The organism is Streptomyces regalis, assembly GCF_001509475.1.
GTDB lineage: Bacteria > Actinomycetota > Actinomycetes > Streptomycetales > Streptomycetaceae > Streptomyces > Streptomyces regalis.
Map to the genome: position 1 here is coordinate 1 of NZ_LLZG01000390.1, position 54,849 is coordinate 54,849.

The window sequence follows — 54,849 nt, forward strand, 5'->3', positions numbered from 1 at the left end:
TCCGCCGCTATCATCATCGTCATCCGCGAACCAGCCCTTGACGGTGTCGACAATCCCCTTGCCGTCACCCTCATCAGCGGGCGCCGCATAAGCGACCTGGGGCAACGCGGTACTCGTCACCGCGCCAACCACCAGACACGCAATCAGCCTTCCCAATCCGGGTCTCACACCAAACCTTTCCTCATGCGTCATGGCACAAACATGCCGCCGGACATACACCCCACCCACGGGAATACGAACCCATAGGCAGGGGCGCCGAGTTTCTATTCATTCCGATGACGCAATGTCAAGCGAGTGGACATCGTGGACAGTTGACATCAAAGAGGCCGCTGGGTGTCCGATATTTCCGCTCACTGGCGCCCGGCCGACAGCATCGTGTATAACCACCCAGTTCGAAACCGAGCACTCTGATTTCGAGGGGCAATTCATGGGCGGCAGAACCCGCGAATCCGAAACGCACCCGCCGCAGACGACGGCGTCGGACACCCTCGCCGATACGGAATCGGCCGGCACGCAGACCGACGCCAAACTGGAGACAGCGAAGGACGACGCCACGCCTGCGAGTAGCAGGCTGCCCCGCTCCGTTCGCCCGGACCGCGCCGGACTGATCGTGGCCGGCGCGGCGCTGGCCGCCTGCGGCGGACTCGTCCTGTACGGCGTACTCGCCACCGGCCAGAGCGACGGCCCGCCGGAACGCAGCACCCCCACCGCCGCGGTGACGTACGAAGTGACCGGCCAGGGCACCGCCCACATCACCTACCAAGCCCACAGCGAAACCGGCCAGGCCATCGTCGCCAAAGCGGCCGCGCTGCCCTGGCACAAGACCGTGGACGTCCCGCTCGGCAGGGAACCGATCGTCAGCATCGTCCTCGGCGAGAACGGCGGCAAGGCCCACTGCGCCCTGGCCATCGGCGGACGCCACGTCCAGAGCGCCACCGCCATCGGCGAGTTCGGGCGCGCGACCTGCTCCGGCTCACTACCTGCTGGCGAGGGGGAGTACTGAGCCGCCCCTTCGTGCCACTCTGCACTTGGCCGACTGCATGGCTCCGGCGAGACGTCGGTGCACCCAAGGACAACCCCCGACGAGGCGACAGGGCTGCTGCATGATTTGTTGCTCGGGGATGGCAGCCTTGGGATTGATGGTTATGTCCGAAGCGAAAGTCTGAGAAGGGGTTCTTCACATGGGTGATGAGGTAGTCGAAGCAGTCCGCAACCGTGCCGCAACAGGCAGCCTGCCCGGCCCTGCGACGCTGGCAGCGGTCACGGAGGCGGAACAGAACATCGGCTTCCCGCTGCCGCCTCTGCTGCGGCGCCTCTACCTGGAGGTGGCCAACGGAGGCTTCGGTCCGGCCGAGGGCATCCTAGGCGTGAGTGGCGGGGCCTCGCAGGGAGACTGGAATGACCTCGCAGAGATCTATCAAGAGGGACCGGATCCTTCCGGTCAGATCCCCGCTGGTCTGGTGCCGGTGTACGACTGGGGGTGCACGATCTGGTCCTTGGTCGACTTCCGCGATCCCGCCGGGCCGATGTGGTGCACCCACGAGGGCGACTGCTGGCCGCAGGGGATCAACTTGGCGGAGTGGCTGGTCGAGACCATGGCGGGCACGCTGACCGTTGACGACCTACTGAGCACTCAACCGACGACACATTGAAGATCCACCATCTTGAAGTCGCAGGCCAGAGGACTGGTGTGGGTCGTTGATCGTGTACTCGTGCTGTGGTGTGGGCGCGGCGGGTGTCCGTACGCTCCGGGCGGGAGGTGCGCGACATGGCCGAGGACGCGGAACCTGACCTGCGGGAACTGATCACGGCCCGTCGGGCTGAGGAGTTGCAGGTCGCTTCGCGGACCCGCTCGGCATGCCGGAGCCGGGCTCGGTACGCCTTCTGGCGGCAGGCGGGCCGGTCGTAGACGGCGTCCCGGCGGTGGCCGTGGCCCAATGCGAGAGCGGGTCCGAACCCCTGCCGCGCCTGCCGAGAGATCAAGTTGCCTGGCGAGGTCTACGCCGACTGCCACGCCGAGATCGACGCCGTTCTCGGCCGTCATGCGCCCAACCCCGCGGTGAGCTTCAACGGCCGGCCAGTGTGCCTCGGTCGCGCCCGTGCTCAGTCGATGTGGCGCCCGTACACCGACGCTACGCCGTCCGGCCGCCCGCCCGGCTGCGAGGACCGGCCCTTGTCGTCGGTGAGCGCGAGGAAGAGCAGGCCGTGGGCCTTGTGTTTGCCGCTGTAGTTGCGGCGGTTGTCCGCTCCGGTGCGGCGCCGGGTACGGATCCACGAGAATTTCTGTTATCGGCCCAGTCCCCCGTGCGTCTCCTAGGCGTGCGCAGCCTCACCCATACAACAGCAGCCGCCGCCGGCGCCCTCGCCGTGGTCGCCTCCCTCACCGTCACCGCTCCCCCCGCGGTGGCCGCCGGCCCCCGGGACGTCACCGCCGACGTCCTCGGGGGCCGGGACGTGACGCTCAGCGGCGACACGGTCGTCACCGTGCCGGCCGGGACGACGACGTACGACGGCGTCTTCCGCGGCGAGGGCACGCTCACCGTGCGCGGCAGCGGGACGCTGATCCTGACCAGGGACAGCGACTTCACGCTGCCGAAGTCCCGGCAGCGGCAGAAGGTGAGCGTCGTCGGCGGCAATCACCCGTACGTCACGACGGCCACCCCGGACCCGCCCGCGATCACCGTCGCCCGCGGCGCGACCCTGCAGTACGGCAACGGCGGCACCACCGGCCTGATCGGGCACTTCCCGTACAACACCCCGGCGTTCCGGCTCAACCAGGACAACATCCGGGTCGACGGCACCCTGCGGCTGTCGCTGAAGAGCGCCTACAACCTGGGCACGATCAGCGGCTCCGGACTCATCACCCAGCCGCGGTTCCTGTGGGGCACCTGGGATCTGTCGGGCGCCCACTCCTTCTCCGGGGTGATCGACAACGGCACGCAGATGAACGCCGGAGCCCCGGAGTTCGCGACGTCGCTGCCGAACGTGCGCAAGATCCTCAACCAGGGCACGTACACCGTGGACACCCCGCTGGGCCAGACCGTCACCATGGGCATGGACTTCTATCAGCGCGAGTACGGCAGCGACATCAACGTCCAGTCCCGGCCGGGCAGCAAGGTCGTCCTGACCGGCCAGTACAGCTGGTCGAACCAGGGCGGCGACACCAACCCCTCACTCAGCGACCCGTCCCTGAACTGGACGCCCGCGCGCAAGAACGTCAACAAGCGCGGCACCAACATCAAGGGCGCGAACGTCCAGTGGGGCGACGGCACGACGAACAAGATCTTCATGCCCGGGACCGCCGAGACCGTCTACATCAACCTGCTGGCGGCACGCTTCCGTTCACTCCTCACCTTCGCCTACAACGGACCGGTGACGCTGGGCGCCCCCATCGGCGGCGGCACGTTCCACGACACGCTGGCCGCACCCGGGGCCGGGGACATCGTCATCAAGGGGACGAAGGGCAACGACGTCACCTTCGCCGCCGTGCAGTACTACGACGGCTCGACGACCGTCGAGAAGGGTGCCGTGCTGCGGCTGGGCAGCGGCAGGTCCGGCGGTGACGGTGGGCTCTACACGCGGGGTGATCTCTACAAGGTCGTCAACAACGGCTCGCTCGTACTGAACAACACGAGCAAGGCCCTGTCCCTGTCCCGGATCAGCGGCAGCGGATCGCTCACCCACTCGGGGGCGGCGACGACGACCCTGACGGGAAGCGCGGTGACGTACACCGGCACCACGACGGTCAAGAAGGGCACCCTCGCCCTGCGCGGCGGCGCGACGCTCGCCGGCAGCAAGTCGATCCGGCTCACGTCGGCCAAGTCCCGTCTGGACGCGGGCACTTCGGGACTGCGCGTCGGCGAGGCGAAGACGCTGACCGGCAAGGGCACCGTGAAGGGGGCGGTGACGAACGACGGCGTGGTCGCGAGCGGCCTGACGGTCTCCGGCGCCTACACCCAGTCGGCGAAGGGCGAACTCGTCCTGCGCGACGGCCCGTTGAAGGTGACCGGCGCGGTCCGCCTGGCCGGCGACCTGGACCTCGCGGCCGCCGCCACCTCACCGAAGCCCGCACGGAAGATCACGATCCTCGACCACCGAGGCCGAGCGAAGACGACCGGCGCCTTCACCGGCCTCAAAGAGGGCAAGAAGCTCCAGCTGGACGACACCACCTACCGGATCAGCTACCGGGGCGGCGACGGCAACGACGTGGTCCTCACCCCCGTCACCACCACCCCCTCCCCCAGCGCCGACAGCCCCCGCACCGCAGCCGACACGGTCGCCTCCCCCAGCACCCGCACCGCGAGCGCCGCGGGCAACGGCCTCGGCTGGTGGCCGTACGTCCTGGCCGCGGGCCTCCTCCTCGGCCTCGCGATACCGGCGACGAGGTTCGGGCGGGGCCGCGGACGACGCCGGAGCGGGCGGCACTCGGCGCGGGGCTAGCCGAGCCGGTCAGCGACGGCCGCTCGGCGGCGCCGGGAAGCCGAGGGGTGGGGCTAGGGCACGCGCCTCGGCCGCCCAGTCGGCGAGGAAGGCGAGGGCCAAGCCGCGTTCGCGGTAGCGGAGTCCGGCGGAGACCGTGCCTCGGCCGCCGTAGTCCCACTGCTCCTCGCCCGCCCGGGCGAGCATCAGGGCAGTGAGCCAGTCGTACTTCACGGCCGAGGCGCACACCGCCAGCCGTACGAGGTGTTCGTCGCCCCGCCAACCGCTCTCCCGCAGGCCGTGCAGATACGCCTCGTAGGCCGCAGCCGCGTACTCGGGCAGACGCGCGGCCGGGACGAACAGGTCGAAGACGGAGTCGGGCAGGTAGTTGCCGAGGTCCTCGCCGAGGGCGCCGTCGCCGGTGAACGCCCAGTCGAACAGGACGTTGTCCGGGCCGTGGGCCCGGAGGTTGGCAGGCCACTGGTCGAGGTGGCTGAGCGTGCGCGGCAGGGACTCCATGATGTGCAGGAACCACTCGCGGTCGTGGTGCAGCCGGACCATTTCGTGCCGCAGGCCGGCCGGGAAGTGGTCCCGGACCAGGGGCTGTTGCCAGGCCTCGTCCTCGTCGAGCAGCTCCTGACCGAGGGTGTTGCCGCCGATGTACTCGCGCAGGAAGCGGTGCGAGAACCACGGCTGCGCCGGGCCGGGGACGGCGGCTCCCTGAGCCGCGCCGAGGCGGCGGGCGTGCTCGATGTGCCGGGCGAGCGACCAGGACGGGCCCGCCTCGCCCGGTACGTCCTCCAGCCACAGCGCGATGTCGCCGTCGGCCCGTTCGACGCTCGCGAGCAGCCGGGGCGCGCGGATGCCGTACGGCTGCCAGGTCCGAGCGAGCCCCGACTCGTAGACGTGGGCCTCGCGCCGCCAGTAGTTCCAGTGCCGGGGGTCGTCCGAGGCCGCCCAGTGACCGGCGGCCTTCTTGTTTCGGGTGAGCACCTTCAGTACGGCCGAACGGTCACCGGCCCGGACCCGCCAGACGCCGGCGGTGACACCGTTCTTCGGGTTGTGCGTGAGGGGTTCGACGGCGACCCGGCCGGCCCCGAGAACCTCACGGGCCTCGGCCTTGAGTAGAGCGGTCTCAGGCATGCGCCAAGGCTAGATCCCCCGCGGATGTCCCACCTGCCGGACACCCGCCCCGCCTCGAGTACCGTCGTCACCATGACCAGCACCATCACCCTCGCCGAAGCCCTCGCCGCCGGGACCGTCGTGCTCGACGGCGGTATGTCCAACCAGCTCGAGTCCGCCGGGCACGATCTGAGCGACGAGTTGTGGTCGGCGCGGCTGCTCGCGGAGCGGCCCGAGGCGATCGCCGAGGCGCATCTCGCCTACTTCGAGGCGGGGGCGGACGTGGCGATCACGTCCAGCTACCAGGCGACGTTCGAGGGCTTCGCGGGGCGCGGGATCGGGCAGGAGCGGGCAGCCGAACTCCTCGCCCTCAGCGTCGAGTTGGCACGCGAGGCGGCCCGGCAGGCGGCAGCCAGGGGGGTCACGCGGCCGCTGTGGGTGGCCGCGTCCGTCGGGCCCTACGGGGCGATGCTGGCGGACGGCTCCGAGTACCGGGGCCGGTACGGGCTGAGCGTGGACGAGCTGGAGCGCTTCCACCGGCCCCGGCTGGAGGTGCTGGCCGGGGCCGGGCCCGACGTGCTGGCGCTGGAGACGGTCCCGGACGCCGACGAGGCCGAGGCGCTGCTGCGGGCCGTGCGCGGGCTGGGTGTCCCGGCCTGGCTGTCGTACTCCGTCGCCGGGGACCGCACCCGGGCCGGCCAGCCGCTTCAGGAGGCGTTCGCCCTGGCCGCCGACGTCGACGAGGTGATCGCGGTGGGCGTGAACTGCTGCGTGCCGGAGGATGTCGAGGGCGCCGTCGAGACCGCCGCCCGCGTCACGGGCAAGCCCGTCGTCGTCTACCCCAACAGCGGCGAGGCATGGAACGCCGAGTCCCGCACCTGGGAAGGCCGCTCCACCTTCACGCCCGAGCAGGTGCGGGGGTGGCGGGAGTCCGGGGCGCGGCTGATCGGCGGGTGCTGCCGGGTGGGTCCGGAGGCGATCGACTCCATCGCGCGCACGCTGGCGGCGGGGCGGTAGCAGTCGCGGTCGCGGTCGCGTCGACGTACCCGCGGTCACGGACAAGGTCGGTCCGGCGCCGGCACCCGGGCCGCCCGACGCCCCTGCACCCCGCACAGGACTCGTCCCCACTCTCCCCCGCTGCTAGCCTCCCCTCGGGAACCGGTTGCCATCGTGTTGCCGCAGGTTCCCCAGGGGGTGGGCGAAAGTGCCCGGGAGAGGGGCGAGACAGGGATGACCAGGAAGAGCGAGGACGCGGGGCGCAGCACCATCCGGGACGTGGCGGCCCGCGCGGGAGTGTCCGCGTCGACCGTGTCGCGGGTGCTCGGCGGGGTGTATCCGGTGAGCTCGGCGACGCGTACGCGCGTGATGCGGGCGGTCCGCGACCTGGACTACGTCGCCGACGCACGCGCCAAGGCGGTCGCGGGGGTCGGCACGCCCACGCTGGCGTTCGTGCTGGAGGACATCACCGGGCCGTCGTTCGCGCACATGGCGCACGGCGTGGAGCGGGAGGCCCGACGGCTCGGGCATCTGTGCCTGGTGTGCACGACGGAGGGCGACGTCCAGCACGAGGTGGAGTTCGTCGAGATGATGCGCGCCCAGCGCGCCGCCGCCGTGATCCTGGTCGGCGGCTCCGCCGACACCATCGAGTACCGCGAGCGCACCCGCCGTATGGCCGACTCGCTGGCGTCGGCGGGCTCCCGGCTGGTGCTGTGCGGGCGGCCGCCGCTCGGTCCCGGGGCGCCCGTGACCGTCATCGAGTACGACAACGAAGGCGGCGCCTACGCTCTGGTCGCCCACGTCCTCACCCAGGGCCACCAGCGGGTCCTGTTCCTCGGCGGCGCCTCCGACCACACCACCGCGCAGGGCCGCGAGCGCGGCTATCTCGCCGCCCACCGCGCCCGCGGCCTGGACCCCGACCCGGCACTGCTCCTGCACGGCGACTTCACCCGCGACTCCGGGCACCGCCTGATGCGCGAGGCCCTGAAGGAGGGGCTGGACTTCACGGCCGTGGTGGCCGCCACCGACATGGTCGCCGCCGGCGCGCTGACCGCCCTGCACGAGGCCGGCCTGGACGTACCCGGCGACGTCTCCCTGGCCGGCTACGACGACATCCCCTTCGCCCGTGACCTGCACCCGGCCCTGACGACGGTCCACGTCCCCTACGAGGAGCTGGGCCGCCTCGCCGTACGCACCGCGCTCGGCCGGACCCCGGAGACCACGGACGATCATCTGCTGCTGGGGACGCACGTAGTGGTACGGGACTCGGTGGGCCGGGTCGGCCAGGCGTAGCGGAGCCCTTGTCGCGGAACCGGACGTTACCTATCCTCACGGCCATAGCAACCGGTTTCTATCCCTGGAGCCCTGCGCATGAGCACCGGCCCCCTCCGTCTCACCTCGCAGGCGCACACCGCCCTCCGCCCGGCGGACGCCGCCCGCGTCACCGACGGATTCTGGGCCGCCCGTCGCCGAACCAACGCCGAGGTCAGCATCCCGCAGGGCCCGGCGAAGCTGGAGGAGGCCGGGAACCTCGCCAACCTCCGGGCCGCAGCGGGCGGTGCGGGTTCCTTCGCCGGGGACTTCCAGTTCCAGGACTCGGACGTGCACAAGTGGCTGGAGGCGGCGTCCTGGCAGCTCCCGGAAAGCCCTGGGCTGGCGGCATCCATCGGTGAGCTGGTGCGACTGCTCGCCACCGCCCAGGAGCCCGACGGCTACCTGCAGACGTACTACCAGCTGGCCCGCCCCGACCGGCGTTGGCAGGAGCTCGGCTGGGGTCACGAGTTGTACTGCGCGGGGCACCTGATCCAGGCGGCGGTGGCCCACCACCGGACGAGCGGGCGGCGTGACCTCCTGGACGTGGCCGTGCGGTTCGCCGAGCACATCGACGCCACCTTCGGCCCGGACAAGGCGGTCGACGGCATCTGCGGGCACCCCGAGATCGAGACGGCGCTGGTGGAGCTGTACCGGGAGACCGGCGAGCAACGCTGGCTGGAGCTGGCCCGGTACTTCGTGGAGCAGCGCGGGCACGGTCTGCTCAGCGGCGGCGGCGACCGAGGGCACGACCGCGATCCCGGCCCGGCGTACTGGCAGGACCATCTCCCGGTGCGCGAGGCGACCACGGTGGCCGGGCACGCCGTGCGGCAGCTGTACCTGCTCGCGGGCGCCACCGATCTCGCGACCGAGACCCACGACCCGGAGCTCCGGGCGGCGCTGGAGCGGGTCTGGGACGCCATGGTGGCCACAAAGACGTACGTCACCGGTGGTGTCGGCGCGCGTCACGAGTGGGAGTCCTTCGGCGATCCGTACGAACTTCCGCCGGACCGGGCCTACACCGAGACCTGCGCGGCCATCGCCTCCGTCCAGTGGTCGTGGCGCATGGCGCTGCTGACGGGCGAGGCGAAGTACTCCGACCTCGTCGAGCGGACGCTGTTCAACGGTTTCCTGTCCGGAGTCGGCCTCGACGGCGACAGCTGGCTCTACGTCAACCCGCTCCAGGTCCGTGAAGAGTACGCCGACCGGGGCGGCGACCAGTCGGCCCGCCGCACCCCGCTGGTCCCCGGGCGACACCCTCACCGTCGACCTCGACCTGACCGCCCGGCTGACCCGCCCCGACCCCCGCGTGGACGCGGTAGGGGGCTGTGTGGCGATCGAGCGCGGGCCGCTGGTGCACTGCCTGGAGGGAGTGGACCAGCGGCCCGGTATCCGTTACCAAGAGCCTCAGTAGTTCTCAGCAATCCTGGCGTTTCCGCCCGGAAGGTCCGTACCGCCCAGCTCGGCGGCTTACGGTCCGCGCTTCAGCGACCACCGCCCAGACAAGTCCCACTTACGCGGTCTCCACGCAGTATTTTACGTCTCCGAGCCACTCCCGGCGACGGTGGGCCGTGGCCCACGGGCGCGTGTTTAAGCTGCCGCCACACTGCGGCCGGATGGCTTGGCTTTCGCCACCCGGCCAACACTCAACCTGCCAACGCCCACTGACAGCCGCTGACGAATACCGAAACTCCCGGTAGCAGCTTTCAACCCCTTCGACGAGCTCACCCTTCCCGACGGCGCCGAGCTGACCGCCCGGCACGAGCCGGACCTGCTGGGCGGGGTGACCGCCGTCAGTGCCGACGGACTGCGCCGGGGAGACGCAGCCGCCGTACCACTGACCGCAGTTCCGTACTACGCGTGGGCGAACCGTCGGCAGGGGCCGATGCGGGTGTGGATTCCGGGGGCGTGACGGCGGCGGCCCACAGGGCGAGCTCGGCGTCGCGCGGCCCGTGCGCGGTGTGAGTGTCGCCGTCGCCGAAGACACGGACCGGATGGGAGTCGTCCCACGCCTGCCATCCCGGATCGCCGTCCGCCACGAACCGCAGCCACGCCCCGTGCATCTCGTCCGCCAGCTCCTGCGGGGCGCCCTCGCCGGCCAGCTTGCGGGACTCGGGGACATCTCCGGTGTCGAAGACGAAGCCGAGCTCCAGCGCGTGGCAGGCGCCGAGGTCGGGGAGGCTGGAGGGCCAGGCGAACTCGTACACGTACGTCGAGCCGGGGCGGGCGTCGGCCAGGCGGTGCAGGGGGACGCGCAGGAGGTGGTCGGTGACCATCTGGCCGACGATCTCCGCGGTGCCGGCCTCCGGGTGCAGGGCGCGGTAGCCGCGGGGCACCTCGGCGCCCGCGTGGCAGCGGGCCATGGCGCCGGCCAGGGCGACCGCGCCGAGCCGGTCGAGGCGCTCCAGGAGGCCGCCGGGCACCAGCCACAGGCGGTACTCGTCGCGGGTCCAGCCCGTCATCAGGTCGACGCCGGCCGCGGCGCCGCCCTCCGTCAGCGCCGCCATGGGGTCGCGGGGCACGAGGTCGCCGTCGACGACGATCCCGAAGGCGGGCCCTCCCACCACGGGACTGCTGAGCCGGCCCACCTCGGCCTGGGTGCGCAGGAGCAGCTCGCGGTCGACCTCGGCGAAGGCGGCAGCGGTGGCGGGGATCTTCAGCCGGGTGGCCATCCGGCGCACCATCCGCCGTACCTTGTCCCGCTCGGCGGCCTCGGGCGGCCCGCTCTGCAGGACGGCCCGCCGGACCAGGCCCTGGGCCTGCGGCGCGGCGAGCAGCGCGCCGATGCTGATGGCGCCGGCGGACTGGCCGCACAGGGTGATGCGGTCGGGGTCGCCGCCGAAGGCGTCGATGGAGTCGTGCACCCACTTCAGGGCGGCGAGCTGGTCGCGCAGGCCGGCGTTGGCGGGGGCGTCCGGGAAGTAGCCGTAGCCCTCGACGCCCAGCCGGTAGTTGACGGAGACGAGGACGACACCGTCGCGCGCGAAGGACCGGCCGTCGTACACGGGCACACCCGAGGAACCGCGGGTCAGGGCGCCGCCGTGCACCCACACCATGACCGGGAGCCGGGCGCCCGGGCCGGGCTCGGGGGTCCAGACGTTGAGGTTGAGGCAGTCGTCGCCGGGCACGACGGGGTCGGACAGGTACTGCGCGAAGGCCTCGGAGTACGGCGGTTTCGGCGGGGTCGGCCCGAAGGCTCCGGCGTCGCGCGCGCCGTCCCAGGGCTCCGGCGGCTCGGGCGGCCTGAACCGGCGCGGGCCGTACGGAGGCGCTGCGTAGGGGATGCCCCGGAACACCGCGACGCCGCTTTCGTACCGGCCCCGTACGGCACCGTAGGGCGTGCTCACCACGGGGTCCGCGGGGTCTGTCCGGACTGCTGTCATACGTCCACCAGCCTCCTCACCGCGCTCGTGCACCGTGAAGATCAGAGCAACTCATTGTGGCCGGATATTCCGGTGCACGAGCGGGTGTGGGGGCTATTCGGCGTACACCGCTACTGGGCGTACATCGCTACTTGGCGTACATCAGCGTGCCGAAGCCGAGCTGGTCGAAGCCTCCGCTGGTGGTGCCGTAGTCACCTCCTCCGCCCTCGGGGGCGACCGAGAAGCACATCTGGGCGATGTACTTGTCGTCGAGGAGCAGGCGTCGGCCGTAGTGGTAGTGGAGCATCGCCCACACCGGGCGGACCTGGCCCCGACTGCCGGAGCCGATCACCGTCTGTGACTGCTGGGCGCAGTTCTGTCCGCTGCCCCAGGTATAGGTGGTGTAGGGCACGTTCATGTTCAGGTTGTACTTGGCGACGTACTGGGCGGCCTTCATGAAGCGACGGCCGTCGTACGAGTACAGGTCCTCGCCCTGGTTCCAGGCCATCTCGCACAGGGCGCCCATCTGGCCCATGCCCATGATGCTGTGCCCCTGGTCGCGGCCGGACTCCTGCCACTGGCCGAGGTCGTAGCCCTCGACGCCCGGGTACAGGAACGGCACCGCGCGCCGGATCTGGCCGTTGCCGCCGCCGTTCTTGAAGTAGTTGACGGCCTGGTCGTACTTGGCGCCGTCGTCGCACAGGATCCCGATGGCCATGATCGAGGCCATGTTGCACAGGTCCCAGTTCGCCCAGTAGTTGGTGATGCAGGCGTCGTTGTGCCCGGTCAGGAACTGGTTGTTGAGCGGGTAGAAGACGTTGAGCATCATCGTCTTGAACCGGTTGAGGTCGAACCCGGCGTACCCGCGCATGAGCTCGGCGACGTTCGCGAACTGCCAGCCGTAGAGGCCGGCGGCCAGGAACCGGTCGGCGTTTCCGGTAATGCTGGTGAGCGTGGACGACCAGGCGTTGAGGATGCGCACGGCGCAGTCGCCGTTCGCGGCGGTGCCGCCCACGTGCCAGCGCAGCGCGTTCTGGTAGGCGGCGTGGATGTCGTTGTACAGCTGGGGGTAGTTCTGGCCGTCGCCGCCGCGGATGATCGTGGCCGTGGGGCGGGGCGTCCAGGTGGACTGGGAGTGGGAGTTGGCGGTCAGCCGGTTCCAGCCGGCCCGCCAGGGGTCGGTTCCCGCCGCGACCCTGACCTTGGCCCGGTTGATGTCGCCGGCGTTGTGCAGCATGCCGGGGTGGGTGAAGGTCGCGGGGGCCGCGTCGGCCGTGCTGCCCGTCAGCACGGCCGCGGACCCGCCGACGGCGAGAGCGGCGGTGAGACCGCCGGCGGTCTTCAGCAGACCGCGGCGGCTCAACTCTGGTGTGTGGAGGTGCCTGTGGGGGGAAGTGCGGCTCATTCGTGCATCTCCATTCGTGGAGGATCTACATGGGGGTGATGCTCACCTCGTCGAACTCGGTGGTGCAGCGGGCCAGTGGGTTGCGTGAGCAGACCACGAGGCCCACGTAGTAGGGGGCGTCACCGAAGCCGGGGATCGAGCCCTCGGCGAGGGGGGTCCAGGTGACGCCGTCATCGGTGGACAGGGCTGCGGTGAAGGCGGTCCCGACGCGCTTCAGTCGCAGCAGGGAGGGAAGGGTGGTCGTTCCGTTCCCGGTGAAGGTGGACCTTCCGGCCACGGTCGTGCGCAGCATCAGCTGCGCGGTGGTCCCGCCGGAGACGATCGCCCCGGCGGCCTGGTCGAAGGGCGACAGCGACTTGGCCATCAGCAGGCCCACCCGGTCGGCACTCGCGCCCGTGCGGGAGCCGAGCCGGGCGGTGATCTCGCAGTCACCGGTGACGGGCCGTCGTACGAACTGCCCGGTCATTCCCTGGTTGTTGACGGTCAGGTCGACGCCCGCACCGCGCACGGTGAAGGTGCCGTCGGCGTACGACGTACTGCCCGGAGTACGGATCGCCGCGACGCCGAAGGTCGCGAAGTCCCGTTCGTCGAGGACGACATCGCCCAGGTCGCCGTACGTCCACGGGTCGGGCGGGGGTGTGCCGACCGTCAAGGTCAGCTTGCCGGTGCCGTCGCCCGCCGCGTTGCCCGCGGTGGCGGTGACCGTGAACTCGCCGGTCTCGTTGGGCGTTCCGGAGATCACGCCGGTGCGCCGGTCGAGGCGGAGTCCGTCGGGCAGGCCGTCGGCGGTGAACCGCACGGGTTCGTGCGAGCCCCGCAGGATGTACCGGAAGGCCATCCCCTTGTTCGCGAACGCACCGGTGGCGGAGGTGAGTTGGGGCACGCTCGGGGTCGGCATCTGTGCGGACGCCGGTTCCGAAAGCGGCCCGCGTCCGCCGCAGTTCGTCTTCGCGACGACGTAGTGGTACGTCGTCCCGGGTGTGCCCGTGGCGTCGGCGTACCGGACGCGGGTGCCGAAGCCGACCGCGCCGATGCCGGTGGCGATCGTCTCGAAGGGGCCGTCGGCGGAGGTGGCGCGCAGCACCTTGTAGCGGGCGGAGACGTCCGGGTCGGTCCAGGCCAGCTCGACGGCGTCGGCGCCGGTGGTGGGCCTGAGGCCGGCGGCGGTGCGGGCCGGGCGCGGCACGGACCAGACCTCGCCGAAGGCCGTGGAGGTCACGCAGACGTTGTCGAGAGCACCGGTGCCGGTCTCGGCGTACTCCGCGTCGACGCCGAGGCACGAGGTGAGGACCAGGCCCGCGTACGCCGTGCGCCCCAACTCGACCTCGGTGGAGCCGACTTCGGTCCAGCGGATGCCGTCCGGGGAGATCGCGCCGGTGCAGCGCCGGCCCCGGCGGGTCACGCGCACCCAGTAGGGCGCCCGCAGCCGGTAGCCGTCGCCCGCGCCCTCGACGTACGGCGCCTGAAGCGGGGTCGCCGACTCGGGCAGGCTGCCGAGGTTGGAGATCGGGAAGGCGGCCGAGCTGGTGATCGCCGTCTGCTGGGACGGGGGTACGGGCGTGCTGCCGGTGCCGGAGACAGGCGCCCCGGCCTTCGGACGGACGCTCCACACGCCGCTCCAGGTGTGCAGCGGCAGCCCCTGGATCAGCATCGAGGCGTGCGCGGCGTCCGCGTCGAGGGAGTCGCGCAGGGTGACGCCGATCTTGGCGTACTGGGAGCTGAGCGGGAACACGACGCGTGCGGTGATCGCGCCGTCGCCGGGCAGCGGGAGGTGGACGCAGCGGTAGGTGTCGGCGGTGCCGGACGCCTCCAGCACGAACCGCTCGCCGTCGAAGGCGGCGGAGCCGGGGATCTTGACCTCCCCCAGGTCCTGGGTGGACCAGGGCTCGGGGAGGCCCGCGGTGAGGGCGGTCGGCAGTGAATCGGCGCTGCCGCCCTGGGAATTGGCGGCGGCGACCGTGTAGTAGTACGTCCGTCCCGCACGCACGTCGGAGTCCTTGTACGCCGGCTTGTCGACGCCGGACGCGATCTCCTCGTACGGCCCTTCGAGGCGGGTGGCCCGGCGGACCGTGTACGTCTTCGCCCACGCGGTCGGCAGCCAGGACACGGTGACGGAGCGGCCGTCGCCGGTCGCGGTGACCCCGGCGGGAGCCGTCGGTGCGTTGGACGAGGCGGCCGTCGTGCCGGCGTAGGTGAGGGTGCCCCAGCCCGGGTGGTCCTCCTGGTAGCCCTCGACGAGGCGGGTCCCGCCGGTGCCCCGGAAGACGACCTTCTCGGTGTAGGGGGCGGGCTTGCCGAGACGGCCGGCGTAGTGCGCGTACGCCATCTCCCACAGCGGCCGCCACACTCCGCGCTGCCGGTCCGACACGGCCGTCTTGACGTACTTGCCGGTGCGGTCGAGGTCGGGGGTGAAGGGGACGGAGTTGTCGCCGAGGTTGTAGCGGCCGAAGTACTCGAAGTTGGCGAGGATCCGGTCGTCCGCGAAGCCGTACAGGTCGACGCCCTGCTGCCAGGCGACCTCGGCCGCGTCCGCCAGCAGGCCGACGGCGAGTTGCTCGTGGGCCTGGTCGCGGCCGGACTCCTGGCCCTGGCCCGCGGCGGTGACGATGCGGTGCAGGACCGAGCCGTTGCCGGAGCCGGCGGCGGCGAAGCGCAGCGCGTCCTCGAACATCACCCGGTTGTCGCAGAAGACGGCGATGGCGAGGATGGTGCGCAGCGCCGCGATGTCCCAGTTGCCGTTGGCGTAGAGGCAGTAGCCGGCCAGGGCCGGGTACCAGACGTCGGTGAAGGAGCGCTCGCAGCGGCGTATCGACTCCTCGGGCCAGCCGTCGTAGCCGCTGTGGCGGAGGATCTCGGCGGCGTTGACGAGCTTGAAGCCCTGGATGCCGGCGCCGAGTTGGCCGTCGGCGCCGGTGATGCCGGTGAGCGAGGCGGACCAGGCGTCGAGGATGTCGCGGGCCTTGTCGGCGTGGCGTACGTCGCCGGTGACCGCCCACATGAGGGCGTTGTGGTAGGCGGCGGCCGCGTCGGTGACGGCCTGGCTGGTGTTGTCGGTGGGGCCGCGGCCCCAGGTGGTGATCTGTCCGGTGTTGCGGACGGCGTAGCTGTGTTGGGAACGGGAGTCGGCGGCCAGCGCGGCGAAGCCGGAGGCGATCGGTTCGCGGCCTTCCGCGACCGCGGACTTCATCCGGTCCAGGTCGGCGCGGGAGTGGAGGAGGCCGGGGTGTGCGAAGGAGAACGCCGCGTCGACGGTCTGGGCCCACGCGGGCGTGGCGGCGAGGGCGGACAGCAGTCCGCTCCCGGCCACGCCCGCGAGTCCCGCCGCGCCGAGGAACGTCCGTCGGCTGAGGGCTTGCATGGAACTGTCTCCTGGCTTACGGGTGCTGCACGATGATCGAGAGGGACTTGGTCGCCGTGCCCACGGTGTTCGTGGCCGAGACGGTGACGGTGTAGGTGCCGGGGACCTGCGGGATGCCGGAGATCTGGCCTGTCTGCTTGTCTACCTCGAGGCCCTCGGGCAGCCCCTCGGCGTCGTACGACGTGGGCAGCGCGGACGCGGTGACGAGGTGGTTGAAGACCTGGCGGGCGGTGGCCGTGGCCTCGCCGGCGCTGGTGATCTCCGGGGCCACCGTCGCGGCCGGGGTGGCGGAGTCCAGGAAGCGGAGGTTCTTCACATGCTCGTTGGCGAACGCCGGGACCATGTCGGTGGTCAGGTACCAGCCCGGCTTGCGCATCTTGTCGAAGACGACCGTGCCGTTGATCGCCAGGTTCTGGAAGGTGAGGTTCTTGATCGGGCGGTCCGCGTCGTAGCCGGTCAGGATCGCCATGTTGGCGTGCGTGCCGTTGTACGACAGGTTCCGCACGTACACGTCCTCGATGCCGCGGCCGGGCGAGGCGTTGTAGCGGTTGGCCATGACCCGCATGTTGAACAGCTGGCCCCAGGTGAAGTCCTCGACCCGGACGTCCTGGATGCGGACGCCCCGGATCATGTTGCTGTCGCCCGGGTTGAGGGCGAAGCAGCCCTGGTAGAGGACCTGCGGCTCGCGGTGCTGGAGAACGTCGATGTTGCTGAAGACGATGTTCTCGATCGTCTCGGGCTTCTCCGGATTGCCGTGCGTGCCCATGTTCACCGGGTGGGCGACGTCGGCCCACAGGGTGGAGTTGCGGACGGTGACGTTGCGGCAGTCGCCGTAGTAGTCCCAGCGGTGGGCGTAGATGGCGATGCAGTCGTCGCTGTTGCGCATCCAGACGCCCTCGATCAGGACGTCCTCGCTGCTGAACACGTCGATGCCGTCGCCCCACTGGCCGGAGCTGTAGGAGTGCAGGTTGCGGACGGTGACCTGCTTCGACTGGCCGATGGTGCAGGAGTAGCCGGTCTTCGGGTTGAGGACGAGGATGCCGTCGATCTCGATGTTCTTGGAGAACTGCACCAGGGTGGCGGCGTCCGAGCCCGTGATGATGCCCCGGCCGAGCAGGCGGGCGTTCTCCACCTTGACGAACTCCACCCGGGCCTTGAGCACCGCGCCACCGGCCAGGTACACCGTCTTGCCGCTGGGCACCTTCACCACGCCGTCCGCGGGGGTGTGCATGCCGGGGCCGAAGTAGATGACGTCGGGGTCGTCCGCCTCCGGCCGCGTCTTCTCGATCGGGTTGGCGTGCAGTTGCAGGTTGCCGTAGATGTCGCCGTCGATCTCGATGGAGAGGTTGCGCGGCTCGGTGAGGCTGAAGGTGATGGTGTCGCCGCTGACCTCGTGCTGGATGTCGTACGACAGCGGGCGGATGCGGGCGCTGCCGATCGCGCCCTTGGCGGACGTGACCTGCACCTCCACGGTGCCGGTGAAGTCGAGGCTCGCGACCGAGGTCGGCCGGATGATGCCGCCGCCGGTCTTCTCGTTGATGGTCTTCGTGGTGGCGCGCAGGACCGGAACCGGCTTCCACTGACCGCCGGGGGTACGGGCCTTGACGACAAAACTGGTGTTGATCGGCATGGCGCCGGGCACGGGGTGCACCACCAAGCGGTCGGCGGCCTCCGGTCGGTCCTCCTCCGCTCTCGCGGTGCCGGCCGTGGCGCCGATCAGGGAATAGGCGGCGGCGGTGGCGCCCGCGGCCTGGATGAGGGTGCGCCGGGACAGGCCGGTGCCCTGGGTGTCGTTCATGGGGAAGTTCCTTAACTGGCAAGGGAGATGAGAGATCGAGCAGCCGAAGCTGCCAGGGCTACTTGAGACCGGAGGTCGACATCCCGGCGACGAAACCGCGCTGGGCGACGAGGAAGATCAGCAGGATGGGGACGACGTACATCACGGAGGCGGCGGCCTGCAGCTCGGGGACGGGCGTACCGCCCTCGTTGACATAGGTGGTCATCACCGCGACGGCGAGCGTGGTGCGGTCGGTGGACAGCAGCAGCTGCGGGGCGATGTAGTCGCCCCAGGTCCAGGTGAAGGCGATGATGAAGCTGGCGGAGAGCACGGGCCAGGACTGCGGCAGGAAGATCCGCCAGAAGATCGACGTGTAACCGCAGCCGTCGACGATCGCGGCCTCCTCCAGCTCGCGCGGCATGCCCGCGAAGAACTGCCGGAACAGGAACACCAGATACGGCGCCGCGGACAGGCCCCACAGCACCCACGGCCAGTACGTGTCGACCATGCCGAGCTTGGCGAAGATCAGATACGTGGGCAGCAGGGTGACCATCTGCGGCAGCATCATCGAGCCGAGCAGCACACCGAACAGCACCTTCTTGCCGGGCGCGTCGAGCCGGGCGAAGCCGAAACCGACCCAGGCCGAGCTGAGGGTGACGAGCACGGCGTAGAGGAGGGCGATGATCAGGGAGTTGCGGGCGTAGCCGAGAAAGTCGATCTGGTTGAAGGCATCGGCGAAGTTGTGCCACTGAAAGACGTCGGGCAGCCAGTGCACGGGAGAGGCGGCCAGTTCACCCTGGGTCTTCAGGCCGGACAGGATCAGCCAGCCGAAAGGGCCGAGGAACAGCCCGGTGGCGGAGACGAGGACCGTGTAGAGGACGAGACGCTTGGCACGCACGCGCACGCGTATGTCGGTCATCGACGACTTGGGCGGCAGAACGACCGAGGACTTGGGCGGCAGGCTGGTGGCGGTCACTTCTTCGCCTCCGGGTCGACGTTGTAGAACACCGCGCCGGACGTGAACTTGAAGATGAGTCCGGTCACGACGAGGATCAGGACGAAGAGCACCCACAGCAGCGCGGAGGCGTAGCCGTAGCGGCCGAGCGCGAAGTACTGCGCGAAGACGTGCATCATGTAGAGGTAGTTGGACTGCGGGACCGTGGTGACGCCGCCGGTATCGCCGAGCGGGGCCAGCAGCAGCGGCATGATGGTCTGCACCGAGGCGATCATCCCGGTCACCGTCTGGAAGAGCAGGACGGGCGACAGCAGCGGCACGGTGATGCTGCGGAAGGTGCGCCAGGCGCTCGCCCCGTCGATGCGGGCGGCCTCGTGGAGTTCCCGGGGGACGTCCTGGAGCCCGGCCAGCGAGATGATCATGACATTTCCGGCGGCCCAGAGCACCGTCATCAGCAGCACGTAGCGGGCGTAGGGGTCGGCGAGCCAGCCCACGGCGTCGATACCGAAGAAGGTCAGGACGCCGTTGGAGGCACCGGAGTTCTGGTCGAAGAGCAACTTGAAGGCGAGGCCCGCGCCGACCGGCGGCACCACGGCGGGCAGATAGAGCAGGGTGCGGAACAGGCCGCGCGCCTTGAGGGGCCGGTTGACCAGGACGGCGAGGGCGAGCCCCGCAATGATCGACAGCGGCACCGACGTCACCGCGAACAGGCCCGCACGGCCCAGCGCGTCCCAGGTGACCGGATCGTTCAGCAGCTCGCGGTAGTTGCCGAGTCCGACGTACTTCCAGTTGGGCGAGATGCCGTCGAACGTGGTGAAACTCAGCCACAGCGCGTACACCATCGGCGTGACGGTCAGCAGCAGGAACCCGATGATCCAGGGCGAGGTGAACATGTAGAACGCCCGGTGCCTGCGCGCGGTCATGGAAATCCGCGGCCCGGCGGTGGCCGGGGCGCGTCCGGTGCCCGTGGCGGCGCTCGGCCGGTCCGCGACGGAGGAGATCTGGTCGACCGTCATCCCACTTGCTCCTTACCGCGCTTCAGCTGCTCGTTGATGGCCGAGTTCAGGCGCCCTGCGAGGGTGTCGACGGAGATCTGACCGTTCATCGCGGCGGGGGCGATCTGGTTGAAGAGGGCGTCGATCGCGTCCGCCGTGGTGTACGGGGTGAAGGAGACGACCGAGAAATGCTTCAGCTCGTTCTCCTGCGCCTTCAGCACCCGCTTCTGGTAGTCCTCTTGCGCCGGCATCAGCGACCGCAGCGACTTCAGGGTGGGGATGCCCCAGCCTCCGGAGGCGCGCCCCTTGGCCGGCTCCTCGCCGAAGAACCACTCGAAGACCCGCCATGCGGCGTCCTTGTTCTTCGCCCCGCGCGGCATCCACAGGCCGGTGCCGCCCTGGCAGGCACTGATCCGCTCGCCGCCCGCGAACATCGGGGCGGGCGCCAGTCGGGACACCTTCGCCAGCTTCTTGTCCGGGTAGATCATGCCGCCCATCCAGTAGCCGGCGTTCGACATGGCGAGCCGCCCGGCCTGATAGGTGGGCCCGTCCCAGCCGTTGGGGTCGGGCTGGATGAGGCTCGGCCCGACCTTGGTCTTGGCGTAGTCCATGTACCAGGCCAGGGCCTTGCGGGCCTCGGGCGTGGTGAAGTCGACCCGGGAGAAGTCGTCGCTGAAGAGGCTGCCGCCGGCGGACGCCGTCATGGTCGCCAGGAGCGTGGCCCGGGTCAGGCCGTTGAAACTGCCGCCGAAGACGGTGGTCTGACCGCTCTTGCGCTGCACGAGGCGCTTGGCATTGTCGAGCCACTCCTCGTACGTGACCGGCTCGGTCTCCGACGGGTAGTCGACGCCGCCCTTGTCGAAGGCCGCGGTGTTGTACCAGAACATGGAGTCCTGGGAGAAGTCCTTGGCCATGCCGTAGCGCGGGCCCTTGCCCTGGGTACGGCCGTCGAACCGCCACAGGTCGTTGACGGGGTCCAGGTCTTCGGGTTTGAGGACGCTGCTCCGGGCGAAGTAGGGGTCCAGCTCCTCGGCCACGTCCCGTGCCGCGAAGTACGGCAGGTCCACAGCACCGACGCCGCGCACGAGGTCGGGTGGGTTGCCGCTGGTGAGCATCGCGATCAGTTTGGTGATGTCGAACTTCACCAGGACGATCTTGATGCCGAGATCCTTCTTGGCCTGCTGGACCTGCTCCGGGAGGATGTCGCCGGATTTGACCATCACGGTGACGGTCTCACCCGAGCCGCTGACCCCGCTGGACACCTGCATCGCGCAGCCGCTCAGTGCCGCCGCACCGACAGCGGTGCCGCCTGCGGAGAGGCTGAGGAATCGGCGGCGGCTCAGCGAGGCACCGGCATGTGGGCGCATGGGCGCACCACCTCCTGCTCTGTTCGTTCGATATTTCGGTCATGAGTCGATTCGACGACCGTGGCCGATCGCTGGGCAACCGGTTGTTGTGCAGTGGGCAGAGCTTCTTCCTGTCCGGAAACCGCGTCAAGAGCCTTGACGAATTTTCGAAAAGAATGTGTAACCTCGCCGACATGACCCAGTCGGCCACAGGACCGCCGCAGAGCCCGCACAAGTTGAAGAAACAGCAGTTCAGAGCCCTGCTCCCGACGCGGCACCGCAACTCCGGCCCGCGTCGACACGACGAAGGGGAGCGGCCCGCACCGCACCTCCGGCGACGGCCGGAGAGCACACGCAAACCGGCTTGATCACCACCACCCCACGAGCTGACAGCAGGCCACCTTGACAACATGGCCGGAAACCGGTTGCCATCGCGTCGGTCCGGGACCCAGTCGTCGCAAGCCCTCCCCCACATGACCGTGAACGGAGCCCAGCAATGCCCCGTCCTCCCCGCCCCACCCGCCGTACGACGATCCGCGTCGACGTGAGCGCCGACGCCGGCCGACCGATCGGCCCGGACGTCTTCGGCGCCTTCTTCGAGGACATCAACTACGCGGCTGACGGCGGGCTGTACGCCGAACTCGTCCAGAACCGTTCCTTCGCCTACAGCTGCAACGACCGTCCCGAGTGGCACTCGCTCAGGATCCGGCCGGCCGCCGCTCGGTCGTGCGCGCCGCGCGCCTGGAGGTGCGCGACGGCCGACTCACCTGCGACCCGCACGCCGCCGTCTCATCCACCCGCCCCGCCGAGCCGACCCGAAGGCTGCGCGGCGGGGCGGGCGGATGAGACGGCCGCCTCGCGGCCGCCGGGACAGAGCCACTGAGCGGGGAAAACGCAGTAACCGATTTCGAGGTCGGGCAGGATCAGCCTTCCGGGGCCATGACGGCACAGGGACCGCGTTGTCGTGCCGTCACGTACCGGTCCTGTGCCTACCTTTCCCCAACACAGGCGCGTACGCGGCAGAAACGAGTGCTGAGAAACCCGTGCGCCCTCTTCCGCCTCAACCGATTGACCAGCCGTTCTCGGCAGACCTACGGTAGAAGGCGCTTTCTGAAAATGTTTCCATCCAGTGCCTCAGGAGAGTCATGCCCAGCCCCCAGCCACCGAGGGCCGTGTTCGCCATGGATCCGGTGCACCTCCCCCTGCTCTTCCCCCCGCCGCTCATGGCCCGGCTGAGGAAGGCCTCCGACCTCGACCCCGCGCTCGTCGTGCGGGACTTCGCCGACCCCGCGTCCGCGGCCGCCCTGGCCGAGGCGGAGGTACTCATCACCGGCTGGGGCTGCCCCCATCTGGACGCCGACGCCCTCGCCGCCGCACCCAGGCTGCGCGCCGTCCTGCACGCCGCGGGCTCGGTCCGCTCGCTGGTCGGCGACGCCCTATGGAAGCAGGGCATCACGGTCTCCAGCGCGGTGACCGCCAACGCTCTGCCGGTCGCGGAGTACACGCTGGCCATGATCCTGCTCGCCGGGAAGGACACCTTCATCCACCGCGAGCGCTTCCGCACCACCCACGCGTATCCGCCCCCCGCCGAAACCGCCCGCACGGGCAACGTCGGCCGCCGCATCGGCGTCATCGGCGCCTCGCGCGTGGGCAGACGGCTGCTGGAGCTGCTGCAGCCGTTCGACTTCACGGTGCTGCTGCACGACCCGTACGTCAGCCCCGCCGAGGCAGCCGAACTCGGGGCCGAGCTGCTGTCGTTGGAGGACCTTCTGCGGCACAGCGACATCGTCAGCCTGCACGCCCCCGACATTCCCGAGACCTACCGCATGCTCGACGGCGACCGCCTCGCCCTCATCCGGGACGGCGGCGTGCTGATCAATACCTCTCGCGGTGCCCTGGTCGACCCCGACGCGCTCACCGACGAGCTGGTCTCGGGGCGGCTGCACGCGATCCTCGACGTCACCGAGCCGGAGCCGCTGCCCGCCGGATCGCCGCTGTACCACCTGCCCAACGTCCTCCTCACCCCGCATATCGCCGGATCGCTCGGCAACGAGCTGGAGCGCCTCGGCCGCATCGTCGTGGAGGAGCTGGAACGCCTGGTCGCAGGCCTGCCGCCGGTCCACGAGGTGCGACATGCCGACCTGGCCCGTGTCGCATGAGGCGGCGGCCGACGCACCAGGCGCCCTCGCGGAAACCATGGGATACGGTTTCCGCATCGGCGGGGGGCCGGTTTCCCTGTCGTACGGCGAGAGACGAGGCCTCCGGCCGCCCGGCGCGGGGCATGACGCCCGAGCGTCCGGCGCGGCAGGCACGACGGTGAAGGAGCCCCAAGGGTGAGTCAGCGCAAGGCGTCGAACGACGCCGGTCGGGCCACCATCCGGGACGTGGCGGAACGCGCGGGCGTCTCCGTCGCCAGCGTGTCGCGTGTGCTGTCCGGCAACTACCCGGTGTCGGAGGACCTGCGCCGCAAGGTGATGAAGGTCGTCCGGGACCTGGACTACGTCACCAACGCCCACGCCCGCTCCCTGGCCGGCGGCGGAACGCCCACCGTGGCGATCCTCATCAACAACATCACCGGCGCCGCGTTCGCCCATGTCGCCAAGGGTGTCGAGGGCGCCGCCACGCTGCGGGGCTGGCTCTCGCTGGTCGGTACGACGGGCGACGACCCCGAGCGGGAACTCGCCCTGGTCAACCTCATGCGGCAGCAGGGCGTCGCGGCCGTGGTGCTGCTCGGCGGCGCCTACGACTACGACGAGTACCAGCTGCGCATGGCCCGCTTCGCCCGCTCCCTCGACGCGGCCGGCTCCCATCTCGTGCTCGTGGGCAGGCCGCCGCTGGAGGGCGACGTGCCGGCCACGACGGTCGACTACGACAACGAGGGCGGCGCCTATGCCATGGCCAGCCATCTGTTGTCCGCCGGGCATCGCAAGGTCCTCGTGCTGCCGGGGCATGCCGAACTCACGACCGCCCAAGGCCGGCTGAAGGGCGCCCGACGGGCCTTCGACGCGTACGGCGTGCCGTTCGATCCGGGCATGGTGCGGCACGGGCCGTACGACTACGAGCACGGGTACGAGGCCGTGGAGGAGGCCCTCGGGCAGGGGCTGGACTTCACCGCCGTGCTCGCCGGGACCGACGTGGTCGCCGCCGGTGCCATGCAGGCGTTGCGCGCGGCCGGGCTACGGGTGCCGGAGGACGTGTCGATCGTCGGCTACGACGACATTCCGCTCGCCTCCCAGCTCACACCCCAACTCACCACCGTCCACGTGCCGTACGAGGAGATGGGCCGCGTCGCGCTGCGTGCGGTGGCCGACCGGCGCGAGGGCGGTACCGGTCGCCGCAAGGGCGGCGACGGCGACCATCTGGTGCTGGGCACCCATGTCGTCGTACGCAACTCCGTACAGCCACCTGCCCGGCGCGGCTGACGGAAGTAACGCCCAGCAAGCGTTTCGTAAACGTTTTCCCGGTGTCCCGCCGGTCCTCGCCAGGTCACTCGGGAGCGCTCCCCACCCGCGCAACTCCCCTCACTGAACAGCCTTCTACCTGCACTTACGTCCTCCGGAACGGACGGGGCCGACGCGTGCCCGGAGATAACCGGACGGACAACCCGGCGTAACAAATTTCCGCGCACCTCTTGCTATGAGCGGAGTCGTCGGCCTACCTTCCCTGCAACCGCTTACTACAGCTTCTGCTTGGCCGACCCCCCGCAACCGCGAGCCGACGGTTTTCCGGCCGCGTTCCTGGCCAGCACCACCGAGCCGCCGTCCTCGTTCTGAGAACGCCCAATTCCGAAGGATCACGGTCAGATGAACTTCACCAGCCCCCGGAGAAGGTTCGCCTCCGCCGCCGTTGCGGGAATCGCCCTGACAGGTCTGCTCGCCGCCTGTGGCGGATCCGACTCCTCAGACTCGGACTCCGGTTCCGACGCCTCCGGCCCCGTCACCCTCGACTTCTGGGGCTGGGCCAACGGGCAGGAGGCCGTCGTCAAGGCGTTCAACGCCTCGCACAAGGACGTCCAGCTCAAGTACACGAAGGTCACCGACCAGCTGACCATGCAGAAGCAGCTGACCAACGCCGTCAAGGCGGGCAACGCGCCCTGTCTGCTGCAGAACACCGGTGAGTACGTGACCAGCTGGGTCGCACAGGGTGCGCTCGCCGACATCACCAAGTACGTCGAGGCCGACAAGGACAAGTTCAACCCCGGCTCGTGGGCCACCGGCCAGGTCCAGGGCAAGATCTACGGCGTGCCCACCGCCTCGGCGCCGGCCTTCACCATCTACCGCACCGACATCTTCCAGAAGTACGGCCTGAAGGCCCCGGCGACCTGGGACGACTTCATCGCCGCCGGCAAGGAACTGAAGAAGCACGACATCAAGATCACCAACTACGCCGGTGAGGACCCGAGCACCCTGGAGGTGCTGGCCATGCAGGCCGGGGCGAACTGGTACAGCATCGACGGCAACTCCTGGAAGGTCGACTTCCAGGACGAGGGCACCCTGAAGGCCGCCGAGGTGATCCAGGAGATCATCGACAACGACCTGAACGCCAAGCTGTCCTTCGCCGACTACGCGGCCGTGCAGCGCAGCTTCGACACCGGCGCCACCGCGACCCGGCAGATCTCCACCTGGCAGATGTCCGGCATGGTGCAGAACTTCACCAAGTCCTTCGGCGACTGGGCGCTCGCCCCGTGGCCGACCTTCAAGGACGAGGCCGCCCAGACGCCGGCCGGCACCAACCAGAGCGGCAATCTGACGCTGGTCAGCGAGCAGTGCAAGAACCAGGAGCAGGCCGCCGAGGCGGCGCTGTGGATGTCCACCGACGCCGGTGCGGTCAAGACCATGGCGAGCCCGGAGACCGGCAGCGGTGTGATGCCGGCGCTGGCCGACAGCGAGTCGTACGTCTCCGAGGCGATCTCCGAGAAGCTGCTCGGCAAGAACTACGAGCCGGCCAAGAAGACCGTGACGGACAGCCTGGGCACCGTCCGCACCGGCTGGACCTTCGGCCCCAACTGGACCGCGATGTTCACCGAGATGCAGGCCGAGTGGGCCAAGGTCGTCAGCAAGAAGCAGAAGGTCACCGACCTCCTGGCGCACATGCAGGAGTGGACGGTCGACGACCTGAAGCAGCGCGGCATCAGCGTCAAGGGCTGAGGCAGACTCGATGATTCGCTCCCAGCGCTGGAAGGGTGCCGCCTTCACGGTGCCCTTCCAGCTCGGCTTCGTCTTCCTCTATCTGCTTCCGATCGGTTACGCGGTCTACCAGTCACTGTTCCTGGAGAAGTCGTCCGGGCTGGGGCTCGGCGGCGCGACCACGGAGTTCGTCGGCCTGGACAACTACGGCAAGGGCCTGACCGACTCGGCGTTCATGACCTCCATCCTGCGGGTGGTGCTGTTCGCCTGCGTCCAGATCCCGTTCATGCTGCTCATCAGCCTGCTGCTGGCGCTCTTCCTGGACGCGGTCACGGCGAAGGCGGCCGGCCGGTTCCGGATCCTGCTGCTGGTGCCGTACATGATCCCCGGCGTGGTCGCGGCCATCGTGTGGGTCAACCTGTACAGCCCCGAGGTGGGCCCGCTGACCCCGCTCGGCGAGCTGTTCGGGTTCGACTGGAACTTCTTCGCGCCGTCGATGGTGTGGCCGGCCATCGGCAATCTGCTGACCTGGCACGGCATCGGCTACAACATGGTGATCATCTACGCCGCCCTCCAGGGCGTGCCCCGCGAGCTGTTCGAGGCCGCGCGGCTGGACGGCGCCTCGGAGCTGCGGATCGCACTGAGCATCAAGATCCCGTTCGTGCGCGGGGCGCTGGTGCTGACCGCGCTGCTGTCGATCATCCAGATGCTGCAGATCTTCAACGAGCCCGCCCTGTTCAGGAACGTGACTCCGGAGACGGTCAGCGACAGCTTCACCCCGATCATGATCATCTACAACCAGGCGTTCAACGCCGCCAACTACCACTACGCCGCTGCCCTGTCGGTGCTGCTCGCCCTGATCCTCGGTGTGGCGTCCTTCCTCTTCTACCGGCTGACCTCGAGGGAGGCGGACTGATGGCGCTGACGGAAAACGTCAAGGAAAACGGCACGGAAACAGCCGCCGTACCCCCGCGCGGGCGTACCGTGCGACGACTCACCAGCCCGGATGCGGCCTCGCGTTCCAAGGGCGGCCAGCGCTTCGTGCTGCTCGGGCTGGTCCTGGCCAGCGCATACAGCCTGTTCCCCGTGTACTGGCTGATGATCGCCGCGACGAAGGACCGCGTGGGGCTGTACCAGAGCAACGGGCTGTGGTTCTCGGGCTGGCATCTGTGGGACAACCTCCAGCAGGTCTTCACCTATGAGGACGGCATCTTCCTGCGCTGGACCGCCAACTCGTTCCTGTACGCCGGTGTCGGCTCCCTCGGCGGCACACTCATCGCCCTCGCCACCGGCTACGGCCTCGCCCGCTTCGACTTCCCCGGTCGGGGCGCGGTGTTCGCGTGCGTGGTCGGCTCCTTCCTGATCCCGATCGCCCTGCTCACGCTTCCGCTGTACCTGCTGTTCTCGGCGATCGGCATGGTCGACACCCCCTGGGCGATGCTGATCCCCTGCCTGATCAACCCGTTCAGCGTGTATCTGGCCAAGGTCTACACCGAGGCCACCATCCCGTTCGAGCTGCTGGAGGCGGCTCGTCTCGACGGCGCCGGTGAGCTGCGGATCTTCTTCAGCATCGTGCTGCGGATGATGACGACGGGCGGCGCGACGGTCTTCCTGCTGGCCTTCGTCAACACCTGGAACGCCTTCTTCCTCCCCCTCACCGTGCTGCGTGGCGAGGAGAACTGGACGCTCAACCTGGGCCTGTACAACTGGTCCGGCAAGCGCCTGGAGTCGGGCATCGACGTCACCAGCCTCGTCCTGACCGGCGCGCTGCTGTCCATCATCCCGATGGCGATCATGATGGTCGCGATGCGGCGCTACTGGCGGACCGGCGTGACGTTGGGGGCCCTCAAGTGAGAGCCACCCGCCGGATCCGCACATGACTCCCTGGGGGCCGCAGGTGACCCTGACTCCCCGCGGCCCCCAGGTGACCGACGCTCCTGGAGTCCTCCCGTGACCGTGCTGCACAACCCCGTCCTCCGTGGCTTCGCCCCCGACCCCTCCCTGGTCCGGGTCGGCGACTGGTACTACGTGGCCACGAGCTCCTTCGAGTGGTTCCCGACGATCCCGGTCCACCGCTCCCGGGACCTGGCCCACTGGGAGTACGCGGGCCACGTCCGGGGCGCGGTCCCCGGCGACTCACTGGCCGGTGTCCCCGACTCGGGCGGCATCTGGGCACCGTCGCTGAGCTGGGACGGGGAGCGGTTCTGGGTGGTGTACTCGGTCGTGCGCTCGGTCGGGACGCCGTACTTCGATCTGGACACGTATGTGTGCACGGCCACGGACGTCGACGGCAAGTGGAGCGCCCCGCGGCGCATCGCGAGCCACGGCTTCGACCCCGCGCTCTTCCACCACGAGGGCCGGCTGTGGCTGCTCAACATGCAGAGCGACCACCGCCCGAGCGGGCAGCGTTTCGCCGGGATCGTCCTGACCGAGCTGGACCGCCAGACCCTGGCCCCGGTCGGTGACACGCACCTGCTGCTCCAGCACGAACGGCTCATCGAGGGGCCGAAGTTGCTGCGCCGCGACGGCTGGTTCCATCTCGTTCTCGCGGAGGGCGGCACGGGGGTCGAGCACGGGGTGCTGGTGGCACGCAGTCGTGCGATCACCGGTCCGTACGAGCTCGACAGCCAGCCCCTGTTGACGACGCGCGACGATCCGTCGGTGCCGTTGCAGAAGGCCGGGCACGCGGAGCTGGTCGAGACACCGGACGGCGAGTGGGTGATGAGCCACCTCACGGCACGGCCGTTGCAGACGCCGTACGGAGCGCGCTGCCCCCTCGGCCGGGAGACGGCGATCCAGGCACTGACCTGGGACAAGGCGGGCTGGCCCCGGCTGCGGCACGGGGGTTGGCACCCGGCGGTCGAGGTCGAGGTACCTACCCGGCCCGCCAAGCCGGAGCCCCGACTCGCCGACGCCGACGACCCGTTGGGCTGGCCCTGGAGCACCCTGCGCGGCTACGCCGACCCGAGCTGGGCCGACACCACCACCCGCCCCGGCTGGATCCGGCTGCGCGGCCGGCACGGTCCCGAGTCACGGTGGGCGCACAGTCTGCTGGCGCAGCGGATCACCGAGCACCGCGCGGAGGCCGAGGTCACGGTGGACGCGCGGCCTCGCACGTTCACGCAGGCCGCCGGGCTGGTCCTGCGGTACGGCGCGGAGGCGTATCTGAGCCTCGACCTCACCTGGGCGGAGCCCGAGGGCGAGGGGCAGCACGGGCAGCAGTGGCGGGGCGAGGGCCGTACGGTGCTCAGCCTCGTGGAGCGGGAGGAGTTCGGCACCCGGCAGGCGGCCGTCGTGGAGGTGGACGCGAGCGCACCGTTGACCTTGGGCGTGACGGTGGACGACGGCCGGGCACGGTTCTGGTACGTCCGCGGGGGCGTCCGCACGCCGGTCGGCCCGCCGCTGGACTTCACCAAGCTCTCCGACGACTACGGCTCCAAGTTGCGCTTCACGGGGTCGATGGCCGGCGTCCATGCCGTGGATCTGGTCGACTCGGCCTTCACGGCCGACTTCACGGGATTCCGTCTCACCTGCTGGTAGCCCCGGGCCCTTTGAGCCTGTTCGAGGTTTCGAAAGTCGTGACCCGAGCATTCCTGCGAACTCTGTCCTCTTCCGGACTCCTCGCGGCGAACCTAGGGTAGGAAGCGCTTACTGTTTGCGGCTGGTCGAAACTTTTCATGGCCCTCGGGCGGGCCGGAGAGGTGGTTCCCGATGGTCCGTACGGGCAGTGCGAGCGTGGCGGCCGGGCCGACCCTGGCCGTCGTGGCCCGCGAGGCCGGGGTGTCCGTGCCAACCGCGTCCAAGGTGGTCAACGGCCGGGAGGACGTGGCCCCCGAGACCCGCCGCCGGGTCACCGAGGCCCTGGACCGGCTCGGATATGTCCGCAGACCCCGCTTCGACGCGGCGAAGACGCCGGGCCTGGTCGACCTCGTCGTGCACTCCTTGGACACCTCGTGGTCGGGTGCGGTGCTGCACGGCGTGGAGGCGGCGGCCCACGACGCGGGCCTGGAGGTGGTGGTCTCGGCCGGGCTGACCCGGACGCGGGGCGGCCGCCCGGAGCGCGGCTGGCTGGACAAGCTCATCGCGCGCGGCTCGTCCGGAGTGCTGTTCAACCTGGCCGAGCTGACGGCGTCGCAGTACGCGTGGCTGGAGCAGCACCGCATCCCGTTCGTGATGATCGACCCGGTGCTGGAGCCGCCGCCGGGCGTGGCGTCGGTGGGCGCGGCGAACTGGCACGGCGGCGTCATCGCGACCGAGCACCTCCTGGCGCTCGGCCACGAACGCATCGCCGTCATCGCCGGTCACCAGCGCAAGATGTGCAGCACCGCCCGGGTGGCCGGCTACCGCTCCGCGCTCGCCTCGGCCGGGGTGCGGCACCGCCCCGAGTACGTCCGGCACGCCGGTTTCGACGAGGGTGTCGCCCGCCGCCGCATGCTGGACCTCCTCGACCTGCCCGAACCGCCGACGGCCGTCTTCGTCTGCTCGGACCGGATGGCCCTCGGCGTCTACGAGGCGCTGGCGGAACGGGGGTTGAGGGTGCCGGACGACGTCAGCGTCGTAGGCTTCGACGATCTGCCGGAGGCCCGCTGGATCGCCCCGGCCCTGACCACGGTCCGCCAGCCGCTGTCGGAAATGGCGGCGACGGCGCTGCGTCTGCTGGTGCGGATGATGGACGGGGACCGGCCGGAGAGTACGCGCACGGAGTTGTCGACGCGGTTGGTGGAGCGGTCGAGCACGGCCGGGCCGCGTGACCGATCTCCTTGCTGAGTCGGGGAGTTCGGCCAGGGATCAGCGCCCGCCGGCCCGGTTGAGTGCCTTCTCGGCCTGGGCTGCCAGGCTGCCGACCAGGTCGGCTGCGGACGGCACGTCATCGATGAGGTCGATGCCCTCGCCGGCCCACTGCGGCAGTGCGGGGATCGTGCCTCGCGCCACGGCCTCCTGGTGCTCCTGGCGGGCACGCGGGTCGGCCGTGAGTTCGTCCTCGCGGCCCCGCCACTCGTCGAGGAAGGGGTGGGCCAGGGTGCGTGCGGTGTACCGCTCCGGCCACCGCGAACTGCGGGCAATGTCCAGCACCCTGCTCCGCTCGGTGTCCGCCCCGCTGCCCTCGACGATCGCCCGGGCGGTCGCGGGGTCGACCAGGGCCTCGGTCGTGGCCTGGAAGCGGGTGCCGAGCAGGGCTCCGGCAGCCCCCAGTGCCAGGACCGCCGCCACGCCGCGCCCGTCGGCGATCCCGCCGGCCGCCAGCACCGGTATGGGCGCCGCCAGGTCCACCACGACGGGTACGAACGGCAGGGTGGACCGTCCGTGCCGGGCTCCGTGACCGCCCCCTTCGGTGCCCTGCGCCACGATCACGTCGGCGCCCAGATCCACCGCTCTACGGGCCTCCTCCAGGTCGGTGACCTGAAGGATCAGCGCCGTACCCGCGCCGCGGATGCGCTCCACGAACGGGCTGGGGTCGCCGAAGGACAGCATCACCGCCGCCGGCCCGTGCTCCAGCGACCGCGCGACCGCGCCCTCGTCGATCGCCCACGTCTGAAAGCCGATGCCCCAGGGCTTCCCGGCGCATGCGTCGGCCAGGACCGGCAGTTCGCGGGCCAGCCAGTCCTCGTCGCCGTTCCCGCTGCCCAGCAGCCCGAGGCCGCCACCGCGCGAGACCGCCGCGGTCAGGGCACCACCGGCCGACCCGCCCATCGGGGCGAGGGCAATCGGATGCTCCACAACGAACCGCTCCGTGAACGCCGTCGACAGTCCCATGCCCGCAATCCTCACCTACGGCTCCTGCCGGTCGCTGCGGAATCGACGGACTGTCGACGCGGCGAACGCCCCCTTGCGGCGGGCGTCCGCATCAGGGCCGCGCGCGTTGGACCGACAGGGTGGTCGATGCGCCGCACGGCTCGTCTGCCCTGGTCGCGGCGGTGATGGCTGCTAGCTTCGCGAGCTGTCGAGGGGTCCCGATTGCGTCGAGCAGAGCGGGACCGTGGCCATGAGCTGAGGCGAGGCGAGAGTGACGGATATGGGCGAAGAGCCGGACGAGCTGGCAGTTTCTCCGTTCAGGCGCAGGACCTTCCTGGCGTCGGCTGCGCTGGCGGCAGGCGCGCCGGCCGCGGTCGCCGGGTCCGCGCAGGCTGCCGGGCTGCCGGAGGGCGCGCCGCTCGCCACGCCCGGCCTCGGATCCGTGGCGCGCCTGCTGACCGTTCCCGAGGAGGGCCGCGGGGTCGGCTGGCTCAGGTCGGCCCTTCAGGTCGCCGTAGCACTCGAACTCGCCACCATCCCGCCGTACTTGTGCGGCTTGTGGTCCGTCAAGGACCGCGGCAGTGAGGTCGCGCGGCTCATCCGGCGCATCGTCGGCGACGAGATGTACCACCTGGGCATCGTCTGCAACCTGCTCGTGGCCGTGGGCGGGAGGCCGCAGATCAAGGCCGCCGCGCCCGTCTACCCCGGTCCGCTGCCCGGCGGTGTGCGGGCCGGGGTGACCGTGTACCTGTCGGGCCTGACCAAGCCCTTCGTGCGCGACGTGATGATGGCGATCGAGGCCCCCGAGGAGTCACTCGTCCGCAGCGCGCAGACCTCGCCCACCGTCGGCGAGTTCTACGCCGACGTGCTGAAGGCGTTCCGGGTCGTGCAGCCGGAACTGTCGGTGCGGGGGCAGCTGTCCCAGTACGTCTTCTCCGACGACCTGTATCCGGTCGAGAACCTCGACCACGTCGAGCGCGCCATCGAGATCATCAGGGAGCAGGGCGAGGGCACCGCCAGTTCCCCGTCCGACTCCTTCGAGGACGACCACCCGGCGCACTACTACGCCTTCGGCGAGATCTACCACGGCCGGGAGCTGCGCGAGACCGACGACGGCTGGAAGTACGTGGGCGGACCCGTCCCCTTCCCCGACGTGCGCCCCATGGCCCGGCTCCCGGTCGGCGGCTGGCCCCGCCCAACGGGCCATGTCGCAGGGCTCCTGTTCCGTTTCGACGCCATCTACAGCACGGTGCTCGACACTCTTGACGTGGCCTGGGCCGGCGGCGGCCACCGCACCCTGCGCGCGGCCATCCACTCCATGCGCGCAATGGAGGGCCCCGCCGTGGAACTGATGGAGACCCCGCTCCGCTACGCCCCGGGCACCTACGGCCCCCAGTTCCGCGCACTTCGCAAGCCACGTCGTGACGCGTGAAGCAGTAGCTCCGTAGCCCCCCTGCATCCCCGCACCGCGAACCGAACCCCGGCGCCGGCCGTACCCGTGCCGGGGTTCGACCGTACGGTCGGCGAGGTCGAGGCCCGGCAGAAGCAGCTCAGTGGCGCGCTCGAGCGAGCAGCGCCGCATGCGGCAACGTCAGCACACCGGCTTCGTCGGCGAACTCCGCGCTGAAGAGATCGAAGTGGCGTTTGATCTCGGCCCGGATCCCCGGGGTCTGGCTCTGCACGATCTGACCGCCGAAGGCCACGCCGGCCGCAGGGCCGCTCCACCACTCCACGGCGTCGGCCCGGTGGTCCCAGCGCAAGGTCTCGCAGACCGCCTCGCGCAGCCCTGCCGCATGCATCAGGCCGGTCAGGCCGCTCTCGTCACGGGGAAAGTCGTCCTCGGGGGCCAGTCCTGCGGGCAGGTGCGCGGGACGTACCGCGCCCGCGGCTTGGATCGCGCGCCCGAGCAGAGCCTGGCCCGGGGCCGGTGGCGCCGCCCAGATCGTCAGCGCGATCCAGCCGTTCGGCCGGACGACGCGGCGCAGCTCGGCGAGGGCGAGCTTGGGCCGGCCGACATGGTTCAGCACGAAGTTGGCCACGACGGCATCGAACTGCCCGTCGCCGAAGGGAAGCTCGGGAAGGGCAGCCACGCGTACGTCGGCCTCAGGTGCGGCCCGCAGGGCGAGCTGAACCATGGTCGGTTCTGCGTCCACGGCCGTCACCCTCGCACCCCGGGCACATGCGGCAGCGGCCACTGTCCCCGGCCCGGTCCCCACATCCAGTACCCGCACGCCTGGCCGAACCTCAGCGGCGTCGAGCAACCGCGGCACGGGATGCCCGCACAGCCTGGCAAAGCTTCCGGCATAGGCAGCCGCCCGGCCTGCCCACATCAGCCGCTCACTCGTATCGAAGCTCGTCATCGACACCCTGACCCCTCTCTGTCGGCTGCGCGGCGGAGCCCCGCCCTGGACCAAGATCGACACCTTGCCTCGACCCTAACCCGCCGTCAGATCGTCGAGTTCGCGCAGGAGTGCGCGGACCTGGGCCACGTCCGCTTCGGGCGCGTTGGCGTCGAGGTAGATGCCGAGGGCCTCGTGCAGGGCCTGCCGGGCCGGTTCCACGACGCCTGTCGCGCGGTGGGGCTGGCTCAGGTGGACCAGGGTCTCGGCCTCGTTGTAGCGGTGGCCCAGGGTGCGGTTGAGGGCCAGGCTGTGTTCGTAGCAGTCGACGGCGTTCTGGTGGTCGCCGAGCTGGTGGTAGGCGTAGCCGAGGGTGTCCCACGTGCCGGCCTGGCCTCGTTCGTCGCCCAGCTCGCGCTGGATGGCCAGGGCCTGCCGGCAGTGGCGTACCGCTGCGGCGTGGTCGCCGAGCTGGGCATGATCCCAGGCCACCGCGTTCAGGGCGCGGGCCCGTCCCGGGAGGTGGTCGAGCGAGGTGAACAGGCCGACGGCTTGCCGGTCGTGCCGGAGCGCCGCGGGCCTGTCGTCCTGACGTTCGTACAGCCAGCCCAGGGCGAGGTGGGTGTGGGCGGCCGAGCGGAGGTCGCCGCTCGCCTCCGACAGGGCGAGCGCGTGGGCCAGTTCGTGGTGGGCCTCGGCGAAGCGGGCGGTCTCCGTGCACGCCCAGGCGAGGGCTCGATGGGACTCGGCCCGGGCGGCCGGGTCCCCGAGACGGACGGCGGCGGCGAGGGCGGTGGTGTGCACGGCGGTGACGTCGGCCCAGCGTCCCCGGCGGGCGAGGAAGGTCGTGAGAGCCCAGGCCAGCCGCCAAGCCTGGGTGTCGTGTCCGGTGCGTACGGCGTGCTCGACGGCCGCCGTCAGGGCGGTGTGCTCGCGGGTGAACCACGCCATGGCCTCGTCGTGCGTGGCGAGTTCCTCGGGTCGGGCACCGTCCGCCGCCGGGGCCGGTGGGAGAGGGTCGCGGTGGGGCAGCAGGAGGCGGTCGGCGGCGTATGCCGTGTGCGCGTAGTGGTCGAGTACGCGGGTCAGGGCCACTCCGAGGAGTGGCCCTCCGTCGTGCTTCTAAGCCAGTTTCGCCGCCCAGTTGATCCCGCCGAGCAGGTGGGCGCGGAAGTCCGGATCCTCGTACGCCTCGGCGGCATGTCCGAGCGCCGTGTAGAAGACGCGCCCTGCCCCCTGCTCACGGCACCACACCAGCGGATGGTCCTCACCCATGCCGCCACCGTCGTACGACGACTCGTCGGCGCAGGCCAACACCCGTACCGCGCCCCGGGGGTTGGTGCGGAAGTCGTACCACTCGTCGACGAAGTCCCATACGGCGGACAGGTGCCGGGTGGCCGGATGGTCGGCGTCCTCCACGACCACCTTGCCGGGCTGGTATTCGGGGTGCCGGTCGAACCGCGCGCCCAACAGCTCGCCGTAGTACGGCCAGTCGTACTCGGTGCAGGCCGCCGCGTGTACGCCGACGAAGCCGCCGCCCGACTCGACGTACGCGGCGAGCCGCTCGCGCCCGGCGGGAGTGAGCACCTCGCCGCTGGTGGAGAGGAACACGACGGCCGCGTAACCGTCGAGGGTTTTCTCGAAGGCCGCGAGATCCTCGGTGTGGTCCACCTCGAAGTCGCCGATGGTGCGGACGGCTTCGACGCCGGCCGGGATGGAGTCGTGCCGGTAGGCGGTGGTGCGGGTGTGGACGAGGAGTCGTGCGGCCATACGGCCGAGCCTAGGCGAGCTGAGGGCTCGGTCCCACTGCTGCCGGTGATCCGAAAATTTCGGATCACCGGGACACTCCAACAACCCGGGTTGTTGGGTCGCTTCACGCCCACACACACTCCCACCCCGGCAACAATGTGTGCATGACCCATGACTGGCAGCAACAGATCCACGCCCTCCACGACGAGTTGATCCGCCGTGACGACCCCGCCGCCTGGGTGCGGGAGGCCGACGCGGTGGATGCCTCCGTGCTGTATCCCGGGTTCGCCCTGCGTGGGCCGGTGTTCGGGGTCGCCGTACAGGATCCGGCGGTGGGGCCCGAGTGGCGGGTGCTGAAGCCGGTCGTGAACGGGATGCCGCAGATGTGCCGGGACTCGCTGAACACCTATCTGTGGTTCCGTGCGAAGGACGACACCGACGATCCGGCCGTACGGCGTGAACTGCTCGCCGCCGTGGACGTGTTGGACCGGGAGCCGGTGAACGAGGTCGAGGCGTGCGGGGCGCGGTACCGGATCGTGCGCGGAGACGAGTTCACGCGGTGCGACGGCGACAACCGTTTGGAGCCGCCTCGGCCCACCGACCCGGAGCCCGCGGAGCGGACCTGGGACCGGCGCGCCGACCACACCCCCTCCCCCGACCTGGACTTCGTCCTCGACCCGGAACGTGTGGAGGGCGGCCCGATGACGGGCGCCCTGCTGGCGGCGCTGCGGGACTTCGCGTACCGGGGCGTGCGGTTCCCCTTCGACCTGCGCAGGGACTCGGAGCGGGCGGTGCGTTCGCACCCGCAGGTCGTGCTGTTGCCCACGTGTTTCGGCGTGGTCGAGCGCGAACGGACCGGCTGGGAGCCGGCCCTCGCCCTCCAGTCCACCCCGCACGACGCACGGCGCGTGCTCTACGACGCGATGGGCGAGATGTGGCCCATGCTCTACAAGTTCGACGACGAGAAGAAGGCCGTGTACGAGAAGGCGGCCGAGGAGTTCCGGGCGCTGGAGCGCGCCGACGAGGCCCGTGTGGCGGGCCGTGTGTTCCGGGTCTGCCGTGCCGAGCGCCTGCTGCGCATGGGTCCCGACGGTCCGGAGACCCCGCGCCCGTCGGACGTCGACGAGTACGGTCCGATGAAGATCCATCCGACGCTGCTGGAGGACGGCACCGTCGTCTTCGACGAGTGAGGCCGCTTCGACGAGTGAGGCCGCCGGTCCGTCCTGGCGCACAGGTGTTCCATAATGCAGGCTGCTCTGCGTAGCCTCGGCTGCGATGAACGCCATCCCCGCGCTCCTGGACCATCTCGTCCTCGCGACCCCGGACCTGGCCGCCACGGTCGCCGACTTCGCCCGACGCACCGGCGTCACCCCGGCCCCGGGCGGCGTGCACATCGGGCTCGGCACCCGCAACTATCTGGTGTCCCTGGGCAGTACGAGCTACCTGGAGATCATCGGCCCGGATCCCGAGCAGTCGGCGCCCGGGCAGCCCCGCCCCTTCGAGGTCGACGGACTCACCACCGCGCGCACGGTCACCTGGGCGATCAGCCCGCCCGACCTGGACGCGGCCATCGCGGCCGCCCGGGCCCAGGGGTACGACCCCGGCCCGGCGCAGGCGATGAGCCGCCGCAGACCCGACGGCACCCTGCTGCAATGGCGGCTCACCGACGGCGACGACGCCCACCCCTCCGGCCTGGTCCCCTTCCTCATCGACTGGAGCGCCACGGTCCACCCCACCGCCTCGGACCTGCCCACCACCCCGCTGCTGTCCCTGTCCGCGAGCGCCCCCGAGCCGGACGAGATCCGGCCCCTGCTGGCGGCACTCGGCACGGACCTCGACCTCACGACGGGACCGGTGGGGATGTCCTTCACGGTGGACACGCCTCTGGGACCGGTGACCTTCCACTAGGCGCCCGACAGGCCGTCCGGCGGGGGTCCGGCGGGGTGTCTGTCCCGCAGCCGGCAACAAGCTGCACCCCAACGGCGATTCCCGCCCTACCCCACAGCCACCCGCGCCCGATGCTCCTGCGGGCTCACTCCATAGACCCGCTTGAACGCACTGGACAGAGCAAACGCGCTCCCGTAACCCACCCGCCGCGCAATGGCATCCAACGTGTCGTCGGTATCGCGCAGCGCATCCGCCGCCAGCGCGAGCCGCCACCCCGTGAGGTACGTCATCGGCGGCTCCCCCACCAGTTCCGTGAAGCGGCGGCCCAGCGCGGCCCGGGACACCCCCGCCTTGGCGGCCAGCGAGGCCACCGTCCAGGGGTGCGCGGGGTCGTCCTGGACCAGGCGCAGGACACGGCCGACGACCGGGTCCGCCAGTGCCCGGTACCAGGCCGGGGCCTCTGCCTCCGGGCGGGAGAACCAGGCCCTGAGCGCGGCGATGACCAGCAGGTCGAGCAGGCGGTCCAGGACGACCTCCTGGCCGGGTTCGTCGCGGACGATCTCCTCCATGAGGTAGGGCGTGAGGGGGCAGTTCCACACGTCGGCCGTGAGCAGCAGCAGCGGCGGCAAGGCGTTCAGCAGCCGCCCGCTGATCTCGCCCTGCCACAGATACGTGCCGATCAGCATCACGGCCGAGCCGTCGAGCCGGTCTCCCCAGGTGCGTACGCCCAGGTCCATCGAGCCGTTGAGGGAGCGGCCGTCGGGGTAGCGGCACTCGGCGCCCGGGAGGATCAGGGCCTGGGGCGCGGTGGCGGGGTCGTCGGCGCAGGTGTAGGGGTCGGGGCCGCGGGCGATGGCGAGGTCGCCGGGGCGCAGCCGGATCCTCCCCCAGCCTTCGGCCGGGGGGACCCCCATCTCGCTTCGCTCGCCCTGGTCCGGGATCACCCAGGCTTCGCCGCGGACCATGACCATGACGGTGAGCGGGGCGCGGTCCTCGATGCGGATGGACCAGGGCGGCTCGAAGCACGCGCGGATCATGAAGGCGCCACGCGCGCGTGGACCCTCCAACAGGCCTGCAAGGGCGTCCATGCCGTCAGCGTAGACGTCCGCGCATGGGAATGAGCCGTTCAGCGATGGGCTGTTGGGGAGCGCGACCGTTGACTGGAGGCATGACGGAAAACGCAGCCGACACGGCGAACACGCAGCGGATGACGGTAGTGGTGACCGGTGCCTCGGGTCGTACGGGGAGCCGGGTGGCGCAGGCGGCGCGCGGGGCGGGGCTCACGGTGCGGGCCGCGTCCCGGGCGCAGGGCTTCGACTGGGAGGACCCGACGACGTGGGCGGAGCTCCTGCGCGACGCGGACGCGGCGTATCTGATGTACCCGTCCGACATCGGCTCCCCGGCAGCGGCCGAGGGCATCGGCGCGCTCGCCCGGAAGGCGGTCGGGCTCGGCGTACGACGGCTGGTGCTGCTGTCGGCCCGCGGCGAGGACCAGGCGCTGCCGGCCGAGGAGGCGCTGAAGTCGTCCGGCGCGGACTGGACGATCGTACGGGCGACGTGGTTCTCGCAGAACTTCAGCGAGGGGCCCCTGGTGGAGGGGATGATCCACGGAGAGCTGGTGTTTCCGGCGGGTGAGGTCAAGGAGCCGTTCGTCGACGTGCGGGACATCGCGGACGTCGTGGTGGCCGTGCTGACGTCCGGGGACCGGTATGCGGGACGGACGCTGGAGCTGACCGGGCCGCGGCTGCTGTCCTGGCGTGCGGCGGTCGCGGAGATCTCCGAGGCGACGGGCGCCACGATCACGTACACGCCGGTCCCGGTACGCGCCTACGGCGAGGCCCTGACCGGCTTCGGCGTCCCGCCCGAGGAAGTGGACCTCCTGATGGAGGTCTTCGAAGCCCTCATGGACGGCCGCAACGCCCATGTCACAGACGACGTCCGCGAGGTGCTGGGCCGGAAGCCACGGGACTTCGACGACTTCGCGCGGGAGGCCGCGGCGGCAGGGACATGGAAGGCGTGAATGATCGGCCGCTGCCCGAGCCCGACTCACCACGGACGACAACACCCACCACCGCCACCTCCACTCTCCGCCCCGAGGTCGCTGAACCTCAACACCGCTCATCCGATCCCCTCACCCCCGGCCACGCACGACGTCCGCGAGGTGCCGGGCCGGGCCAGGCGCCACGGAACATCGGCGACTTCGCCAGGAAGGCCACGACGGCGGGGACGTGGAAAGCGTGAACGGCCGGTCACCGGCACCCGGCATCGCCCGAGCCAGACTCTCCACGGGCGACAACACCCACCCCTGACACCTCCGCTCAACGCCACGAGGTGACTGAAACTCAACGCCGCTCAGCCGATCCCCTCAAGCCCTGCCCTCGCCGGTCGGTCACCGGCGCCCGGCGTCGCCTGAGTCCGGCTGCCCGCGGGGTGCGAGACCCGGCGCTGACACCACGGCTCTCCGCCGCGAAGGCGCTCAGTCGCGGCGACAACTCAGCCTCGACAGCGTTCAGCCGTGGCTCCGCTCAGCCTCGACGGCGTTCACGGGCGACGGCGCTCGGCCGCGACGGCGGAGTCTGGCAGCGCCGAGCGCCTGGCGCCGGGACCCCGCCGGCTGGCAGCCCCCGTCAGCCCCTGTCCTGGTTCTCCGGCTTGTGCGGTGGATGGGGGTGCGTGCTCTTCACATGTGTCCGCAGCCGGGAACCCAGGTCCTCCGGCGGCAGGAAGCGGGACCACCGCTCCGGGAACTCCGACGGCATGTCCGGGTCGTCGGGGTCCGGGTCGCGGTGCGCCGCATGGCGGGCCACGTACTCGGCGACCTGGGCCTCGCGCATCCGCTCGTTGGCCGCGCGGGCCGCGGCCGTCGCGGCGGCCGGCCAGACCCGGTCGATCGCGGCGTTGACCGCGGCCCCGACGAGCACGGCGAACGCGGACACACCGATCCACAGCATCACGGCGACGGCGGCGGCGAGGGAGCCGTAGATCGACGCGCCCTCGATCGTGTTCGTCAGGTAGATGCGCAGCAGGAAGCTGCCCAGCACCCACATGCCGAGGGCGACCAGCGCGCCGGGCACGTCCTCGATCCAGGGCGAGCGGACCGGCACGGACACGTGGTACAGCGTCGTCAGGAACGCGATCGACAGGACGATCACGACCGGCCAGTACAGGACCTGCACCAAGGTCTCCGACCACGGCACGATCCGCACCACCGCGTCCGGTCCCGCCACCATCAGCGGCAGCGCCACCGAGCCGATCAGCAGAGCCGCGATGAACAGCGCGAACGCCACCAGCCGGGTCTTGACGATGCCCCGGACGCCGTCGAGGCCGTACATCACGGTGATCGTGTCTATGAAGACGTTCACCGCGCGCGACCCCGACCACAGGGCGAACAGGAAGCCGACGGAGATGACGTCGGGGCGGCCGCCGTGCATCACGTCGTCCAGGATCGGCTGGGCGATCTGGCGCACGCCCTTGTCGGACAGGACGGTGCGGGAGGCCTCGATGAGGTTGGCCTCCAGGCTGGAGATCGTGTCGGTGCCGGTCCAGTCGTCGACGTAGCCGAGGAGGCCGATCATGCTGAGCAGCAGCGGCGGCACGGACAGCAGCGTGAAGAACGCGGCCTCGGCGGCCAGGCCCAGAATGCGGTACTCGATGCAGGAGTTGACGGTGTCCTTGATCAACAGCCAGGCGGTCCTGCGTTTCGAGACGTTCCGGTAGAGGACACGCGCCCGGTGGAGACGACCGGAGGTCCGCTGGGGGGATTCACTTGCTGGCTGCACGACCTAAAGGTATCCGCCGTACGAGGGCGCACTCATCGCGGCGCCGGGTGCGCACCCTCGCCACCTGCCCGCTCCCCCGCCCCGGTGCCGTGTCAGGGTGGAGACCACTGCCCCACTCAGGGATAGGTTCACAGGTATGGCAGGCAGCACGCACACCGTGACCAACCAGCCCCCGCCCCTGGTCGGATACGACGTCTACACCGCCGACCGGGCCCTGACGGCAGCCGTCGAACGTCACCTCGCCCCGGAGCTGCTGGACGAGGCCCGAAGCGAGCTGGCCGCGCTCGGACGGACCTCCGGATCGGCGCAGGTGCAGGAGTGGGGGGCGCTGGCGAACGCGAATCCGCCGCAGCTGCGCACGCACGACCGCTACGGCCGCCGTATCGACGAGGTCGAGTTCCATCCGTCCTGGCACCGGCTGCTCGGCAAGGGCGTCGCGGCGGGGATGACCGCGGCCTGGGTGCGGCCGGGCGGGCATGTGCGGCGGGCCGCGGCCTTCCTGATGTGGACGCAGGTCGAGGCCGGCAACGGCTGCCCGCTGTCCATGACCCACGCCGCGGTACCCGCCCTGCGCACGGAACCCGACCTCGCCGCCGAGTGGGAGCCGCGGCTGACGTCCATGATCTACGACCGCGAGCTGCGGCCCGCCCGGCTCAAGGCCGGCGCCCTGTTCGGGATGGGCATGACGGAGAAGCAGGGCGGCAGCGACGTACGCGCCAACGCGACGGCCGCGCGCCCGCTCCCCGACGGCGAGTCGTACGAGCTGACCGGGCACAAGTGGTTCTGCTCGGCACCCATGTCGGACGGGTTCCTCGTGCTGGCGCAGGCTCCGGGCGGGCTCTCCTGTTTCCTCGTGCCGCGCGTGCTGGAGGACGGCAGCCGCAACCCTTTCCTGATCCAGCGCCTCAAGGACAAGCTGGGCAACCGCTCGAACGCCTCCAGCGAGGTCGAGTTCGACGGGACGTGGGCACGCCGGGTCGGTGACGAGGGGCGCGGGGTGCGCACCATCATCGAGATGGTGGCGGCGACCCGGCTCGACTGCGTACTGGGGTCTGCCGGCCTGATGCGGCAGGCGGTCGCGCAGGCGATCCACCACTGCGACCACCGCGAGGCGTTCGGCGGCAAACTCGTCGACAAGCCGCTCATGCGCAACGTCCTCGCCGACCTGGCCGTCGAGTCCGAGGCGGCGACCACTCTCGCGCTGCGGCTCGCGGCCGCCTACGACGACGGCGGCGAGCAGGAGCGGGCGCTGCTGCGGATCGCGGTGCCGGCCGCCAAGTACTGGGTGACCAAGCGGTGCACGCCGCTGACGGTCGAGGCGTCCGAGTGCCTGGGCGGCAACGGGTACGTCGAGGAGTCCGGGATGCCCCGGCTGGTGCGCGAGTCGCCCCTGAACTCGATCTGGGAGGGAGCGGGCAACGTCCAGGCACTGGACGTCCTGCGCGTGCTGCAACGCGAGCCCCAGGCCTTCAACGCCTATCTGCAGGAGGTAGGCAAGGCCCGCGGCGCCGACCACCGCCTGGACACGGCGATCAAGGCCCTGCTGACGGAACTGGCCGACCTGGAGGGCATCGAGGCCCGCGCCCGCCGCCTGACCGAGCGACTGGCCCTGGTCCTCCAGGGCTCACTGCTCGCCCGCTTCGCACCCCCGGAGGTCGCAGACGCGTTCTGCGCGTCCCGGCTGGGAGGCGACGGAGGCACGGCCTTCGGCACACTGCCGGCAACTCTGAACCTGCAGTCAGTGGTGGATCGGTCCAGGCCGCAGGCCTGACCCCAGGGGCGCGGGGAACTGCGCGACCAGCCACAACCAGCCCGCAGACGCCAACGAAACGCCAATCGGCACCCCCCATGGCGCAACGCGGCCCAACCGCCGGAGGCAAGGGGTGGTGCTGCGCCGACACGGCACCACCCCCGCCATGGCCCGTTCGAGGCCGCGAACGCCGCTCGGGACGGCGTTGCTCAAGTTTCAACCAGGCCAGGACGGTCCACCAGGGTTGCAAGGGGTTGCAACTTGTTGGTGTCTGAGTGCGGAGTGTGTCCCTCCACGAGCGACGGACGGCACTATGAGACGCACAGTCAGTATGAGTCGAACCGGGAGGAACCCGTGGCGCTCTCGCCGACGGACATGACGCAGCTCGCCGCCGTGGACTCGGCGCGGGCGGCGCGAGTACTCAGCGAGGTCCGCTCCGCCAAGCTCTCCGGACAGCGCGCGCCCGTCGCGCCGCGCCCGGTGATCGAGCAGTCCTGGGAACGCATGCTGCGCAGCGGCGTCGATCCCGACCACGACTTCCGGTCCGGGCTGCTGTCCCGTGAGGAGGTGCAGCGGCGCCGGGAGGACACCACGCTCAGACATGTGCTGCCGGTGCTGCGGGAGGGGCTGCTGTCGGTCGCGGACGTCGCCCACCACATCATGGTCGTCGCCGACGACGAGGGCCGGGTGCTGTGGCGGGAGGGCAACTCCTCCGTGCTGCGCAAGGCCGACGGCCTCGGCTTCGCACTCGGCGCCGACTGGCGCGAGAGCGTCGTCGGCACGAACGGGGTGGGCACTCCGGCGGTGGTGCGCCGGCCCGTGCAGGTCTTCGCCTCCGAGCACTTCCAGCGCTCGCAGACCTCCTGGACCTGCACCGGCGCCCCCATCACGGATCCGCGGGACGGCCGGCTGATCGGCGTGGTGGACGTCAGCGGGCCGCTGGAGACCATGCACCCGGCGACGCTCGCCTGGGTCGACTCGGTGGCCAAGCTCGCCGAGGCCCGGCTGCGCGAGCGGCATCTGACCTCGCTGGAACGGCTGCGCGCGGTGGCGGCGCCGGCGCTGGCCCGGCTGGCCGGCCGGGCCCTGGTGGTGGACCGGGACGGCTGGACCGCTGCGGTGACCGGGATGCCGTACCCGCGTCGGATCGCGCTGCCCAAGTCCCTCGCGCCGGGCCGACGGTGGCTGCCCCCGCTCGGCGTGTGCTCGGTGGAGCCGCTGGCCGGCGGCTGGCTGCTGCGGATCGCCGACGAGCCGGGGCCGCCCGGGGCGACGCGGATCGCCCTGGACCTGACGCAGGCGCGCCGCTGGTCGGTGACGGTGTCCGGCAGCGCGGGTTCCTGGAGCCATGAACTGAGTCCCCGCCACGCCGAGTTGCTGTATCTGCTGGCGCTGCACCGCACCGGCCGCAGTGCGGCGGGGCTGGCCGAGGACATGTTCGGCGACGCGGGGCGCACGGTGACCGTGCGCGCCGAGATGTCGCGGGTACGGCGCTATCTCGGGGGGTTCCTGGAGCATCGGCCGTACCGCTTCCGCGAGGACGCGGAGATCGAGGTGCTGCTGCCGGACGACCCACGCGATCTGCTGCCGCACTCGACGGCGCCCGCGGTGACACGGGGACGGATCTCGGCCGATCTGCCCTGAGTCCGACCCGTCCCCGAGTGGCATCTTCCGCATATTTGCAGGGTCTTAGTCCGCAAGCGTGCCCGACTGCCGTAGCATCCCTCTACGAGCCACCCCACCTGCTCTTTTGGTCAACACGCAGACCAATGGCCGCAGTTGGCTCGCCTCGGGAGGTTTTGATGAAGCACCGCGGCAGACACCGTCGACGCAAGCAGGGCCGTGCGGCGCGCGCGTTCCTGGCCGGAACCGCCCTCGCGCTCACCGCAGCCGCCACGATGATCAGCGCCTCGCAGGCCACGGTCGGCGACAACCCCGGGGCACTGGAGCCTCTCACCAGGGCCGCCGACACTCGTGCGCTCCGGCTCCAGGAGCAGTTGGTTCCGCAGGCCACCCTCGACGAACTCGCTTCCGGGATGGGCAAGCCGGTCGGTGTCCGTGCCGTCCTGGAGAGCGCCGACCGCAGCCTGCGCACCGCGTCCGAATGTACGGCCACCGAGCGCACCGCGCTGCCGGTCGCGCCGACCGCCACACGCGCGTACTGCTGGGACGCCGCCGACACCCGGGCCTGGCGGGCGGGGGCGGTCACCACCTCGGGGGACGCCGACGACGACGGCTGGTGGAACGACAACCGGGTGCTCCTTTCCGGCTGGAGCCAGAGCACCGCCGACCGGGGCCTCGCCCGGGTCTCCTTCGTCGACGCGGGCAACCTGGCCCGCCTCAGGTATGCCTCGGCCCTCCTCGTCGTCCCGGTGGACGGCGGACGCGACTACCGTGCCCTGACCTCCCGCCTCTCCGGCATGGTCTGGTACCAGGACAAGCTGCTGGTCACCACCGCCGACGGCCTGTACGTCTACGACATGAACCGCGTCCAGCGCACCACCGTCGACAGCGCCGCGGTGGGCCGCGTCGGGGCCGGCTGGTCGGCACACGGCAACCGCTTCGTCCTGCCGGCCATCGGCTCGTACCGCCTGACCGGCGGGAGCGCCGCTCCCCGTCTCGGCGCCATCTCGCTCGACCGCAGCACGGCACCCGACAGCCTGGTGGCCGGCGAACGGACCGCGGCCGACAGCGACCGGCACGCCCGGCTGTGGCGTTACGACTTCAGCACGGACCCGGCCCGCCCCGGCCTGCCGGCCACCGACGCCACCGGATCCGCGCACGCGGTCGAGGCGTATGAGACGGAGGCGTCCGGCATCAGGGGCCTGCTGTCGCACCGGGCGACCGGGACGGACCGCACCGACTGGTACCTGGGCCGCGCACCGGGCGCCACGGACCGGCACGGCAGCCTCTGGCGGCAGGACACCGAGGGCGCCGAGGCGACCCGCTGCGGCTCGGAGGAGGCCCCACGCTGCTGGGGGGTCCAGGCCGGCCCCCTGTCGTACTGGGAGTCGACCGGTGAGGTGTGGTCCCAGTCGGGTCAGATGCTGTTCGCCGTACCACTGGAGTCGATCGACCGGGCGCTGGACTGACCGACAGGGCACCGGACTGACCGACAGGGCACTGGGCTGGCGATCACGGACGCCGATCGACAGATCGGCCACCCGGATGATTCCCTGACCGTCATGACCAACATCCCCGTGACCACCTGGTCCCTGGAGCAGACCTCCCCCACCGACGTCCTGCCGGCCGCCGCGCCGGAGGGCGACGTGCGGATCGTGCGGTCGGAGGTGCCCTCGCCCGAGTTCAGCCGGTTTCTGTACGCGTCGGTGGGCGGGGACATTCTCTGGCTGGACCGGCTCGGCTGGACGTATGCGCAGTGGCAGGAGCATCTGGCGCGGCCGGGTGTCGAGACGTGGGTCGTCTACGACCGGGGGACGCCCGCGGGGTATGTGGAGCTGGAGCCGCAGGACGACGGGGTCGTGGAGATCGTCTACTTCGGCCTGATTCCGGCTTTCCGTGGACGCCGGATCGGCGGGCACCTGCTGGCGTACGGCGCCGCCCGCGCCTGGGACCTCGCGGAGCGCTGGCCGGGGCTGGCGCCGACGAAGCGGGTGTGGCTGCACACGTGCAGCAAGGACGGGGAGCACGCCATGGACAACTATCTGCGCCGTGGCTTCAAGCTCTTCGACACCAAGGTCGAGGAGGAGGCCGAGGCGACGCCGACCGGCCCGTGGCCGGGGGCGTACCCTGGCTGACCTGGACAGAAACGGCCCAAATGGGCATGTGACCGACAACACTCGTGTCTCGCTCTACGGGACAAGGATGTCCGCATGATGGACGAAGCTGGACTGTGTCCAGATTGCCGTGACACGCTTCCGTCATGTCTGGAACTGGAATTGCCTTGGTGAGTCGACGGCACGTCGACCTCGGCCGCATGTCCAGCGCCATCTGTCCGGCGCGCTGACAGCTCCGCAGCGCCCGACATCTCCCTCTTTTTGCTTCATTCCTGCGCAATGACGCGCACGTATGCCCATGCGCCCGTACGCGCAGGTCAGAGCCGCTTTCCCGCCTGTCCCGAAGGACGTAACAACCATGGCCGCCACCCCGCAGAAACCTGCCGCCGCGACTCCCCGCCGCAAGGTGAGCCGTCACCGCGGTGAGGGTCAGTGGGCTGCGGGACACTACACCCCGCTCAACGGCAACGAGCAGTTCAAGAAGGACGACGACGGTCTCAATGTGCGGACACGCATTGAGACGATCTACTCCAAGCGCGGCTTCGACTCCATCGACCCGAACGATCTGCGTGGCCGTATGCGCTGGTGGGGGCTGTACACCCAGCGCAAGCCCGGGATCGACGGCGGCAAGACCGCCATCCTGGAGCCGGAGGAGCTGGACGACAAGTACTTCATGCTGCGGGTGCGCATCGACGGCGGTCGCCTCACCACGCAGCAGCTGCGGGTGATCGGCGAGATCTCGCAGGAGTTCGCGCGTGGCAGCGCGGACATCACCGACCGGCAGAACATCCAGCTGCACTGGATCCGCATCGAGGACGTGCCGGAGATCTGGGACCGGCTGGAGGCCGTCGGGCTGTCCACCACCGAGGCCTGCGGCGACTGCCCGCGCGTCGTCATCGGCTCGCCGGTCGCCGGTATCGCCGAGGACGAGATCATCGACGGCACCTGGGCGATCGACGAGATCCACGACCGGTACATCGGCAGCAAGGAGTTCTCCAACCTGCCGCGCAAGTTCAAGTCGGCGATCTCCGGTTCCCCGCTCCTCGACGTGGTCCACGAGATCAACGACATCGCGTTCGTCGGCGTCGAGCACCCCGAGCACGGCCCCGGCTTCGACCTGTGGGTCGGCGGCGGCCTGTCCACCAACCCGAAGATCGGCGTCCGGCTCGGCGCCTGGGTCCCGCTGGAGGAGGTCCCGGACGTCTGGGCGGGCGTGATCGGCATCTTCCGCGACTACGGTTACCGGCGGCTGCGGACGAGGGCCCGTCTGAAGTTCCTCGTAGCCGACTGGGGTCCGGAGAAGTTCCGCCAGATCCTGGAGGACGAGTACCTCAAGCGGAAGCTGACCGACGGCCCCGCGCCCGCCGAGCCCACCGAGCGCTGGCGTGACCACGTCGGTGTGCACCGGCAGAAGGACGGCCGTTTCTACGTCGGTTTCGCGCCGCGCGTCGGCCGTGTCGACGGCGCCACGCTCACGAAGATCGCCGAGGTCGCGGAGGCCCACGGCTCGAACCGGGTCCGGACCACCGTCGAGCAGAAGATGATCGTCCTCGATGTCGAGGAGGCGCAGGTCGAGCCGCTGGTCGAGGCCCTGGAGGCGCTGGACCTGACCGTCAAGCCCTCCCCGTTCCGGCGCGGCACCATGGCCTGCACCGGCATCGAGTACTGCAAGCTCGCCATCGTCGAGACCAAGGCGCGCGGCGCCGCGCTGATCGACGAGCTGGAGCGCCGTATCCCGGACTTCGACGAGCCGCTCACCATCAACCTCAACGGCTGCCCGAACGCCTGCGCCCGTATCCAGGTCGCGGACATCGGTCTCAAGGGCCAGCTGGTTCTGAACGACAAGGGCGAGCAGGTCGAGGGCTACCAGGTGCACCTGGGCGGCGCGCTCGGCCTGGAGGCCGGCTTCGGCCGCAAGGTGCGTGGCCTGAAGGTCACCTCCGACGAGCTGCCCGACTACGTCGAGCGGGTCCTCAAGCGCTTCCAGGACGAGCGTGAGGACGGCGAGCGGTTCGCCACCTGGGCCGCGCGCGCCTCGGATGAGGCCCTCTCATGAGCGAGCGAGCCGCCCCCTTCTACTGCCCCTACTGCGGCGACGAGGACCTCCGGCCGAGTGAGGCCTTGGAAGGCAGCCACGGCGCGTGGGAATGCGCGGCGTGCAACCGCGCATTCCAGTTGAAGTTCCTCGGGCTGCTCGCCCGGGGCCTGCAGCACAACGACGCAGGGGGAGACGGGATATGACCGCGATTCAGGAAGAGCGCACGACCGAGGATCTGAAGGCGCTCGCCGAGCAGGCGGGCCGTGACCTGGAGGACGCCTCCGCGCTGGAGATCCTCCAGTGGGCGGTCGACACCTTCGGCAAGCGCTTCTGCGTGACCTCGTCGATGGAGGACGCGGTGGTCGCCCACCTCGCCTCCCGCGCGAGGCCCGGCGTGGACGTCGTGTTCCTCGACACCGGCTACCACTTCGAGGAGACCATCGGCACCCGAGACGCGGTCGAGGCCGTGATGGACGTCAACGTCATCACCCTCACCCCGCGCCAGACGGTCGCCGAACAGGATGCCCAGTACGGCCCCAAGCTGCACGACCGCGACCCCGACCTGTGCTGCAAGCTGCGCAAGGTCGAGCCGCTGGAGCGAGGCCTCAAGGGCTATGTGGCCTGGGCGACCGGGCTGCGCCGCGACGAGTCCCCGACCCGGGCGAACACCCCGGTCGTCGGCTGGGACGAGAAGCGGCAGAAGGTCAAGATCTCCCCGATCGCCCGCTGGACCCAGGACGACGTGGACGCCTACGTCACCGAGCACGGCGTCCTCACCAACCCGCTGCTGATGGACGGTTACGCCTCCGTCGGCTGCGCGCCCTGCACCCGCCGGGTCCTGGAGGGCGAGGACGCGCGCGCCGGCCGTTGGGCGGGCCGCGCCAAGACCGAGTGCGGGCTGCACGGCTGACCCATGACCGAGTTTTCTGCGTTGACAGCGTTTACAGCGGATTCTGCGAGTTTGGAGAACCACGTGACGAGCGGAGCCACCGTCTGGCTCACGGGTCTGCCGAGCGCCGGCAAGACCACCATCGCCTACGAGCTGGCCGGCCGGCTCCGCGAGGAGGGCCATCGCGTCGAGGTGCTCGACGGCGACGAGATCCGCGAGTTCATCTCGGCGGGCCTCGGCTTCAGCCGCGAGGACCGGCACACCAACGTGCAGCGCATCGGCTTCCTGGCCGAACTGCTCGCCCGTAACGGCGTCAAGGCGCTCGTCCCGGTGATCGCGCCCTACGCCGACAGCCGTGACGCCGTGCGCAAGCGCCACCAGGAGAACGGGTCGCCGTACCTCGAGGTGCACGTGGCCACGCCGGTCGAGGTGTGCTCCGTACGCGATGTGAAGGGTCTGTACGCCAAGCAGGCCGCGGGCGAGCTGACCGGACTGACCGGGGTCGACGACCCGTACGAGCAGCCCGAGTCGCCCGACCTGCGCATCGAGTCCCAGAACCAGACCGTGCAGGAGTCCGCGGCGTCGGTGTACGCCCTGCTCAGCGAAAGGGGACTGGCATGACGACGACCGTCGCCACGGTGAAGGGGGGCGAGGATGGCACGGACTCGCCGTACGCCCTCTCGCACCTGGATGCGCTGGAGTCCGAGGCGGTGCACATCTTCCGCGAGGTGGCGGGCGAGTTCGAGCGGCCGGTGATCCTGTTCTCCGGCGGCAAGGACTCCATCGTCATGCTGCACCTGGCGCTGAAGGCATTCGCCCCGGCCGCGATCCCCTTCTCGCTGCTGCATGTGGACACCGGGCACAACTTCCCCGAGGTCCTCGACTACCGGGACCGTGTGGTGGCCGCACATGGGCTGCGGCTCCATGTGGCCTCCGTACAGGACTACATCGACCGGGGTGTGCTGCGCGAACGCCCCGACGGGACACGTAACCCGCTGCAGACGCTGCCGCTGACGGAGAGGATCCAGAGCGAGAAGTTCGACGCGGTGTTCGGCGGCGGGCGCCGGGACGAGGAGAAAGCGCGGGCCAAGGAGCGCGTCTTCTCGCTGCGGGACGAGTTCTCGCAGTGGGACCCGCGCCGCCAGCGGCCCGAGCTGTGGAACCTCTACAACGGCCGCCACGCGCCCGGCGAGCACGTCCGCGTCTTCCCGCTGTCCAACTGGACCGAGCTGGACGTGTGGCAGTACATCGCCCGCGAGGGCATCGAGCTGCCGGAGATCTACTTCGCGCACGAGCGCGAGGTCTTCAAGCGGGCCGGCATGTGGCTGACCGCAGGTGAGTGGGGCGGGCCGAAGGACGGCGAGACGGTCGAGAAGCGGCTCGTCCGCTACCGGACCGTCGGCGACATGTCCTGCACCGGCGCCGTCGACTCGGACGCGGTGAGCCTGGAGCAGGTCATCACGGAGATCGCCGCATCCCGGCTCACCGAACGCGGCGCCACCCGCGCCGACGACAAGATGTCCGAGGCCGCGATGGAAGACCGCAAGCGCGAGGGGTACTTCTAAGCATGAGCACGACGACGACCGAGGAGCTCTCGGCCACCACCCTGCTGCGGTTCGCCACCGCGGGCTCCGTCGACGACGGCAAGTCCACCCTCGTCGGCCGGCTGCTGCACGACTCCAAGTCGATCCTGACCGACCAGCTGGAGGCCGTCGAGCGCGCCTCCGCGAGCCGCGGCCAGGACGCCCCGGACCTCGCGCTGCTGACGGACGGCCTGCGCGCCGAGCGCGAGCAGGGCATCACGATCGACGTGGCGTACCGTTACTTCGCCACGCCCCGGCGTCGGTTCATCCTGGCCGACACGCCGGGCCATGTGCAGTACACGCGCAACATGGTCACCGGCGCTTCGACGGCCGAGCTGACGGTGATCCTGGTCGACGCCCGCAACGGCGTCGTCGAGCAGACCCGCCGGCACGCCGCCATCGCGGCTCTGCTGCGCGTGCCGCATGTGGTGCTGGCCGTGAACAAGATGGACCTGGTCGACTACCAGGAGTCCGTCTTCGCCGCGATCGCCGAGGAGTTCACGGCGTACGCGCTGGAGCTGGGCGTCCCGGAGATCACCGCGATCCCGATCTCGGCGCTGGCCGGCGACAACGTGGTGGACCCGTCCGCGAACATGGACTGGTACGGCGGGCCGACCTTCCTGGAGCACCTGGAGACGGTCCCGGTCACCCACGACCTGAGCCACTGCCACGCCCGGCTGCCCGTGCAGTACGTGATCCGCCCGCAGACCGCCGAGCACCCCGACTACCGGGGTTACGCCGGCCAGATCGCCGCCGGTTCCTTCCGCGTCGGCGAGTCGGTCACCGTGCTGCCGTCGGGCCGTACGTCGAAGATCTCCGGCATCGACCTGCTGGGCGAGCCGGTCCGCATCGCGTGGACCACCCAGTCGGTGACCGTGCTCCTCGAGGACGACATCGACATCTCGCGCGGCGACCTGATCGTGCCGACCAAGGACGCTCCGGCGACCACGCAGGACATCGAGGCCACCGTCTGCCACGTCGCCGACGCCCCGCTGACCGTGGGCCACCGGGTGCTGCTCAAGCACGGCACCCGCACGGTCAAGGCGATCGTCAAGGACATCCCGTCCCGGCTCACGCTCGACGACCTGTCCCTGCACCCGCACCCGGGACAGCTCGTCGCCAACGACATCGGCCGGGTGAAGATCCGCACCGCCGAGCCGCTGCCGGTCGACTCCTACGCCGACTCGCGCCGCACGGGCTCGTTCATCCTGATCGACCCGAACGACGGCACGACGCTCACCGCGGGCATGGTCGGCGAGTCGTTCGCCTCGCCGGAGCCGGTCAAGGACGAGGGCGACGACGACGGGTGGGACTTCTGACATGAAGACCTCCGACTTGAAGAGCGTCGACTACTACTCCACGTTCGCGAAGGAGGGCGGCCGCGTCGGCAGCGGCGCCCTCGGCAGCGGGCAGGGCGGAGTGTCGCGATGTGTGCGCTGACCCGCGCGCACCGTATGCGTGCCGCTCCGGACGAACCCGCCGACCTCCCGGCCGCGACCTGGTAAGGGCGTGAGAGCCGGGCCACCGAGAGGAACCCCTCCGTGCCTGCCACCCCCGACCTGCGCCGGACGCTCGCCGTCCTGGCCGCACTGCCGCTGCTCGCCCTCGCGGCCTGCGGCTACGGCTCGCAGGCCAAGGAGAACACCGAGCAGGCCATAGCCGGGGCGCCCAAGGTCGACGGCCTGGACTCGGTGAGGATCGGCTACTTCGGGAACCTCACCCACGCCACCGCGCTGGTCGGCCGGCAGGAGGGGATGTTCCAGAAGGAGCTGGGCGGCACGACGGCGCAGTACATCCCGTTCAACGCCGGTCCCTCGGAGATCGAGGCGCTGAACTCGGGGTCCATCGACATCGGCTGGATCGGTCCCTCCCCCGCCATCAACGGCTACATCAAGGCCAACGGCAAGAACCTGCGGATCATCTCCGGTTCGGCGTCGGGCGGCGTGAAGCTCGTCGTCAACCCGGAGAAGATCAAGTCCCTGAAGGACGTCAAGGGCAAGAAGATCGCCACGCCGCAGCTTGGCAACACCCAGGATGTGGCGTTCCTGAACTGGGTCTCCGAGCAGGGCTGGAAGGTCGACGCGCAGAGCGGCGAGGGCGACGTCTCCGTCGTCCGCACCGACAACAAGGTCGTCCCGGACGCCTACAGGTCCGGTTCGATCGACGGCGCGTGGGTTCCTGAGCCGACCGCGTCGAAGGTGGTCGCCGAGGGCGGCAAGGTGCTCCTCGACGAGGCGGACCTGTGGCCGGACAAGAAGTTCGTGATCACGAACGTCATCGTGTCGCAGAGCTTCCTGAAGGATCACCCGCAGGCCGCGGAGGCCGTGCTGCGTGCCTCCGTGAAGATCAACAAGTGGATCGGCGACAACCCGGAGAAGGCGAAGGCCGCGGCGAACGCCCAGCTGAAGGCCGACACCGGCAAGGCGCTGCCGGCCGACGTGCTCGACCCGGCGTGGCAGTCCATCCAGGTCACCGACGACCCGCTGGCGGCCACGCTCGGCACCGAGGCCGAGCACGCGGTCAAGTCGGGGCTGCTGCAGAAGCCGGACCTGACCGGCATCTACGACCTGACGCTGCTGAACAAGGTCCTCAAGGCCGACGGCAAGGACGAGGTCGACGACGCCGGACTCGGCGCGAAGTGACGTCGTGAGCAAGGCACTGATCCCGATGAGTTCCCAGGAGGTGACGACCATGGCAACCGCCCTCGCCAAGGCCGCCGACACGGTGGTGTCCGTGGAGCACGCCGCGCGCATCGACCACGTCTCGAAGTCGTTCGCCGGTCCCGCCGGGCAGCAGCTCGTGCTGGACGACATCACGCTCGACGTCGCACCCGGCGAGTTCGTCACCCTCCTCGGGGCGTCCGGCTGCGGCAAGTCGACGCTGCTGAACCTGGTGGCCGGGCTGGACAAGCCCAGCGCGGGCAGCATCACGACCGACGGCCGGCCGGCGCTGATGTTCCAGGAGCACGCCCTGTTCCCGTGGCTGACCGCGGGCAAGAACATCGAACTCGCCCTCAAGCTCAGGGGCGTGCCCAAGGCCGAGCGGCGCGAGCGGGCCGAGGAGCTCCTCGAACTGGTCCGGCTGAAGGGCGCGCACGGCAAGCGGGTGCACGAGCTGTCGGGCGGGATGCGCCAGCGCGTCGCCCTGGCCCGTGCGCTCGCCCAGGACAGCAAGCTGCTGCTGATGGACGAGC

General features: G+C 70.5%; 46 protein-coding genes and 1 pseudogene. 32 read left to right on the forward strand and 15 right to left on the reverse strand.

Annotated elements, in window-relative coordinates:
* On the reverse strand, positions 1-192 hold a 192-nt coding region (locus ADL12_RS55805; RefSeq protein WP_208614717.1), incomplete at its 3' end, for a hypothetical protein.
* Positions 193-427: 235 nt separating this feature from the next.
* Between ADL12_RS55805 and ADL12_RS40610 the strand changes: the two genes are divergently transcribed.
* The 3 genes from ADL12_RS40610 (at position 428) to ADL12_RS40625 (ending at position 4,440) form a co-directional block, all read left to right on the forward strand.
* Positions 428-1,003 (forward strand): hypothetical protein, encoded by a 576-nt coding sequence (locus ADL12_RS40610; protein ID WP_244188239.1) that lies wholly within the window; start codon positions 428-430, stop codon positions 1,001-1,003.
* 178 nt (positions 1,004-1,181) lie between these two features.
* Positions 1,182-1,652 (forward strand): SMI1/KNR4 family protein, encoded by a 471-nt coding sequence (locus tag ADL12_RS40615; RefSeq protein ID WP_062712867.1) that lies wholly within the window; start codon positions 1,182-1,184, stop codon positions 1,650-1,652.
* Between the two features lie 667 nt (positions 1,653-2,319).
* Complete coding sequence (locus ADL12_RS40625; RefSeq protein ID WP_062712951.1) at positions 2,320-4,440, forward strand: autotransporter; 2,121 nt, start codon at positions 2,320-2,322, stop codon at positions 4,438-4,440.
* A 9-nt stretch (positions 4,441-4,449) separates the two neighbouring features.
* On the opposite strand, the gene ADL12_RS40630 is transcribed toward ADL12_RS40625, so the two are convergent.
* Positions 4,450-5,562 carry a hypothetical protein gene (locus ADL12_RS40630; protein WP_062712869.1) on the reverse strand — a complete coding sequence of 371 codons (1,113 nt, stop codon included), beginning with the start codon at positions 5,560-5,562 and terminating at the stop codon, positions 4,450-4,452.
* 72 nt (positions 5,563-5,634) lie between these two features.
* Here ADL12_RS40630 and mmuM point away from each other — a divergent pair, with 72 nt between their 5' ends.
* The 4 genes from mmuM to ADL12_RS58205 all read left to right on the forward strand — a co-directional run bounded on the left by mmuM (position 5,635) and on the right by ADL12_RS58205 (position 9,760).
* Positions 5,635-6,558, forward strand: a complete 924-nt coding sequence (gene mmuM, locus ADL12_RS40635; RefSeq protein WP_062712953.1) for a homocysteine S-methyltransferase — start codon at positions 5,635-5,637, stop codon at positions 6,556-6,558.
* A 213-nt stretch (positions 6,559-6,771) separates the two neighbouring features.
* On the forward strand, positions 6,772-7,830 hold the full coding sequence (locus ADL12_RS40640; RefSeq protein ID WP_062712870.1) for a LacI family DNA-binding transcriptional regulator: 1,059 nt from the start codon (positions 6,772-6,774) through the stop codon (positions 7,828-7,830).
* Positions 7,831-7,908: 78 nt separating this feature from the next.
* A complete protein-coding gene (locus tag ADL12_RS40645; RefSeq protein WP_062712873.1) occupies positions 7,909-9,516 on the forward strand; it encodes a glycoside hydrolase family 127 protein in 1,608 nt (535 codons plus the stop codon).
* Positions 9,517-9,631: 115 nt separating this feature from the next.
* Complete coding sequence (locus ADL12_RS58205; protein WP_341846401.1) at positions 9,632-9,760, forward strand: hypothetical protein; 129 nt, start codon at positions 9,632-9,634, stop codon at positions 9,758-9,760.
* 115 nt (positions 9,761-9,875) lie between these two features.
* Here the strand turns inward: ADL12_RS58205 and ADL12_RS40650 are convergent.
* From ADL12_RS40650 to ADL12_RS40680, 7 genes and pseudogenes are all read right to left on the reverse strand, one after another.
* Positions 9,876-11,231, reverse strand: a pseudogene (locus tag ADL12_RS40650) (carboxylesterase/lipase family protein); the annotation flags it as partial.
* Between the two features lie 127 nt (positions 11,232-11,358).
* A complete protein-coding gene (locus ADL12_RS40655) occupies positions 11,359-12,615 on the reverse strand; it encodes an alginate lyase family protein (protein WP_062712875.1) in 1,257 nt (418 codons plus the stop codon).
* 25 nt (positions 12,616-12,640) lie between these two features.
* Positions 12,641-15,973, reverse strand: a complete 3,333-nt coding sequence (locus ADL12_RS40660; RefSeq protein ID WP_062712877.1) for a putative Ig domain-containing protein — start codon at positions 15,971-15,973, stop codon at positions 12,641-12,643.
* Positions 15,974-15,989: 16 nt separating this feature from the next.
* Positions 15,990-17,771 carry an Ig domain-containing protein gene (locus ADL12_RS40665; protein WP_062712879.1) on the reverse strand — a complete coding sequence of 594 codons (1,782 nt, stop codon included), beginning with the start codon at positions 17,769-17,771 and terminating at the stop codon, positions 15,990-15,992.
* Positions 17,772-17,829: 58 nt separating this feature from the next.
* Positions 17,830-18,726 carry a carbohydrate ABC transporter permease gene (locus ADL12_RS40670; RefSeq protein ID WP_425265207.1) on the reverse strand — a complete coding sequence of 299 codons (897 nt, stop codon included), beginning with the start codon at positions 18,724-18,726 and terminating at the stop codon, positions 17,830-17,832.
* Complete coding sequence (locus ADL12_RS40675; RefSeq protein WP_062712882.1) at positions 18,723-19,721, reverse strand: carbohydrate ABC transporter permease; 999 nt, start codon at positions 19,719-19,721, stop codon at positions 18,723-18,725. The genes ADL12_RS40670 and ADL12_RS40675 overlap by 4 nt, the downstream gene beginning before the upstream one ends.
* On the reverse strand, positions 19,718-21,067 hold the full coding sequence (locus tag ADL12_RS40680; RefSeq protein ID WP_062712884.1) for an extracellular solute-binding protein: 1,350 nt from the start codon (positions 21,065-21,067) through the stop codon (positions 19,718-19,720). Before ADL12_RS40680 ends, ADL12_RS40675 begins: the two co-directional genes overlap by 4 nt.
* A gap of 475 nt (positions 21,068-21,542) precedes the next feature.
* Here ADL12_RS40680 and ADL12_RS58860 point away from each other — a divergent pair, with 475 nt between their 5' ends.
* The 8 genes from ADL12_RS58860 (at position 21,543) to ADL12_RS40720 (ending at position 30,939) form a co-directional block, all read left to right on the forward strand.
* Complete coding sequence (locus ADL12_RS58860; protein WP_062712886.1) at positions 21,543-21,929, forward strand: hypothetical protein; 387 nt, start codon at positions 21,543-21,545, stop codon at positions 21,927-21,929.
* 262 nt (positions 21,930-22,191) lie between these two features.
* The gene (locus ADL12_RS40690; RefSeq protein ID WP_208614719.1) at positions 22,192-23,205 is read left to right on the forward strand and encodes a hydroxyacid dehydrogenase; all 1,014 of its coding nucleotides are present in this window, start codon (positions 22,192-22,194) and stop codon (positions 23,203-23,205) included.
* Between the two features lie 174 nt (positions 23,206-23,379).
* Entirely contained in the window at positions 23,380-24,468 is a 1,089-nt protein-coding gene (locus ADL12_RS40695; protein ID WP_062712890.1) for a LacI family DNA-binding transcriptional regulator, read from the forward strand.
* A gap of 381 nt (positions 24,469-24,849) precedes the next feature.
* On the forward strand, positions 24,850-26,193 hold the full coding sequence (locus ADL12_RS40700; protein WP_062712892.1) for an ABC transporter substrate-binding protein: 1,344 nt from the start codon (positions 24,850-24,852) through the stop codon (positions 26,191-26,193).
* Positions 26,194-26,203: 10 nt separating this feature from the next.
* Complete coding sequence (locus ADL12_RS40705) at positions 26,204-27,088, forward strand: carbohydrate ABC transporter permease (protein ID WP_062712894.1); 885 nt, start codon at positions 26,204-26,206, stop codon at positions 27,086-27,088.
* A complete protein-coding gene (locus tag ADL12_RS40710) occupies positions 27,088-28,026 on the forward strand; it encodes a carbohydrate ABC transporter permease (protein ID WP_244188240.1) in 939 nt (312 codons plus the stop codon). The genes ADL12_RS40705 and ADL12_RS40710 overlap by 1 nt, the downstream gene beginning before the upstream one ends.
* 96 nt (positions 28,027-28,122) lie before the next feature.
* On the forward strand, positions 28,123-29,712 hold the full coding sequence (locus ADL12_RS40715; RefSeq protein WP_062712896.1) for a glycoside hydrolase family 43 protein: 1,590 nt from the start codon (positions 28,123-28,125) through the stop codon (positions 29,710-29,712).
* Between the two features lie 171 nt (positions 29,713-29,883).
* A complete protein-coding gene (locus tag ADL12_RS40720; RefSeq protein ID WP_062712898.1) occupies positions 29,884-30,939 on the forward strand; it encodes a LacI family DNA-binding transcriptional regulator in 1,056 nt (351 codons plus the stop codon).
* Between the two features lie 21 nt (positions 30,940-30,960).
* Here the strand turns inward: ADL12_RS40720 and ADL12_RS40725 are convergent, their stop codons facing one another.
* Positions 30,961-31,926, reverse strand: a complete 966-nt coding sequence (locus ADL12_RS40725) for an NAD(P)H-dependent flavin oxidoreductase (RefSeq protein WP_062712900.1) — start codon at positions 31,924-31,926, stop codon at positions 30,961-30,963.
* 259 nt (positions 31,927-32,185) lie between these two features.
* Here ADL12_RS40725 and ADL12_RS40730 point away from each other — a divergent pair, with 259 nt between their 5' ends.
* Complete coding sequence (locus ADL12_RS40730; RefSeq protein WP_062712902.1) at positions 32,186-33,337, forward strand: ferritin-like domain-containing protein; 1,152 nt, start codon at positions 32,186-32,188, stop codon at positions 33,335-33,337.
* Positions 33,338-33,455: 118 nt separating this feature from the next.
* On the opposite strand, the gene ADL12_RS40735 is transcribed toward ADL12_RS40730, so the two are convergent.
* The 3 genes from ADL12_RS40735 to ADL12_RS40745 all read right to left on the reverse strand — a co-directional run bounded on the left by ADL12_RS40735 (position 33,456) and on the right by ADL12_RS40745 (position 36,014).
* The gene (locus ADL12_RS40735) at positions 33,456-34,265 is read right to left on the reverse strand and encodes a class I SAM-dependent methyltransferase (RefSeq protein ID WP_062712904.1); all 810 of its coding nucleotides are present in this window, start codon (positions 34,263-34,265) and stop codon (positions 33,456-33,458) included.
* Positions 34,266-34,340: 75 nt separating this feature from the next.
* Positions 34,341-35,339, reverse strand: a complete 999-nt coding sequence (locus ADL12_RS40740; protein ID WP_062712906.1) for a tetratricopeptide repeat protein — start codon at positions 35,337-35,339, stop codon at positions 34,341-34,343.
* A 27-nt stretch (positions 35,340-35,366) separates the two neighbouring features.
* Positions 35,367-36,014: a ThuA domain-containing protein gene (locus tag ADL12_RS40745; RefSeq protein ID WP_062712908.1), complete on the reverse strand. Its 648-nt coding sequence runs from the start codon at positions 36,012-36,014 to the stop codon at positions 35,367-35,369.
* A 143-nt stretch (positions 36,015-36,157) separates the two neighbouring features.
* Between ADL12_RS40745 and ADL12_RS40750 the strand changes: the two genes are divergently transcribed.
* Both ADL12_RS40750 and ADL12_RS40755 read left to right on the forward strand, forming a co-directional pair.
* Positions 36,158-37,183: a DUF5954 family protein gene (locus ADL12_RS40750; protein ID WP_062712910.1), complete on the forward strand. Its 1,026-nt coding sequence runs from the start codon at positions 36,158-36,160 to the stop codon at positions 37,181-37,183.
* 85 nt (positions 37,184-37,268) lie between these two features.
* Positions 37,269-37,901, forward strand: coding sequence for a VOC family protein (locus tag ADL12_RS40755; protein WP_062712913.1), 633 nt, complete (start codon positions 37,269-37,271; stop codon positions 37,899-37,901).
* Positions 37,902-37,987: 86 nt separating this feature from the next.
* Here ADL12_RS40755 and ADL12_RS40760 read toward each other — a convergent pair whose 3' ends face one another.
* The gene (locus ADL12_RS40760; RefSeq protein ID WP_062712915.1) at positions 37,988-38,968 is read right to left on the reverse strand and encodes a helix-turn-helix transcriptional regulator; all 981 of its coding nucleotides are present in this window, start codon (positions 38,966-38,968) and stop codon (positions 37,988-37,990) included.
* An 80-nt stretch (positions 38,969-39,048) separates the two neighbouring features.
* Here ADL12_RS40760 and ADL12_RS40765 point away from each other — a divergent pair, with 80 nt between their 5' ends.
* On the forward strand, positions 39,049-39,900 hold the full coding sequence (locus ADL12_RS40765; RefSeq protein WP_062712916.1) for an NmrA family NAD(P)-binding protein: 852 nt from the start codon (positions 39,049-39,051) through the stop codon (positions 39,898-39,900).
* 607 nt (positions 39,901-40,507) lie between these two features.
* Here the strand turns inward: ADL12_RS40765 and ADL12_RS40770 are convergent.
* Positions 40,508-41,659, reverse strand: coding sequence for a YihY/virulence factor BrkB family protein (locus ADL12_RS40770; RefSeq protein WP_079052545.1), 1,152 nt, complete (start codon positions 41,657-41,659; stop codon positions 40,508-40,510).
* A 136-nt stretch (positions 41,660-41,795) separates the two neighbouring features.
* On the opposite strand from ADL12_RS40770, the gene ADL12_RS40775 reads away from it, so the two are divergent.
* The 13 genes from ADL12_RS40775 to ADL12_RS40835 form a co-directional block, all read left to right on the forward strand.
* On the forward strand, positions 41,796-43,430 hold the full coding sequence (locus ADL12_RS40775; RefSeq protein WP_062712920.1) for an acyl-CoA dehydrogenase family protein: 1,635 nt from the start codon (positions 41,796-41,798) through the stop codon (positions 43,428-43,430).
* A gap of 333 nt (positions 43,431-43,763) precedes the next feature.
* Positions 43,764-45,053, forward strand: coding sequence for a GAF domain-containing protein (locus tag ADL12_RS40780; RefSeq protein WP_062712921.1), 1,290 nt, complete (start codon positions 43,764-43,766; stop codon positions 45,051-45,053).
* Positions 45,054-45,211: 158 nt separating this feature from the next.
* On the forward strand, positions 45,212-46,501 hold the full coding sequence (locus ADL12_RS40785; RefSeq protein WP_062712923.1) for a hypothetical protein: 1,290 nt from the start codon (positions 45,212-45,214) through the stop codon (positions 46,499-46,501).
* Positions 46,502-46,594: 93 nt separating this feature from the next.
* Complete coding sequence (locus ADL12_RS40790; RefSeq protein WP_062712925.1) at positions 46,595-47,167, forward strand: GNAT family N-acetyltransferase; 573 nt, start codon at positions 46,595-46,597, stop codon at positions 47,165-47,167.
* Between the two features lie 125 nt (positions 47,168-47,292).
* Positions 47,293-47,376: a putative leader peptide gene (locus ADL12_RS58210; RefSeq protein ID WP_310591794.1), complete on the forward strand. Its 84-nt coding sequence runs from the start codon at positions 47,293-47,295 to the stop codon at positions 47,374-47,376.
* Positions 47,377-47,504: 128 nt separating this feature from the next.
* Positions 47,505-49,202 carry a nitrite/sulfite reductase gene (locus tag ADL12_RS40795; RefSeq protein ID WP_062712927.1) on the forward strand — a complete coding sequence of 566 codons (1,698 nt, stop codon included), beginning with the start codon at positions 47,505-47,507 and terminating at the stop codon, positions 49,200-49,202.
* The gene (locus ADL12_RS40800; protein ID WP_062712929.1) at positions 49,199-49,387 is read left to right on the forward strand and encodes a hypothetical protein; all 189 of its coding nucleotides are present in this window, start codon (positions 49,199-49,201) and stop codon (positions 49,385-49,387) included. Before ADL12_RS40795 ends, ADL12_RS40800 begins: the two co-directional genes overlap by 4 nt.
* A complete protein-coding gene (locus ADL12_RS40805; RefSeq protein ID WP_062712931.1) occupies positions 49,384-50,094 on the forward strand; it encodes a phosphoadenylyl-sulfate reductase in 711 nt (236 codons plus the stop codon). Before ADL12_RS40800 ends, ADL12_RS40805 begins: the two co-directional genes overlap by 4 nt.
* A 63-nt stretch (positions 50,095-50,157) precedes the next feature.
* Positions 50,158-50,694, forward strand: coding sequence for an adenylyl-sulfate kinase (cysC, locus tag ADL12_RS40810; RefSeq protein WP_062712933.1), 537 nt, complete (start codon positions 50,158-50,160; stop codon positions 50,692-50,694).
* Positions 50,691-51,638 (forward strand): sulfate adenylyltransferase subunit CysD, encoded by a 948-nt coding sequence (gene cysD, locus ADL12_RS40815; protein ID WP_062712941.1) that lies wholly within the window; start codon positions 50,691-50,693, stop codon positions 51,636-51,638. Before cysC ends, cysD begins: the two co-directional genes overlap by 4 nt.
* A 2-nt stretch (positions 51,639-51,640) precedes the next feature.
* Positions 51,641-52,975, forward strand: a complete 1,335-nt coding sequence (locus ADL12_RS40820; RefSeq protein WP_062712944.1) for a sulfate adenylyltransferase subunit 1 — start codon at positions 51,641-51,643, stop codon at positions 52,973-52,975.
* Positions 52,976-53,197: 222 nt separating this feature from the next.
* The gene (locus ADL12_RS40830) at positions 53,198-54,298 is read left to right on the forward strand and encodes an aliphatic sulfonate ABC transporter substrate-binding protein (protein WP_062712948.1); all 1,101 of its coding nucleotides are present in this window, start codon (positions 53,198-53,200) and stop codon (positions 54,296-54,298) included.
* 49 nt (positions 54,299-54,347) lie between these two features.
* Positions 54,348-54,849 (forward strand): ABC transporter ATP-binding protein (locus ADL12_RS40835; protein ID WP_159053453.1); only part of this gene is annotated, 502 nt, incomplete at its 3' end.

Bases quoted from the DNA above. Each gene is read 5' to 3' on its own strand.
- ADL12_RS40610 (WP_244188239.1), top strand. From the start codon at position 428: ATGGGCGGCAGAACCCGCGAATCCGAAACGCACCCGCCGCAGACGACG.
- ADL12_RS40615 (WP_062712867.1), top strand. From the start codon at position 1,182: ATGGGTGATGAGGTAGTCGAAGCAGTCCGCAACCGTGCCGCAACAGGC.
- ADL12_RS40630 (WP_062712869.1), bottom strand. From the start codon at position 5,562: ATGCCTGAGACCGCTCTACTCAAGGCCGAGGCCCGTGAGGTTCTCGGG.
- mmuM (WP_062712953.1), top strand. From the start codon at position 5,635: ATGACCAGCACCATCACCCTCGCCGAAGCCCTCGCCGCCGGGACCGTC.
- ADL12_RS40640 (WP_062712870.1), top strand. From the start codon at position 6,772: ATGACCAGGAAGAGCGAGGACGCGGGGCGCAGCACCATCCGGGACGTG.
- ADL12_RS40645 (WP_062712873.1), top strand. From the start codon at position 7,909: ATGAGCACCGGCCCCCTCCGTCTCACCTCGCAGGCGCACACCGCCCTC.
- ADL12_RS40655 (WP_062712875.1), bottom strand. From the start codon at position 12,615: ATGAGCCGCACTTCCCCCCACAGGCACCTCCACACACCAGAGTTGAGC.
- ADL12_RS40660 (WP_062712877.1), bottom strand. From the start codon at position 15,973: ATGCAAGCCCTCAGCCGACGGACGTTCCTCGGCGCGGCGGGACTCGCG.
- ADL12_RS40665 (WP_062712879.1), bottom strand. From the start codon at position 17,771: ATGAACGACACCCAGGGCACCGGCCTGTCCCGGCGCACCCTCATCCAG.
- ADL12_RS40675 (WP_062712882.1), bottom strand. From the start codon at position 19,721: ATGACGGTCGACCAGATCTCCTCCGTCGCGGACCGGCCGAGCGCCGCC.
- ADL12_RS40680 (WP_062712884.1), bottom strand. From the start codon at position 21,067: ATGCGCCCACATGCCGGTGCCTCGCTGAGCCGCCGCCGATTCCTCAGC.
- ADL12_RS58860 (WP_062712886.1), top strand. From the start codon at position 21,543: ATGCCCCGTCCTCCCCGCCCCACCCGCCGTACGACGATCCGCGTCGAC.
- ADL12_RS40690 (WP_208614719.1), top strand. From the start codon at position 22,192: ATGCCCAGCCCCCAGCCACCGAGGGCCGTGTTCGCCATGGATCCGGTG.
- ADL12_RS40700 (WP_062712892.1), top strand. From the start codon at position 24,850: ATGAACTTCACCAGCCCCCGGAGAAGGTTCGCCTCCGCCGCCGTTGCG.
- ADL12_RS40705 (WP_062712894.1), top strand. From the start codon at position 26,204: ATGATTCGCTCCCAGCGCTGGAAGGGTGCCGCCTTCACGGTGCCCTTC.
- ADL12_RS40710 (WP_244188240.1), top strand. From the start codon at position 27,088: ATGGCGCTGACGGAAAACGTCAAGGAAAACGGCACGGAAACAGCCGCC.
- ADL12_RS40720 (WP_062712898.1), top strand. From the start codon at position 29,884: ATGGTCCGTACGGGCAGTGCGAGCGTGGCGGCCGGGCCGACCCTGGCC.
- ADL12_RS40725 (WP_062712900.1), bottom strand. From the start codon at position 31,926: ATGGGACTGTCGACGGCGTTCACGGAGCGGTTCGTTGTGGAGCATCCG.
- ADL12_RS40730 (WP_062712902.1), top strand. From the start codon at position 32,186: ATGGGCGAAGAGCCGGACGAGCTGGCAGTTTCTCCGTTCAGGCGCAGG.
- ADL12_RS40735 (WP_062712904.1), bottom strand. From the start codon at position 34,265: ATGACGAGCTTCGATACGAGTGAGCGGCTGATGTGGGCAGGCCGGGCG.
- ADL12_RS40745 (WP_062712908.1), bottom strand. From the start codon at position 36,014: ATGGCCGCACGACTCCTCGTCCACACCCGCACCACCGCCTACCGGCAC.
- ADL12_RS40750 (WP_062712910.1), top strand. From the start codon at position 36,158: ATGACCCATGACTGGCAGCAACAGATCCACGCCCTCCACGACGAGTTG.
- ADL12_RS40755 (WP_062712913.1), top strand. From the start codon at position 37,269: ATGAACGCCATCCCCGCGCTCCTGGACCATCTCGTCCTCGCGACCCCG.
- ADL12_RS40760 (WP_062712915.1), bottom strand. From the start codon at position 38,968: ATGGACGCCCTTGCAGGCCTGTTGGAGGGTCCACGCGCGCGTGGCGCC.
- ADL12_RS40765 (WP_062712916.1), top strand. From the start codon at position 39,049: ATGACGGAAAACGCAGCCGACACGGCGAACACGCAGCGGATGACGGTA.
- ADL12_RS40775 (WP_062712920.1), top strand. From the start codon at position 41,796: ATGGCAGGCAGCACGCACACCGTGACCAACCAGCCCCCGCCCCTGGTC.
- ADL12_RS40785 (WP_062712923.1), top strand. From the start codon at position 45,212: ATGAAGCACCGCGGCAGACACCGTCGACGCAAGCAGGGCCGTGCGGCG.
- ADL12_RS40790 (WP_062712925.1), top strand. From the start codon at position 46,595: ATGACCAACATCCCCGTGACCACCTGGTCCCTGGAGCAGACCTCCCCC.
- ADL12_RS58210 (WP_310591794.1), top strand. From the start codon at position 47,293: ATGTCTGGAACTGGAATTGCCTTGGTGAGTCGACGGCACGTCGACCTC.
- ADL12_RS40795 (WP_062712927.1), top strand. From the start codon at position 47,505: ATGGCCGCCACCCCGCAGAAACCTGCCGCCGCGACTCCCCGCCGCAAG.
- ADL12_RS40800 (WP_062712929.1), top strand. From the start codon at position 49,199: ATGAGCGAGCGAGCCGCCCCCTTCTACTGCCCCTACTGCGGCGACGAG.
- ADL12_RS40805 (WP_062712931.1), top strand. From the start codon at position 49,384: ATGACCGCGATTCAGGAAGAGCGCACGACCGAGGATCTGAAGGCGCTC.
- cysD (WP_062712941.1), top strand. From the start codon at position 50,691: ATGACGACGACCGTCGCCACGGTGAAGGGGGGCGAGGATGGCACGGAC.
- ADL12_RS40820 (WP_062712944.1), top strand. From the start codon at position 51,641: ATGAGCACGACGACGACCGAGGAGCTCTCGGCCACCACCCTGCTGCGG.